This window comes from Sporosarcina sp. AD_1, assembly GCF_057373025.1.
Window position 1 is genome coordinate 461,374 of record NZ_JBPVIR010000001.1, and the last position, 55,613, is coordinate 516,986.

The window sequence follows — 55,613 nt, forward strand, 5'->3', positions numbered from 1 at the left end:
TCCGAAAAATGTTCCTGCTGCCCCAAGCGCCATGAATAGGAATATGTAGAGCTGGCCCGATTCGATTTTCAAATTATAGTGATCAATCAAGTGAAATACATAAAAACTCGTAATGGTCGTTACATAAAAAGAACGGGCGAAAATGATGATGAACAATAGCGTCAGTGCGGTTCCTACTTGTTTGCCCGTCAAATTTCCGATAGTACTCAGCAACACTTTTTTACGCTTTGCATTTTTCTCCTGATCCGACTGTTCTTTATACCATTTCGATATTCTCGTTAATATGTAAATGCCTAATGCAGCAACCAAAATAAAAACCGCCGCTCCAATTTGTCCAAGCGGAACAAGAACAAAAGCGCTGATTAAAGGAGCTAACGCCTGCCCGGAATTCCCGCCCACTTGGTAAATTGATTGGGACAATCCTCGTTTATTGCCTGCGGCCAAAAAAGAAACCCGAGATCCTTCCGGATGGAAAACCGCTGATCCTAATCCGAGCACAATGACTGAAAGTAAAATGAGAGCGTAGCTTGGGGCAAAGGCCAAACCGGCCATGCCAAGCATTGAAAAGGTCATCCCAATCGGAAGTGCATAAGGCATTGGTTTTCGATCACTGAAATACCCCACAACCGGCTGTAACACGGAAGCGACCATATTCAAACAGAAAAAGATGAAGCCGAGCTGTGTAAAACTGAGCCCCCGTTCCTGCTCCAACACTGGGAACATTGCCGGAATAACGGACTGCAACGTGTCGTTCAATAAATGACAGCCGCCAATTGCAAACATGATGGGATACACGGGTAAATGGCTGTTTGCTTCCTTAGTCGTCATAACTTGAGATCAACCTCCTTTTTAATGAATGTACTTTTCAGTATACATGACTTGTTCCTACAATTGGAGACGAGATCGCTCGTTTAAACGAGACAGTTTACTGGGTACACTACCTATAAACTCAGGTAGAAAGGATGAAACCATTGGGATTTATCAGTAGCGCGTCTCTCGCCTCTCTGATGCCTGCCGCCATGCTATTGATCACCATTGAAATTGTGATCGCAAGTTACAAAGCATTTTCCTCGGAATGGACAAAGACGCTGGCCATTGGCAATTTCATCATTAACTTGCTTTGGATTTGCCTCATTTCGATATTCGTCTTAAATCCTGCGATCATCCAACATGCCGTCGCTTCCTTTTTCGCCTCCATCTTTCAAAAAGCTCCAGAGGATATATACGGACAAGTCCGGTGGATTATTATCGGTATTGGTCTCGCCACAATTGTGACGACCGCTATTGATGCTTTCGCCGGGTTCCGGAAACAAGAAAAAAGTGATCCATCGATATGATGATCACTTTTTTTGATAGGCCACAATGCAGCTAGCTGTTATACCAATCGTTGTGACGGTTGCCAAAGATAAACCAAGCCGTGCATGGCTGAGAAGCATGGTACCAATGGACACGATGATCACATCAAAACAAAGAATCATTAGAGCAGGATTGATGGATAACTTTTTAGCTGCCATTTGTGCCAAAAGGTCTGTCCCGCCGATACTAATATCCTTTCTCAACATGAGGCCCGCCCCCATCCCAATCCAGATACCCGCTGTGACCGCCCCCAGCCATGGATTCATCTTCTCGCTCAGTCCAGCTTCCCTCAGGGGCATCAGCATATCGATTACGATAGAGGAACATAACAAGCCATGAATCCCATTATAGAAAAATGGCCTGTACAAAAACCATGCTGCAATAAAAATAGGAATACTGATGAGTAAAAACGTTAATCCAACCTTGACGTCCAGTATGTAGTGAAGGATTAAACTAATACCCAAAGCGCCGCCTTCCAAAAACCCGAAGGGAACGAGAAACAGATTGATTCCGATTGAGATAAAAAGACATCCGATTCCAACGGCTGTTGCTTTCCCTATGAATTCCACTATTTCCCCACCTAACTTTCGTCTGTTAGATGTATATGATAGTCATGCCGAAAGTATCAAACTTTCCTGCCAAATTCGCTTGTTCTCATTCAATTCCGCCTAGAATCCATGCTTTTTTCTCACATCCGAAAAAATTTCAGCAGCCTCTTATACTACTTCCGTTATCATTCATCTTTGTTATATGCTGCGCTACCCATGTTTAACCAATTCGTCAGCGGGAAGAGATGGGTGGAGAGAACATTACAACATGGAGGTGCTTCACATGGCAAAAGTGGCTGTAGAAAACCCCTTTACTGATGTCAAACAAGCATTGGAGGAAAAAGGCTATCAAGTAGAAATGTTTGAAAGCGACGAGAACGTCAACGGATGCGATATCGGTGTGGTCCGCGCATTAGGAGATGTAAACGTCGACCAATTTGACTTCCCTGTCGTCAGCGTGGAAGGACGTTCAGTTCAAGATATCGTTGACAGTGTGGAAGAACGGTTGAATCGATAAATCGTCTGTTTCTCGAGCTATGAAAATGATAATCAAATACCGAACATAAAAAAGCGGCGAAACCGAATAGTTTCCGCCGCTTTTTCATGTATTTCGTATGTCTATGAAACGGCGCTGTCCTCTTCCTTTTCTGTGCCTGCCACGACAACCGCAGCAGAGGCATCCCCAATAATATTGACAGATGTTCTCATCATATCGAGAACACGATCGATTCCGGCAATTAAAGCGATCCCTTCCAGCGGCATATTCACTGAACTTAGCACCATGGCTAGCATGATCATACCCGCTCCAGGGACTCCCGCTGTTCCGATCGATGCCAGGATGGTAATGAGCACAACGGTCAACAGCTGGACAAAGGAGAGTTCCAATTGGAAGAATTGGGCAATAAAAATGACTGCGACGCCTTGATAAATAGCTGTGCCGTCCATATTGATTGTCGCCCCAAGAGGCAGTACAAAACTGGAGATTTTTTTCGGAACGCCTAAGTTTTCATTCGTATTCTTGATCGTCATTGGCAAAGTGCCAGCACTGCTGGCCGTACTGAAAGCGACAAGTGCTGCTGGCGATATTCCTTTGAAGAAAGTGAGCGGGCTCATTTTCGCAAAGGTCTTCACTGCTGTAGAATAGACGATCAATGCGTGCAAAATACAGGCAAGATAAACAGCTACAATTACCTTGAGCAAAGGAAGCAGGACGGACAATCCGTATTGACCGACAACTGGAGCAAGAAGGCCAAGAATCCCGATTGGCGCCACCTTCATGACAATCCCTGTTATTTTGTACATTACCTCGGAGAATCCTTCAAAGAATCGATAGACCGGCTGTGCCTTTTCCCCTACCAGCGTAATCGCCAGTCCAATGAATAGCGCAAAAAAGATGATCTGTAGAATATTCCCTGAGGCAAGGGCGGCAAACGGATTATCCGGCACAATATTTAGTAATGTCGTAATGGCGCTCTGCGGTTCCTGAGTCGCCGCTTCCGGCGCGACAAGTCCATCTGAGTCAAGCGACACTCCTTTTCCAGGAGAAATCATAAATGCGATAAGCAAACCGATCACAATAGCAATCGCTGTCGTTGCAAAATAATACACCATTGTCTTCAGTCCAATCCGTCCCAGCTGTTTCGGATCAGATGAACTTGCGACTCCCACTACAAGAGTCGATAAAATGAGCGGAGCAATAATGAATTTAATTAAACGTAGAAACAAATCCCCGAACGGCTTTAAAAAATTGATATTCTCCCCGAACAGACTGCCCAGTAGAACTGCCAGGACAAATGCGATGAATATTTGTGTCATGAGCGTAAACTTGATCTTCATTCCCATCCCCTTTCGAAAATTTCAGATTACTACATCTTATACAAGTCCAATCGCCTTCATGAATGCTCACTTAAGATTTTGCCGCTTCAAATTAAAAAAGATCGCAGGAACCCGCTCTTAGGCGATGTCCTCTGCGACCCTTATTTATTGTTTAGAAAAACCTACCGACAATCGGATAATTGTATGTTTCACCATTCAACGCCTTAATAATGCCAAGAACCGGAACAATGATCGTTACCAATCCAAATGCAATGAGCATCGGAATTCCAATCAATATAAAGCTTAAGATTATCGAAACGGTTATAGCAAATCCCATCATAACCTGGAACAACAACGCTTGAATGGACAACCTCTTTATTTCATGATCATCAACAACTAGATAGAGGATGAATGGAACTAAAAAAGGTGCAAAAAATGCGCTGGCATGAACTAATACTTTTAGACCTGTGTTTTCCACAGTAGCACCTCCATTTTCTTTTACAATCTATCTTTTATACGGGTAAAGGAAATAAAGGTTTCATCACTCTATCGATTTTCCACCAACTTTTTAAACTTGTTATTGACAGCGGAAGCATCGAACGAATGAACCGGATTGTCTTCCAAGCCATAAGCCTCTTTTAATTTCAAAATCCGTCGTACACTCTCATTCAAGCGCTCCTCAGAAATAGCACCTGAAGCAACGGACTGGTTGAACAACTGAATGGTCTTTAATTGGTTATCCTCATCTCCCGCAATAAGCAGCAGATCACTGCCTGCTAAAAAGGATTGCAAGGCCGCTTCCGGCACCGAATGGTCGTTGGTTATAGCTCCCATTGTCAAATCATCCGTAATGACAACACCTTGAAAATCCATTTGTTCGCGCAGCAGATCACTGATAATGCTGCCCGATAGTGAGGCTGGCCATTTGGGATCTAAAGCAGGGTATAGGACATGAGCCACCATGACAACCTCTGCCCCCGCGTCAATGGCTTGTTGGAATGGCAGCAAATCCATCTGCATTAATTCTTCAAGACTCTTATCGACAACTGGCAGCGAGTGATGCGAATCGACCGACGTATCCCCGTGCCCTGGAAAGTGCTTAATGACAGGAATTACGCCATGGTCTTTCATGCCGTTCATCGTCTCGATGCCTAAATCAGCGACAACTTGTGCGCTACTCGCATAGGCACGGTCACCGATGACAGGGTTAGCCGGATTGCTGTGCACATCCAGCACAGGTGCATAGTTCATATTGTAGCCAAACGAATGGAGCAGCTCCGCCAAATATTCGCCTGTCCGATAATTGTACGTTCCGTCGTGCCGTTGACCCACCTTCTGTGCGGAAGGCAGTTTCCGGATTCCTTTCGGCAATCTGGATACACGGCCTCCCTCTTCGTCAACTGAAAGGAATAAAGGGAGTTGATTCACTTGATTCGCAGCTTTCGCCTCATTTAATACAGCTACCATATGATCAGCCGTCGACACATTCCTGCCTAACAGAATAAGACCACCGATATGATGTTGTAGAATCATTTCTTTCAACTGTGGCGAAAAACTTTTGCCTTCAAATCCAAAAATGAATAATTGGCCCAGTTTCTCTTCGACTGTCATTTGTTCTAATACACTTTCAGCCGCATCGACATCAGGGATTGTAAAATCGCTTGGCATAGTACGTTCCTCAAGAAATACCGTTTTAGTAAGGCTGGATGATGAATCATCCTTTCCTACAGAACAGCCTGAAAGAAGCAGGAAAATCGACAGAAATAATAACAGCCATTTTCTCATGTATCAGTTCCAGAACTTTTTGGCTGTCTCGACCGATTGCACACTTACTTTTCCTTTAACAAAAGGAGGCGGACAGTGTTTATTATGTTCGGCGATCTTTTCATTGACCTTCTGGATCCTCTCCTGCATATCGAGTGAAGCATCCTGCTTCATTTGAAGTGAGATGTCGTTTAATTCATCGCGGATTTCATGCTGCAACTTCAGCCAATGTGGTTTATATCCTGCATCCTTTGCGATTTTCTGAAAGTGCTGGAATGTATCTCCCGAAAAGTATTCCTTAGACAGCGGCTTGCCTTGCCCTTTCAAATTTTCCATTCCGCCGTCATCAGTATGCTTCTTTAGTATATCTCCAATCAAATCGTTGTACTTTGGGGTTACATAATCATCTGCCATCTTCACGGCCTCCCTTAGTCGATTTTAATGAGCTCCTTCGCTCCGCTTGAATAATCCAGTTTCATTTGCTCCAGCTCCAACTTCATTTTTTCCGTTTCAATAATGAAGTTCTGCTGCTTTAATTTTTCCAGTTCGATTTCTTGGCGAACGATATCCGCTTTGAATTTGATTGCTTTTTGTTTATGGTCTGTGATGATTGCCGTAATAGGTACACACATCACAATCGCTACTATTCCTAAAACATATAACATGACCATTTCACCTATTCCTTTACTTATTATTCCGCAGTTCATTTCCGGACTCCCGTCTCTTCATCGATTGGGGTTTCCTACCATGCGGCAAGTGGTACTCCCTATACGTTGCAACCAGGAAAAAAGATTCAGCACAAGGAAATGTGTATTACTTCGCTGTAAACGAAGCCGGCATCACGACGCCAACTACTTCCCCTGTCGCACACAATTCATCTCCAGCAAATACTTGTACATCCACCTTAAACTTCTTCGGATGGATTTCTTCCACTGTTCCCACTGCCTTTAATTCGACATGCTGCGGCGTCGGCTTGCGATAGTTCACCTGTAAGGATGCAGTGACAAAGCGAGGGACTTCCGCGCCATCTCCTGGTTCATGTCCATTTTTCCGATGCAGCGCGAGTGCACAGGAACCGGTACCATGACAGTCAATCAAGGAAGCGATCAACCCGCCATAGACAAAACCGGGTATGGCAATATGTTTTTCTTTCGGCTGATAGTATGTGACCGTTTGTTCCCCATCCCAACCGGTCCTAAAATGATAGCCATCCTTATTTAATCGTCCACATCCAAAGCACCAGGCAAAATCATCTGGATATTCATCCTGGATTGCCTTATTCATCTCAGTATTCATGAACATTCCTCCCTTTAGTCGTCTAATTTCTTTTAATTATAACACTACTCTACCGATTACTTTGCAACGATTTTATGGCATCGGTATTTCATTAATTAGTTCTCTAAAAAAATTTGTGCATTCTCCGCATTTGCACTTAGCCATTAATGTTTTGCCTCTCTGCCACATAGCATATGTACTATTCCAAAGTATTGCGGCATGCGTATACTAAACAAACGACTCCAGGAGGAAATGGTTATGAAGACAAGAGCTGTACTGTTACTCGCACTTGTAATCGCAGGGGCGTATGCAATGTTCGATGAAATCAACGCGTATAATGAAAGACGTTTCGAGGATTTGCTTCAGTCGATGGATGCGGAGTTCCAGTCACTGGTTTTCACTACTCCCCCCGTTTTCGGGGCACCCGCTAAAACATGGGTCATAGACGATGAGCATGAAGTAGACCAGCTGCTTCAATTCTTACAGGATTATCGTGTCCAAAAGCTAAAACCTGAAGAAATCACACTGCAGGATGACATAGAGGAGTTCAATATCATTCTGAAAGATGGGAATGGAAATACGATCACCATCGTTGTGAACGAAAATCTAATCATCCAGAACTCCATGCTGTACTACAGAATTGTGGATGGATCGCTAGATGGTGATTGGATTGTCCGCTTCATCGCCTCTAACCGGCCTTAGAGATAGTAGAGAAGATGTCTTCTGCGATCGGCCTGCGAAGACATCTTTTTTACGGTTTGATCGATTAGTATATCCCCATCTGTGCGGCATAGCTTTTTATCATAGTTTGAACGGCAGGACTTAATTGCTCGGGCAATTGGCGGATTGGAAAGAAACCGGCCTCTGCCGTCTCCACTCCATCTGCTTTAAGTTCTCCCCCCATCACTTCGTTTGTTGCGTAAATCAAGGTCACTGAATAATATTCGTCTCCATTTTGTAAGACTGTATGTGTCTGGGGGCCCGAAAATACGCTGACGAGCTGCATCTTGCCAATCTCAATACCGGTCTCCTCCAAAACTTCCCTTCTTCCAGTCTCTTCGGCTGTTTCTCCGAGCTCCATGAAGCCGCCCGGAATGCCCCAGCGCCCATCCACCTTCTTTTGAAGCAAGATTTCTCCCTTGTCGTTCAGAACACCGACGCCGACACCCGTCAGTAGCAACGGCCGGTTGCCGACCTCAGCTCGCAAATCTTCAATATATCCCATACTACACTCCCCTTTGGCTTATGTCTGATGAGGCACTGCGATCAAAGCATACGTTCCCGGAAGCCGGTCCTCTATGCCGGATGGTGCGCCTTTTGGAAAGGCCCAGCGCACTCCTTGATCCTCTTTCATTTTAACAATGTGGAAACCAGACACGACCAACGAATTGATTACCTCGGCAATCGTCCATCTCCTGATCAAATTCTTTTCAAGTTGCGGACGGATGCTTTCCGGTAGTAAAGATGCATATGCAACATCTTCCTCTATATATGATTCATCAAAGTAATTCCCATCAAAGACGGTCTCGCCATCCTTATTGCACATTACCTTTGCGACATGCGGATGATATTCCCGAATAAGGAAGACACCGTCCCTCTCTAACAAACTGGAGATCTTCTTAAACAACGTAGGCAATTCAGCAAAATAATGCAGGACGCCTATTTCAAGAAGCACAAAATCGAACTTTCCTATGTCATGAAGCGTCTTGTCCATCAGATCCCCTACGATATAGGTAAGAGGCACTCCAGCTGCTTCAGCGAGCTCCATGGCATATTGCCGGTTGCCCTCTGATAAATCCACTACTGTCACCTCAGCTCCAAGCAAAGCGAAGCATACCGCTTTATTGCCTTTCGAGCCAAGCGGGTTAAGGATCCTTTTTCCTTTGACTTCTCCCATTTCTTTAAGGTAATACATAACTTTATCGGCCGGGGCGGCTTGCAGTTCTTGCGCATAGTCGCTCGGACAGCCATGTCTCCTCACCCAAGCTTCATAAGCGTATTGGTTCCACCCGACTTGATTTCTTTTGCTCATTTGTTTTTGTTCCATCTCGCTCCCCTTTCCAAAAGGGACGTAAGCTTTTCAGGATAGAGAATTGCCTTTCCTTCAATAAATTCAGAAAGTCCTATCCACTTTGCCCAAGCCTGTTTTTCCCCTTCATCCACTCTAAACCGATCACGCAAATAATTGCTTTCCTTCACAAATCGGACGTCATACAGTTGAATCACTTCGTGCCCCATTTCGGACTGGATCGTAAAAATATTTTCCAAACAACCGATATAGGAAACAATCTCCACTTGCTCACCAATTCCCTCTAGAAACTCCCGTTTCAACGCGTAATCCGAACGTTCTCCAAACTCGACAGTTCCTCCAAGAGGCCGATAATAAATGCCTTCCCCGCTAGAATGGGGCCCTCTGCATTCTTCTACAAGCAAACGGTTTTCCGACCATAAACAGCCTAACGTTTTTACCCTTGGGAGAGAAGTGGGCCGATTCTACTCTGTACTCCTTGAAACGAGTAAGGGATGGATTCGCGAAGCAATCCCCGAATCCCGCATTCGTAATAAGGCATTTGGCTATCGGCAAACTCCATATCTTTCCAGTCCGCTTCCATAATTCCTTCGCGGTCCTGAACAGCCAAATCCCCATCCACTTGATGTGCTAAAAAAGTGAAAAAGTGAACATGGTTGCCTTCTTTTTCTCTAAACGCTTCATTCACCGCGAGCAGTTTCTTCACTTGGACAGTAAGACCCGTCTCCTCCCACACTTCTCTCACTGCGGCTTCTTCCAGCGTCTCGCCTTCTTCTACAGATCCCCCAGGCAATGTCCAATTGTCATATTTCCTATTCTTCACCAAAACTACTTTTTCCTCTTTTGCGATTAATGTGTATACAACATCCACTCTTCTCATTCCCAGCATCTCCCTCTATTTTGCAGTATACTTTGAATCATAATGGAGGAAAGGAACTTATACAATCATGGACAAAAAAACCATTCAGAAGAAAATCATTGAACTTTATCAAGAAGACGAAATGGTAATGAGTCGGCTTTTCATCCAGTGGTGCCGGAAGAACGAACTGGATCCTCAAATTCTTTACAAAACTGCCTACCCCGCTCAGAGAGACAACGAAATTCTGAATCAACTGCTGGCTTCCAAAGAAACGTATGAAGATATGGTGGTAGAAGATGGCACAATGCTTGATTTATTGCAGCTCTTCGGCAATGACGACCTTGCTTTTGTCGTGGCAGAGGAAATTGAAAAACTGCGGAAATAAGAGGTTGAACGGCTGTAAAAAGTTCTGGCCTATGACCGTGAAGAAAAAGCGGCAGAATCTTTCTATTCATTTTTACTTTTCAATCAATCTGCTATATACTAATATTAGTTCGACTACCGTAATAAAAGGGAGAGATGAGAATGGTAAAAAGCTTGCCGAAACGTTCCGAAGTAAAGGTTGAAGAAACATGGAACTTGAATGAATTATTTAAATCCGAAAGCGATTACAACACGGCGATTGAAGAACTTGAACAAGAGGTTGCCGCTTATGCGGACAAGTTCAAAGGGAATATTTCCGATGAAGCATCCATCATTGAAGCATTGAAAGGTTATGCTGCAATTTATGAAAAAATGGTGCCTATCGGTACGTATACAAGCCTCGCCATGAGTGAAGACCAAACGAATGATGAATCACAAATGCGCTCAAGTAAATTCGGCTCGATCTCTGCTAAGCTTGGCAGTCAATTATCATTTGTCACAAGCGAGCTTTCTGAGCTTTCTGCTGAATTATTGCAATCCGCAGCGGAGCAATCCGAGGAGTACAACCTCTATTTAAACGAAATACTGCGTGAAAAACCATATCGCCTTCACCCTGAAGTCGAAAAGACATTGGCTGCACTTTCTTCTGTGTTAAACGCGCCTTATGGCCTTTACAACACGACAAAACTTGTCGATATCAACTTTGGCGAATTCGAAGTGGATGGAGAGAAATATCCACTTAGCTACACTTCTTTCGAAGGCGGCTGGGAAACAGAGCCAGATACGAAGAAACGCCGTGCCGCATACGATGCTTTCCATGCGAAGCTACGAGAATATCAGCATACGACAGCCAAAACATACGATATGCACTTACAAGAAGAAAAGACGATGTCCGACCTACGCGGATATGAAACAGTTTTCGATTATCTATTATTCAATCAAGAAGTAGACCGTTCCATGTATGACCGCCAAATCGACCTGATCATGAAGGAATTGGCGCCACATATGCGCAAATATGCAAAGCTTCTACAAAAAGTTCATGGACTCGATGAAATGACTTTCTCCGATTTGAAAATTCCGCTCGATCCAAACTATGAGCCGAAAATCACAATCGAAGAATCAAAGAAATATATTGATGATGCACTTGCCATTATGGGTGAAGATTATATTGACATGGTAGACCGTTCTTATAAAGAACGTTGGACGGATTTCGCTCAGAACGTCGGAAAATCGACAGGTGCTTTCTGTTCCAGCCCGTACGGGGTCCATCCGTATATCCTAATCTCCTGGACTGGCAGCATGGAAGATGTCTTTGTCTTAGCTCATGAACTTGGACATGCCGGGCATTTCTACAATGCTCATAAGCATCAGAACATCTTCAACTCACGTCCATCCCTTTACTTCATCGAAGCACCTTCCACGATGAATGAAATGCTGATGGCGAACCACTTGCTTTCGAATTCGGATGACCCGAAATTCAAGCGCTGGGTTATTTCTTCTATCGTGGCCCGCACGTATTATCACAACTTCGTCACGCACTTGCTGGAAGCAGCTTATCAACGTAAAGTATATGACCGCATCGATGAAGGCGGTAGCGTGAACGCCAACGTATTGAACAGCTTGAAGCGTGGCGTATTGGAAGAATTCTGGGGTAACGATGTGGAGATCAATGAAGGGGCAGAACTGACATGGATGCGCCAGCCTCACTACTACATGGGCTTGTATCCGTACACGTACAGTGCCGGATTGACTATTTCCACACAAGTTTCCAAGCGGATTCTTTCCGAGGGGCAGCCTGCTGTAGAAGATTGGTTGAAAGTATTGCAAGCCGGCGGAACAAAATCACCTGCAGAACTTGCCAAAATGGCGGGTGTCGACATTACGACGGAACAGCCTTTATTGGACACAATCGCTTATATCGGTGAGCTGATCGATCAACTCGTCGAATTGACAGACGAAATCGAAGCTGCAAAAGCATAATAGAGACAAGCGAAGGAAATGTTTCCCGTTTCCTTCGCTTTTTTAATTCCTTTCTTCGCCAAACTGCTTTCCCTTTCGTCATGCAATTGTCAATCATGTAATCTTTCGGTATCATAAAGAGAGACTAGTTTATTTGAGAAACGAGTGAAACCCATGCGTTCAACAGAATCCAATTGGTTTATCCGCTTAGGATGTTTATCACCTATCATTGGAACCATCGCGTTATTTGTATTGATTCGACAAGACTCCATTTTGGCAGCCTTTCTCTTCTTCGCATTGTTTTTCGGCTTCGCCATCCTGTTCCTCTATCTTTCCGGAAGAGCGGAAGGAAAAGCCAAACAGAAACAACAAGCGTATTTGGAGACTTTCCAACCGGCAAAACCATCTTATACCGAATCCCATGCTTTTGTTTCCTATGATCTGCTATCGAAAATAGCGATCGATGAGAAGCACCGTAAATTATATCTGTGGGTGCCTCCTCTGCGGGACGGAAAGTATGTAAACAAAGCCTATGCTTCCATGCCTTATGAAATATTAGAATATGGTTACAAAGATCTGCTGGCGGTAGAAGTGTTTGAAAACGGACTTCGAAAAGAGCGATATAAAAATCCCGCGGAACGGACAGACGAAAGATTGGCTGTGCTTGGTCAAGAATGGAAAGAAGAAACGAATTCCAAGTTGCCTGTGGCCAAGAAATTCATCTACCGGAAAGTCGCCACATTAGAAATGAAACTCGTTGTAGACGATGAAGAAAAACCTGTTCGGGTCATCCGGTTCTATTCCAACCTGGACAAGCGTTTAAATAAACAATCGGCCAAATATATTGCAATCAAAAAAGAGATAGATCATTGGACTTCTCTATTAGCCTTTATTATGGAAAACGGCAAATGAGAAATAGACCAGGCGGAGTATTTCACACCGCCTGGTTTTTGTTTTTTTTGGGCATAGACACTTTGCAAGCAAGCTGATAGATTTTAGTAAAAATGATGTGATCGATTAACCTGCCTGAGTGGCCGTTAACCCTTATTAAACCTGAAGTAGAATAGAAAGCAATTACACCAATTGAACACTGAGAGAATAATTGATGACGCTATGCAAATCATCAATAAAAGGTTCAAAAGCACGTATAAAATAAACGCATATTATGAGTCCATCGTAATTATAATTCCCCTGCAATCACTCGACAATTATTTTCAATTTAAATATAATATTTCTTAAGCCGAATGAAGAAATATGTCGCAGCGAATGATGAAATTGTATTATTCATTGGAGGTCAAATGTGGACATTATTATTAGCTAGTATACTTATAACTATTTGCATGATCTTTGGAATTTTTGATCATGTTATTCTTTTAATTATTACACTTCCTTTAATCTTATTTGGATCACTGATTGAGAAAAAGTTATTCGCAAAATTTCAGCAACCAAATAAGTTTATATCAACCATAATTTTCTTATATCTTGGATTTACCATTCTATTAATAGTATATAAAGTATATTTTTAGTCTCCAACTTACATATAAAAATGTTTGTTCAGAGCGTAAGCAAAAGTGGCGGAAATCAATCTGATTTTCTGCCCTTTTCATTTTGGAGAAATTCAAGGAATAACATTTATTTTCGATAACTAAACTATAAATCCTAAGAAGTTATTGCAAAGTGGTTGTATTTACTGGAAAGTGCTCGAAAATACCAGGGAATTCTCTTATATGCTGGAAGAGTCACCGCGGAAGTGCTAACAAGTTCGGCAGACCGCTCGTATCTTACCTTGAACCGCTCGTATATGCTCGCGAACCTCTCGTATCAGTTCCCTAATCGCTCGTATTTCTCTGGAACCGCTCGTATCTGTCTCTGACCACTCGTATCTTCTCTCCAACAGCTCGTATATGTTAGGTGACCGCTCGTATATGCCGCAGAGTGCTGGTAATGAAGTGGCCTATAAAAACCTGTAGAACTGACTGTTAACTGGCATTAACTGACCAACAAATATGCAAATTGATCGATAACCTTTAGAAAGTGACCGTTAATGGACACTAACTGACAGTTAAAAATGATGTGATAAACTTGACCGATAACTTTATCGAAGTGACCAATATATCTGTAAAACTGAACGTTAACATTCGCTAACTGACCGATAAACATGAAGCGTTCGATGAACCTCGTACCCCCCCTCCTTGACAGCTTACTATTGATTTCCTTAACCTAATCATCCATCCCGGGCTCTCTAGCTCAGTAAATCCACACCGGAAAAAAATTCATATAAACTATCAGAATATAAGATAGATTTCTTCAATACGATATAGTACGATGAAAGGAGTTACTAGTCAGACTAATCTAATATCAAGGAACGAGGTTGTTGAATGCTGATTTCAAATCGTTTGCAACAAATGCCGCCCCATTTCTTTTCGTCTCTGGTGAAGAAGGTGGACGCCGCCCGGGCAGCCGGTAAGGATATTATCAATTTAGGCAGGGGGAATCCGGACCAGCCGACGCCTCCCCACATTATTAAGGCGCTGCAAGAAGCGGCAGAGAAGCCAGAAACTCACGGGTATTCGCCATTCAATGGAACAGCTGAATTGAGGCAGGCTGTGGCCGGCTTTTATAAACGTGAATATGATGTCGATGTGGATCCGGATACCGAAGTGGCGATTATCGGCGGTTCCAAAATCGGTCTAGTCGAATTGCCGCTTGCCATGATGAATCCGGGCGATCTCCTGCTTTTGCCGGACCCCGGGTATCCTGATTATTTATCAGGCGTCAGTCTTGCAGATATTCAATATGCAACGATGCCTTTATTAGAAAAGAACCAGTTCCTTCCCGATTTCTCCTTATTAACGAAGGAGCAGACGGAACAGGCGAAAATGATGTATTTGAATTACCCTAATAACCCGACGAGCGCCACAGCTTCTAGTGCTTTCTTCGAGGAAGCGATTCAATTCGGTAAAGACCATGACATCTTCATTTTGCATGATATGGCGTATGGTGGTATTGGATTTGATGGTGAAAAGCCGGTCAGCTTCCTTCAGGCCGATGGCGCAAAAGATATCGGCATAGAAATGTATACGCTTTCAAAGACATATAATATGGCAGGCTGGCGTGTCGCTTTCGCAGTCGGAAATCAACAAATGATTCAAGCATTGACCCGTTTGCAGGATTATTTGTTCATCAGCATTTTTCCAGCAGTCCAGCATGCCGCGATCGCTGCAATTTCTGAAAACCAGCAATGCGTCAAGGACATGACCGATTTGTATGAGAGGCGACGAGATGTTCTCATATCCGAATGCAGGCGGATCGGCTGGGATGTCACAGCTCCTAAAGCATCCTTTTTTGCTTGGTTGAAAGTGCCGCCTGGCTATACAAGTGAAGCATTTGCCGACATTCTCCTGCAGCAGGCAGGTGTGGTTGTCACACCAGGCATCGGATTTGGTACGCACGGTGAAGGTTATGTCCGTGTCGGGCTGTTGGCCAGCGAGGAACGCATCCGTGAAGCCGTAGGAAGAATCGCCACCCTCGGCATCTTTTCACCAAGCGGGGTTTAAGGTTTTTTCAAACGATAAAACGGTGTAGAAAACATATTGTTTTCTACACCGTTCGTTTGCTTTCACATAAAGCCGATATGAACCGAATCTGCAATATGCTGATAGCCGATTTCCTTATAAATTTTATTGGACGTCGGGTTCAGCATGTCTGTATAAAGGACACAAAACTCATACTCTTGAAGAAGTTCTTTCGAGACATGTGCCACTAATGAACGGGCATATCCTTTCCTTCTCTGATTAGACGGCGTAAACACTAGTGACACGGTGATGCTATTTTTCGTCGGTCTTGATTTCTTCATCATGGAAACAACCTCACCCTCATGTTCCCATACGAAGACTTCCCTGTCCTCGATGAATTTGGCGACCTTTTCTTTTACCACATGTAAATCCGTTGCTGGCAGATGGGTATCCGATTCGAAAGCGGTGTACCATTGTTCAATTAATGGACTGTCCCCTTCGTGAGCTTTACGCCAATTTCCCGGACTGTGCACGAGAGACTCATCCGGTGCATCAAGCCGATACAGGCCTTGGTCCATTAAAACAACTGAAGTCTGGCCAGTTTGCTTTTCCCACTCTGCTGCAAATTGCTCTGCCCAAGGTTTTTGACTGATGATCGATTGAACAGGAATGGAATGTTCGAGAATATATTGTATTGCTTCCTGATATATTTCCTCGATCCGATTCTCTGCTGCAAGAATAATGTTCAATGCATGTGGAGGCGTCATTTGGAACAGCCCTAATAATTCGCCTTCCTCCTCAACAATTCCCATAAAAGGATCTGCATACTTTCCAGAGCGGATGGCCTGCAAAACGCCGTAAAACAGACTGTTCACATCTTCTCCCTGCTCTAAAACCGGTTCCGCCACCTGAGCGAAACGCTCTGCATCTTCGTATTGTTCAAATCTCATGACCCCACCCCATTCTGTTTTGAAGATTATACCGTTCCCTCTCTTACTTGTCATCCAATTTTTTATTAATCACCCAATCTTTTCATCCTTCCGGTAGAGCAGACAAACAAAAAAGGCTTTGAGATGTACTATCTCAGCCTTTTTTGCATTTAGCCCCTACTTGAAATTAATTTGGATGCCGTGATATGTACAGCGTAACGCTACCAAAGTATCGGCTTTTGAACCATCAGCCACAGCATGACTAACATCAGCAGTATGTAAATCCAGGTCGTATTCCATAGTTTTCGCAATATGAGGCGTTTATCATCTGCTTGACCGAAGCGCCTAAGCACCTTTGTAAAGCCGCTTGCCAGGAAAAAAGCAGATAGCAGCATGACACCGAGTGTCATGATCACCCAAGATGTATACCATGGCCATGGCCCAAACAGAATGAGGAGAGCGCCCGTCAATACTAAAGCATGCCCAGCATGCATGATGAAACGGACGGCAACAGAGATGAGGGACACATAAGACCGCTCGATCTCCTGTTGCACGCCATTTAATTGTTTAATGACCAGTAGCAGTACAAACAATGGACCAATTGCCAGTACGGCACTTACAATATGGAAATACAGGATAATGTCATAGACCGTAACATTCATGAAACGGCCTATATTAATTCTCTACAGCGCTGAATTCGTGAACCCACACGCTCATCGTCGGAAGCCATGGCATTTTAGGGTGTAAGGACAGTATGGATTGCTTATAGTCCTCCAGATTATCAAAGCCTTCCTGTTTTGCGTCCGCTTCCGTCAATTCGCCAAGAGTTTGAGCATATAGCTTGTCCACCTTGAACTCTTTGCCATCCAGCACCATAATTTCTCCCGGATACGCGTATACACCGTTTCGGCGAGTCGCCGTCTTCTTGCCTTCCAATACTTTTTTAACATCCGCAGGAACGGTTACAAGGCGTTCTACGGAACATGTTTTTTTAGGGAAATCAGTCATCTTTATTCTCTCCTTCATCATTCAAAATACTTCATAATCTGTTCTGTCCACAACCGGATCAAAGCACGATAACGCTATTTTAACATGATTGTTTCAAAATCCTCCAGCAACACAAAAGAAAACAAGGCATATTTCGTGAAAATTTTTCTTTGCATCACAGTATGTTTTCTTTCACCAATACCTCGACATTTCCTCTAAGCGCCCTGCTGATCATACAAGAGGCTTCTGCCTTTTCGGCTAATTTCCTTGTCATTTCCCGTTCTGCCTTAGACGCATTTTCCATTAAGGTAATGGCCGGCTTATGGATAATTTTCTTGTATGTAATGACTCCGTTCGTCACATCCACAATGCCGACAGATTCCATTGTCAAACTCCGCTTCGCGATATGGCTTCTCTCCATCATCGCAGCCAATGTGATGATATAGCATGTCGCAGCCGCTCCAAGAAGCATCTCATCAGGATTAGTTCCGATTCCGGGACCGTCCATCTCAATCGGAATCGAAACTTCGGTCTTTAAATGGAGCGCTTCAATCGATCCTACGTCATTGCGGAGTCCTGGCCAGTCCGCTTTCAAATGAAATTGATGTTCCGCCATAGTATTCAGGCCCTCCTTCATGTCCTTCCATCATATCATGATTGCCGCATCCTTTCCTTGGATGCTGACTCCACGCCCACTCTCTCCTGATGACCCAATCATATAAATACAAAACGAACCGTCAATTGCGGAGGGATGAAAATGCAATTGCTCACCATCATTCTTATTGGAATAGCTGCAAACTTGGACAATTTGGGCATCAGTCTGTCTTACGGATTACGTTATCATCGTATACCGATCGTGTATAATGTGGTCATCTCTTTTATTTCCATGCTTTTTGCCTACTTCTCCATCCTGGCAGGCAGCTGGATTTCCGGATATATTCCGATGAATGTCGCAAACATCCTGGGCGGCCTCGTTCTAATTGGTCTAGGCTGCTGGTTCATTTTAAAGCCAGTCAGCCAGTCGACGGGCAATCCTCAACGGATCACGACCATCCACTGGAAGGAGTCGATCGTGCTTGGTTTTATTCTGGCGATCAATTGCCTGACCATAGGGTTTGGAGCCGGATTTACAGGAGTCCCCCCCTTCCTGGCTTCCCTTTCCATCGGGGTGTTTTCGTTCATCTCCATCTGGATTGGAGTAAAGCTCGGTCATCGGATCGGCTATACGTGGTTCGGCCTGCAGTCCGACCGGATCGCGGGAGTACTTCTTGTTCTAATCGGCTTATATGAAATCTTTATTTGATGCCGGCAACCAAATAAAGACCGCGTGCTGCTTCGATCAGGGGCGTTTCCCTTTTCGTCGCCTTTCCAGCACGCGGTCTTTTGCTTATTTTACTTCCACTGTTTTTTCTTCGTGCTCATGCAAGCCATTGTCATCTTTAACGTGGATTTTGACTGTGTATTCCCCGGCTTCCTGGAATGTAAAGGAGGACTGATATTCGCCCTTCTTAGCCTCCTCAGCATCAACCCAATCGTGTTTTTCTTGTCCATCTTTCCAGATTTCATAACGGACCTCTGCTTTTTCCATAGGCTCGTTGTTCATTTGCAAATGTGTCACTAAGTCTGTCAGTTTGCCAGCAGCTGGTGATTCCGGTTCCATGAAATGCAAGGAAAATCCTTCACTATGTCCGTGTTCATGTTCACCGCCATGCTCATGGCCTTCTTCTGCAGTATAGTTTCCGCCATTGCCGACCGTCACAACTTTCTCCGGCATTGTGTGCATATCACGCGCTGTCACATGAACTTGGATATGGAACTGGCCGTCATGTTCAAAGGATGTTTCGGCTTTATAAAGGCCTTTACCTTCATTGGATGTCTCGACTTTGAAAGATTCCTCTTTCTTTCCTTCCTCCCATATCTCATAGACCACTTCATTCGCATCATCCACTTGCTCTTCGCCTTGGGTAACAACCGTTTCCATTACAATGGTTTCATTGACCTCTGCTTTTTCAGGAACGGTCAATTCCACGGAAATGGGAAGGATTTCTTCGCTCTCCGAGGAATCTGGAGCTGCATTTTCTTTGCTTGCTCCACACGCTGCCAGCATCATTACCATGCCTGCACTAATTAACCAACTGATCTTCTTCATTCGATTTGCCCCTCTCACATTACATGCTTAACGTTTATAATAAAGTTCAGTATGATTATATAAACTGTTTAAGAAATTCGTGTGAAGTAGTGAACTTCATTTTAATTTCACATTATCCAAGCAGACTGTAAGTAATTATGTTTTATTGAAAAGAGGTAAGAGTATGAAAAAGCCACTCACCATATTAATCATAGACGACGAGCCTCAAATGAGAAGACTGATCCGAACATTTTTAGAGAAAGATGGCTATCTTGTCGAAGAGGCGACGGACGGGTTACATGCCTTGAAACGTCTTGGAGAGGTTAAGCCTGATTTATGCATCGTGGATGTCATGATGCCCTATATGGATGGATTTACTTTTGCAACTGAACTTAAACAGATTTCGGATATTCCACTCATCTTTCTCTCTGCGCGGGGAGAAGAATGGGATAAAGTGCAAGGCCTGAAAATCGGCGGAGATGATTATATTGTCAAACCATTTTTGCCTAGCGAGTTGCTTGCCCGCATCGAGTCGGTGCTTCGCCGCACATATGGACGAACCGAAAAAGCGGAAATCCTGAGTGTCGGTCCACTGGTCATCGATACCGATGCCCATACGGTCTCGTTACATGGAAAACCGATCAGCTTAACATTAAAGGAATTTGGCGTGTTGCTAGTGCTGATGAAACACAAAGGCCGGGTGTTTACGAGAGAGCAGCTTCTCCACCTAGTATGGGGACAAGATCACCAAAGCACCGATCGGACAGTCGATACACATATTAAAACACTCCGGCTTAAACTGGGAGATTCAGGGAAATTGATTGAAACTGTCTGGGGCATCGGCTATAAGTTCGAGGTGTAACATGAAAAACTTGACCTTGAGCCGGAAACTTCTTGCTGTTCTCCTTTCAAGTATTGCGTTCACTATCTTGTTTTCATTCTTTTTCATCCATTTCCTGTATTCCAAGCTTTATTTGGACAGCATGGAAGAGTCTATTGTGTACCAAGGAAAACGCACTGCCTCCCACTATCACTATGGGGAACTGAGTGATGATATTATTGAGAAAATCCAATGGTATAATATTGTATCCGAGTATGAAATTATTGTAGTGGATCAGCTTGATGAATTGACAACGTATTTTCCATACAAGCTTGATTATAAAAATCTGGTGGACAAGAATGATTATGCCTCCCTTGAAAAAGGGGCCTATGTAGTTAAAAAAGGATATGTGGAGGAATTGGGACGAGAAGTGCTCGGTGCTATCTTTCCAATCAAAGGAAACGACGGCCTAATCGGGTTCATTTATATCTACGTTCCTCTTGCAGACATTCAGGATGTTTTTCGGGAGAGCATCCCGATCCTCATAGCGGTCGGAACTTTGTTCTTCTTCATTTTGTTCCTCGTCGTGAACCGGGCATGGCAATCGATTTTTAAACCGCTGCAAGATTTGCAGCATCTTTCCGCCGAAATAGCAAAGGGAAATTATACGAAACGGATGCAAACAAATCGCCATGATGAGATTGGCCAACTGGCGAACGCATTCAATTCGATGAGCCATTCTTTAGAGAAACAGGAGGAGCAAAAAAAGGAATTCACCTCCAACATCGTCCATGAATTGCGGACGCCTCTTACGTATATCAGCGGGTATGTCCATGTCTTGCAGGAGAAGATCTATTCTTCACCGGAAGAAGCGGAATCGTATTTGTCTACCATTGAGAAAGAAACAAAGCGTTTAAATAAATTAATTAATGATCTTGCCGAACTTAACCATCTGCAAGATGGCATGTATAAAATGGAGCGTCAGCCGATCGCCATCGCACAATTGTTGCTCGACACACTTGAGCTATTCCAATTCCGTTTGACCGAAAAAAATGCGGAGATACAACTGGAACTGGAGGAAGACATCATTGTAGAAGGAGATCCGCAACGAATCCAGCAAGTTTTTTACAATACAATTGATAACGCGATCAAATACGCCGATCCAAACAGTTTTCTTCGGCTACAGCTGAGAGAAATGGATGGACAGACTTCCTACAGACTGACCAATTCAGGCATTTCCATACCCGAAGAGGATCTTGCCCGCATTGGTGAACGTTTTTTCAGAACGGATAAAGCGAGGAACCGAACAACAGGAGGAACAGGTCTCGGCCTATCAATTGTCAAAGAAATTGTCAGGATGCACGGTGGCACGTTTACTATTGAAAGTGATGAAACAAACGGGACAACTGTAAGTATTGGGTTGCCTTCCTTATCTACTGGCAGAAAGGACGAGTATCATGAATAAAAAATGGATAAGTGTTCTCATGGTGCTTATTGTATTGGCCGGATGCGGCGGGAAAAACCACTCGGGTCCAAGTATTCCCCCTTTTGCATTTACAGATCAGTACGGTCATGAATTTGGAACGGAACAACTACGGGATAAAATATGGATTGCCAGCTTCATTTTCACAAAATGTGAAACGGTTTGTTCACCGATGACAAGTGAAATGGCTGATTTACAGAAGGTATTGCGTGAGGAAGGCTTGGATGTTGAATTCGTTTCGTTCACTGTGGATCCGACTGTTGATTCCCCGGAAATTTTAAAACAATATGTAGGACAGTTCACTGACGATGATTCAAACTGGCATATGCTGACGGGGTATTCCCAGGAGGATATTGAGGAAATGGCGGTTTCGGAGTTTCAGACCATTGTCCAAAAACCGAAAACCTCGAACCAAGTCATTCATGGCACGAATTTTTATCTGATCGACCGGGAAGGATATATAGTGGATGAATACAATTATGTCGATGATGAATATGTAAAACAAATTATCCGTGATATCAAGAAGATAAAATGAGATTATTCTTTCGTTTGTTTTCATGGGCGTAAAACTGATAGGATGAACATGAACAAAACTCGCATCGGGAGGTTTTACAGTGAGTGAACCGATGAAAGAAGTCATATCCAGCCTTCCCTTTTTTAAAGTGGAACGATCGGTTGAATGGTTTGAACAGAAACAGCAGCAATCGGCTCATGCGATTCACTTATACGTCGAAAAAATTTGCACGCCCAGTCATACCTTTGAACTGACACATGTCCATGATGTATCGTACCGGCCCTTTTCAAACGGCGACGGACTCTTCTATTTGCATACAAATCAAGGTCTCTTCACCTTTGAAGTGAAAACGGATCCTACTGATTTCATGACGTCGTACCGCAAGTTGCGCGGAGATTTTTATCCAGTGTGAATTGGAATTCCCCCTACTGTATTTGTTTAATTCTTTGCATTCGAGGTATAGATAGACAAATACATTTTGGAGGGATTATTTATGACATTGAAAAAAATCGTTGAAAATGCAGTACAAGCCAAAAGAGAAATCGAAGAGTTGACAGCTCAAGGCTATACAAATGATGATATTTACATTTTCGCACATGATAAAAAACGTTCGGATGATATTACAGACGCACTCGATACCGAAAAAGTCGGCATGGCGGAGCAAGGCTTCATTGACAGCATGAAAAATATGTTTACTTCCCGCGGAGATGAGCTGCGCAACAAGATGGAGGCAGCTGGCCTGACTGCTGAAGAAGCTGCAGATGCAGAGCGCGAATTGGACCACGGCAAACTAGTATTAATTGCAAAAAAATAAACGTAAGTCTGGACTCTATCCACCATCGGGTAGGGTCTTTCTTTGCTTTCCCCCTCTTTCATTTTCATGTATGATGTAGATGGAAAGCAGGTGCGATTATGGATTCGAAACTTTGGAAGCTTGGGTTCTTTACGGCTTTGACATCGTTCGTCCTTCTAATACTGGGTACACGAACAATTTTAGGAAACCAACTAGAGGTTAAAAACTATTTGACATTCGCCGTTTTTGGCCTGACGGTCGGCATGCTGGCGACTCTATTGCGCTTTTACAAAATGAAGGCTGGCTTTTGGATTTTCATGGCCTCCTTAGTAATCGGCTTTGCAGAAATGTTCCGAAGCTTTATTATGGACAAGAATGGCTGGGGAGATGTAGCGGGAATTCTATCTCTCTTTATCATTACATCGTTTGGGTTTGGCATTACGTTGATCGTCCAGGCCATCAAGATGTTACTTTCCTCGACGAATCGGTCAAACCGCTCCTCTTGAATGGACAAGGACTAGAACAATTGGTTTCTAGTCTTTTTTTTGTGCTTGAAAATGGACGCGCAAGTGCTGCTTCTGAGCCTTCTCTCTTCTTCTATTGCTTCCAGTCCGCGTATGAAGGAATCCTTTTTCTGTTCAGTGAAGATTGATGTAATAATATTCCTTCACAACAGCAAATCCCATACAACACATCAAACTCCAAGCCTTTTGTAGAATGAATCGTCATTAAGTGGACTGCTAAGATCCTTTAAAATCACGAGTTGCCACTAAAAAGAGATGAACCATAATGGTCATCTCTTTTTTCTTTAAGGTATAGAACTACTGAAAGGACAACTCAACTCTAGTTACTTATTCTCCCATATCAATAATCTTTTTTTAAACTGCAAGGTCTATGTCATGTTTCAAGAGCTTCTCAACATTACCGATTTCTCTTAGTTTTGACATCCGTCCCTCTCAATATACGTGTTTTTATGCTACTTGCAACATTTCATTGTCCAGATTACCTTCAAACAGATAAACCGCTTCGCTTGTTAAATAAACATTTATATGCCGCGATAATTCAAGCGTTTTAACAAGGTCATCTGCTTCATCTGCACTTTTCCAAAGCCAAGTATACTTTGAAAGGCTCAACTGTATGGCGATTTATAATGCCTTTACATCTATGACGTAGAGTCCGATAGATTCATTGGGAATAACCGTACAAATAGCCTGGTTTTCCAATACGAAGCTAATATGCATCATTTAATATATTCAGTATACAGATTTGATTAAACCTACAAGACCTACTTATTGGACCGATGAATTTTTTTTTTTAATTAATCGGGATATTTACGCTCTCCCTGAAATATAGTAGAAGCACAGTTGCAAAAATGGATCCATATTTACAAAGGGGCTGGATGGATTGACTAGAAGAACGGCTGAACCTTACAAAATCAAAAGCGTCGAAACGCTTGCGATGCTGACGTATGACGAACGGAAAAAGGCACTGGAACGAGCCGGATACAATACATTTCTGATCGATTCGGCAGATGTGTACATCGACTTGCTCACTGACAGTGGGACAACCGCGATGAGTGATGCACAATGGGGAGCGCTCATGACGGGCGATGAGGCGTATGCCGGAAGCAAAAGCTGGAAACGGCTGGAGGAAGCGGTGCGTGATGTCTATGGCTATCAGTATGTATTGCCTACCCACCAGGGCCGTGGTGCGGAAAATATTCTCTCACAATTGAAGATTAAGCCAGGCGATTACGTTCCAGGGAATATGTACTTTACGACGACGAGAGCCCACCAAGAATTGAATGGTGCGACCTTCGTTGACATTATTATTGACGAGGCACATGATCCGCTATTCGAGCATCCATTTAAAGGGAATGTAGATCTCCAAAAACTAGGGAACCTAATCGAAGAGGTCGGGGCTGACCGCATTCCATATGTATGCGTAGCTGTCACAGTCAACCTGGCGGGCGGACAGCCTGTCAGCATGCAAAACTTGAAGGATGTCTACATGCTTTGCAAGTTTCATGGCATCGATGTGATGTTCGATGCGACACGTTGCGTGGAAAATGCGTATTTTATTAAGGAAAGAGAAGAAGGACATGGGCACCGGCCTATCGCAGATATATTGAAAGAAATGCTCTCCTACTCGGATGGCTGCACCATGAGTGGGAAAAAGGATTGTCTCGTCAATATGGGCGGCTTTCTGGCAATGAACGACGAGGAGTTGTACACGCGTTCTCGGGAATTGGTTGTAGTCTATGAAGGGATGCCGTCCTATGGAGGGATGTCTGGCCGGGACATGGAAGCGATGGCTGTCGGCATTAGGGAAGCTGTCGATGACCACTATATCGAACATCGAATCGGACAAGTGCGGCACCTCGGGGAACAGTTGATTGCGTCAGGCATACCGGTCGTCCAGCCAATTGGCGGCCATGCCGTGTTTTTGGATGCACGCTCATTCCTGTCTCACCTCCCACAAGAAGCCTTTCCTGCCCAGGCACTCGCAGCCGCCCTCTATTTAGATTCCGGCGTTCGCAGCATGGAACGGGGCATTGTGTCTGCAGGACGGAATCAGCAAGGAGAACATAATACACCAAAGCTGGAACTGGTGCGATTGACGATTCCGCGTCGCGTTTATACGAATAATCATATGGATGTTGTGGCTGACTCCATTATTGAACTATATAATAAACGTGATTCGATTTGCGGACTTCGTATGGATTATGAACCGCCAACCTTGCGTTTTTTCACTGCCCGTTTTTCTCCGCTGGCTGAAAGCGGCGATCTGATGAGCGAAAACTAAATTTCTTGAAATAAAATAGACTGCCATCCAGCCGAATCAGTTCGGCGGATGGCAGTCTTTTATTTGGGTGGAGTGCTCTTACGCATTCACTTTATTTTTCTTAATTTGTTTACTGCGAAGCTGACCGCATGCCGCGTCAATATCCGTTCCATGCTCCAGACGGACGCCGCAGTTGATTCCGCGCTTTTTCAGCGTTTCATAAAACGTCTTGATGGATGCCGGTTCACTGCGCTGGTACTGACTATGTTCGTCAACCGGGTTATAAGGAATCAAGTTGACATACGACAAATGCCGCTTATTGTAAAGCAGCTTCGCCAGTTGTTCCGCTTCCGCAGCATGATCATTGACATCGTTGAGCAAGATGTATTCAAACGTAATCCGGCGATTGGTCGTTTCCAAGTAGTAATCGATCGCTTCCATCAATTTCTCAATTGGATAGGCCTTGTTAATCTTCATAATCTGCGTGCGCAGTTCATTGTTCGGTGCGTGAAGCGACACAGCGAGATTAATTTGGATATTCTCTTCCGCAAATTCGCGGATCTTCGGCGTCAATCCACTTGTCGATACGGTAATATGACGCGCTCCAATCGATAACCCTTTTTGGTCGTTTACGACACGAAGGAAATTCATCAAATTGGTATAGTTGTCGAACGGCTCACCAATTCCCATGACGACGATATGGCTGACCCGTTCCTCTTCCCCAAGCTCATCCAAATGCTGTTGGACCTTCATGATCTGACCGACAATTTCTCCTGCATCCAAATCGCGATTTTTCCGCAGCAAGCCGCTGGCGCAGAAACTGCAGCCGATGTTACAGCCGACTTGTGTCGTTACACAGACCGATTGGCCGTAAGGAAACTTCATCAATACCGTTTCAATCAAATTGCCGTCCTGCATTTTGAATAAAAACTTGATCGTGCCGTCTGCCGAAACTTGTTTGACTTCCTGTTCCAATGTTTGGATTTGGAAGTTATCCTCCAACAATTGCAGGCATTCTTTATTTATATTCTTCATGTCCTCAAAGCGGACTACTCGTTTTTTATAGAGCCAATCCCAAACCTGTGCGGCACGGAATTTCTTTTGTCCCTGTTCCACTAACCAATCTGTCAGCTGCTCCAAAGTCAAACCGTAAATTGATTTTTTCATTGCAATTCCTCGCTTCTCGTTTTGCATTCAGTCAGTATACCACAAATCTGACAGGAAGTTAACTCACAGCAGTTGAAAACATCCTCATTTTACGGTTATTTTGCGTCTTTTCTTTGAACTTTATCCTGTTTGATTTTCATGAATAAAACGAGCACATTCATGAGCGTCAATACAGTAAGCATTACGCCGATCCACGTATGCCCTTTCATAAAGCGATCGATTGTGAAATAGGTTAGAAAAATGATTAGTGCAACATCAATATATTTGGGTGTCATCATTGTCATCCCGTCCCCTTCTTTTATCTCTTAGGGACTAGTATAACAGCTTTACGGATGGACAGGCGAAGCGGATGCCAAAATGGAAGACAATTCATTCAAAAATACATCCATCTGTTCATCAGTCCCGATCGTGACGCGAATAAAATCGGAAATTCTTTCGGCATTGAAATGCCGCACAAGGATTTTACGAGTTTTTAATTGTTCGTATATTTCATTTCCTTCCCATTTATCATGCTTAATAAAAACGAAATTCGCGGCAGAGGGGAGCACTGTAAAATTCATTTTCCGGAGCTGCTCAATCACACGCTCCCGCGTCCCGAGAATTGCCGCTGTCGTATTGAGGAAATAGTCGACGTCTTCAATCGCCGTCTTCGCTCCTGCCAACGCCAATCGGTCTACGGGATAGGAGTTGAACGAATCTTTAATGCGAATCAATCCCTCAATCAACTTCTCATTCCCTATTGCATATCCGACCCGCAGACCTGCAAGAGATCTTGATTTTGACATCGTTTGAACGACGAGCAAGTTATCATAGGTTTGGACAAGCCGGGCAGCAGATTTCGGAGCAAAATCAATATACGCCTCGTCGATGATGACGACTCGCCCTTCATTCTCTTGCACAATCCGTTCGATCTCATCCAGTTCCTTATATAAACCCGTCGGTGCATTCGGATTTGGCAGTATCACGCCTCCCGCTGATTGAAAGAACTGTTCCACCGGCAGTGTAAAATCATCATGTAAAGGAATTTGATTATATGGGATATCAAAGAGTTTGGCATATACCGGATAGAAACTATACGTGACATCCGGAAAGAGAATCGGTTTGCCCGGTTCAAAAAAGGCCATAAATGAGAAAGCGAGCACTTCATCCGAGCCATTGCCGACAAAAATATTTTTCTTTGAAAGGCCAAACGACCCCGCAATTGTATCCCGCAATTCATCCGCACTTGGGCTAGGATAGCGTTGCAAATTCCGTTTCATTTCCTCTTGGATCGCTTGAAAAACGGCTGGACTTGGCGGATACGGATTTTCATTCGTATTTAGCTTAATCAGACCTTCCAGTTCCAGTTGTTCACCCGGTATGTAAGGATCGGTGCGTCGTACCATTGGACTCCATAGTTCAGTCATTTGCAGGCACTTCCTTCTTCAAACGCCGTTCGCGCAATACGCCGACTACATCGTCCGTCGATACATCCGCTAGTTCCATTAGGACCAGTGCATGGTAGACCAAGTCGGCAAGCTCATTTTTCAATTCAGTTGTATCTTCATTTTTAGCGGCAATGACGACTTCCGTCGCTTCCTCTCCAATCTTTTTACATACTTTATCGATCCCTTCCCGGAATAGATAGGAAGTATAAGAACCTTCCACTGGGTTGTTGCGTCTGCCTTGAATCTCCTCTGACAGCTCGAGCATAATATTGCGGGCCCTGGATTCCCCACAAATAAGGGTGAAAAAACAAGTTTCTTCACCAGTATGGCAAGCAGGACCCAGTGCATCGACTTGGATGAGGACGGTATCTTTATCGCAGTCGACGGAAAGGCTCTTCACCAGCTGCTTATTGCCCGAAGTAGCTCCTTTATTCCATAGTTCTTGCCTCGATCGGCTGTAAAACCATGTTTCCCCCGTCTCCACTGTTCGCCTGATCGATTCTTCGTTCATATAAGCGAGCATTAGCACGTCGCCTGTCCTGTGATCCTGCACAATCGCAGGAATCAACCCATCTTCGTTGAATCGCAATCCTTCCAACTTATTCAGCATAGCAATCTTCCTTTACGTCAACGCCACGATCCAGCAGATATTGTTTTACTTCCTTGATGCCAATTTCGTCATAGTGGAATACCGATGCAGCGAGGGCCGATTCTGCTTGGCCAGTTGTCAAGACTTCCAAGAAATCCTCTTTCGTCCCTGCTCCGCCACTCGCCACAACGGGAATGCTGACGGCTTCGTCCAGTGCGTTGTATAATTCAATATCGTAGCCAGCTTTTACGCCATCCTCATCAATACTGTTCACGACGAGCTCGCCTGCTCCCCAGCGCTCGCCTGTCTTTGCCCATTCGATAGCATCGATGCCAGTCTCTTCTTTTCCGGCTTTGGCAAAAACCGTCCACTTGCCTTCCCCAGCCCGTTTCACATCCATCGATAACATAATCCGTTCGGAGCCAAAGCGCTTCACCGCTTCCGGTATTAAATCCCGATCCGATAATGCCGCACTGTTAATTGAAACCTTGTCGCCGCCCGCTGCCAGCACATTCTCGATGTCCTTCAACGATTTGATTCCACCACCGACAATGAATGGAATCGGCACGACAGCCGCAATTTCCTGAATTAGATCCAAGAACATTTCCCGTCCGTCGACAGATGCGGAAATATCATAAAAAACGAGTTCATCCGCTCCGTCCACCACATATTTTTTCGCACGTTCTAAAGGGTCCGCCACCTCTTGCACATCGAGAAACTTTCGCCCCTTCACGACTTTTCTATTATCAATGTCCATACAAGGAATGATTTTTTTCGGCTTCATCTGCTAATCGCCTCCTGTAATGAGTTGATGGATACCTTGCCTTCGTATAACGCTTTTCCGACGATGGCACCGTATAATCCCATGTCTGCTAATTTCCAAACATCTTCTTCTGTTGAAACTCCGCCAGATGCGATAATATCCAAATCAGCCATTTGATTTACTTGTTTTAGTTCCTCAAAATTCGGTCCTTGCAGCATGCCATCTTTTAAAATATCTGTGTAAACAACAGTGGACACACCAGCCTGCTGAAGCTCCTCAAGTAAATCCACCGCCTTCACAGCACTCGTTTCCGTCCATCCGTCCGTAGCAACGAATCCATTGCGGGCGTCAATTGAAACCGCAATCCTTTCCTTATAAAAAGCAGCAGCCTCCCGCAAAAATGTCCGGTTCTCTATGGCGGCGGTTCCGATAATGACTCGGTTAACGCCCCCATTCAAATAGGATTCCACTACTTCGAGCGATCTGATGCCGCCTCCTACCTGTACAGGGACACGCACAGCAGCAGCAATATCTTGAATCACTTGCTGATTGATGGTTTCACCTGACCTGGCCCCATCCAAATCAACAATATGAATAAATTCAGCACCTTGCTTTTCAAATTCCTTCGCCATCTCAACAGGCGAAGGATGATAAATCACTTCGTCCTCATAATTCCCTTGCAGCAAACGCACACAGTTGCCCCCGCGAATATCGATTGCAGGAAATAAAATCATGGAAATCCCCCCTCATAATGCGCCTTTTGTAGAAGGCACCCCGCTAATATTCGGATTAACAGCACTCGCAAGGCGAAGCGCCCTGCCAAAACCTTTGAAAATCGATTCGATAATATGGTGGCTGTTTTTCCCATAATTCAATTGGACATGCAATGTAATGCCGGCATGCCGGGTAAACGCGAGGAAAAACTCCTCCACTAGTTCGGTATCAAAATCGCCTACTTTATCTTTCAATCCTTCCACATGGTAGACGAGGAAGGAACGTCCGCTAATATCGATCGAGACTGTCGACAATGCTTCATCCATCGGTGTCGACACTGTGGCATACCGTTCAATGCCTTCTTTTGTGCCAATGCACTTCGCATAGGCTTGCCCAAGCACAATGCCGACATCTTCCGCCGAATGGTGCTGGTCGACTTCCAAATCCCCATCGCATTCCACCTTTAAATCAAAACGGCCATGCTTTGTGAACAGTATGAGCATATGATCGAGGAAACCAATACCCGTTCGAATTTCAGTTTGCCCTATGCCATCCAAGTTAAGTTCCAGCTCTATAGCCGTCTCTGTTGTTCGTCTAGCCAATCGTTCCATTCGCATATGTTGATTTCCCCCTTACTCGTATCGATTGGGCGTGGCCTGTCAATCCTTCGACTTCTGCCAATCGAATGATGTCCTCCGCCACAACGTCCAGCGCTTTTTCTGTAAATCGAATAAGACTCGATTTTTTCATGAAATCATAGACCCCGAGCGGTGATGAAAATGCCGCTGTACCGTTTGTCGGCAACGTATGGTTCGGTCCTGCCATATAATCGCCGAGCGCTTCCGGCGAATACGGACCGATGAAAATCGCGCCAGCATTCCGGATATTAGGAAGCTGCTCCATCGGGTTTTCCACCAATAGCTGCAAATGTTCCGGAGCTATCTGGTTGACGATCTCCCATGCGGCCGCCAGCGTTTCCACGACAATAATCCGCCCCTGGCCCTGGACAGACTTTTTGGCGATTTCCCCTCTCTCCATCTGTCCGAGTTGTTCCGTCACTTGCACGGATAACCGTTCTGCAAAAGAACAGCTTGTCGTTACACAAACAACTGCCGCCTGTTCATCATGCTCCGCCTGCGCGAGCAAATCGGAAGCTGCAAAAACAGGATTGGCAGCATCATCCGCAACGATGCATAATTCGCTTGGCCCTGCTATCATGTCGATCGCGACATCGCCGAATACCCATTTCTTCGCACGGGCGACATAGCTGTTTCCCGGTCCAGTAATTTTGGCTACCTTCTTTACTGTTTCCGTCCCATAAGCGAATGCGGCGATTGCTTGGGCTCCTCCCACTTTATATACTTGATCGACTCCGGCTATCTCGGCTGCCGCTAGAACAGCCGGTTCCACTTTGCCATCCGGCCGGGGTGGTGTCGCCATTGCCAGATGCTGGACCCCCGCCAGCTTTGCAGGAATCGCATTCATTAATACTGTGGATGGATAAGCGGCTTTTCCGCCCGGTATATAGATTCCGACCCGTTCAATCGGTGTCACCATCTGGCCAAGCAGCACCCCGTCCTCCTGCTGGATGAACCAAGAACGTTCTTTTTGCTCGGCATGAAATGCCTCGATCCGCTGTTTTGCCTTTTCTAAACTCGTGTACACTTCTTGCGGGATAAGAGCCCTCGCCTCCTCAAATTCCTGAGGAGTCACGATTAACTCTTGTACCTCAGCCCCATCGAACTTCTTCGTCATCTCACGGAGCGCCTCATCCCCTCTACGCCTGACATCTTGGATGATGCCGAGTACCGCACTATCGATTGAGCTGTCCAAGTTCAATGCCTGCCGCTGTTCGCGTTCCTTCCAAAACTGTTGCTCCTCCATGATTCTCATGATTGTAATTTGACCTCCGCATTCATAGAATCGATAAATCGCCGTATACTAGCCGTTTTAATGGCATAACTCGCTTTATTCACAATCAACCGGGCACTGATGTCCGCGATCTCCTCCAAGATGACCAGCCCATTCTCTTTGAGCGTCGTGCCGGTTTCCACGATATCGACAATGACATCTGCCAGGCCGATCAAGGGCGCCAATTCTATCGATCCATTCAGCTTGATGATGTCAGTCCGGAAATCCTTTTGATCAAAATAGGCTTTCGCCACATTCGGGTACTTTGTAGCCACTGTCAAAGTGGAGCTATTGCGCAACACTGTCTGCGGAAATCCCGCGACGGCAATTTTACATTTTCCTATTCCTAAATCCGCCAATTCATAGACATTCGGAGTGTCCTCCATAATAATGTCTTTGCCGACGATTCCAATATCGGCAGCCCCTTTCTCCACATATGTCGGCACGTCTACCGCTTTCACTTGCAGTAGCTTAATCGTCTCCGTATCATCGGTAAACACTAGTTTTCTACTGTCTTCTGGATGAACGGAAAACCGAATGTCCATGCGAGACAGGATCTCTAGTGCGCGGTTAGTCGTTCTACCTTTCGCCATGGCGATTGTCAATGTTTCCATTCGTTCAAGCCTCCTTTTCAAAGAACATTCCGACATCAGTAGCTGTGAGGAATTGATGGCTCCCCTCTTTTGTGTGAACCGTTTTTTCTTCTCTTTTCAATAGGACCGTGTAGGCTTTCGAAGCATTGAAAGCTTCATTTTGTAGCGGGCTCATCTCGACCTGATATTGTTCTTCCCTCAATTGTTCAGCTAGAAGGATAGCCTCTTCGAGTTCGGTATCGTTGTAATAAATGCCGACACTTTGATTTGCCGGAATCGCTGTCATCCTGCCTTCAAGCGCATCGACAATTGGCTCTAGTTCAATGGCGAAACCGATAGCAGGAAGATCAGCATCAAATGCTTCCCCAAGCTTGTCATAACGCCCGCCCATCACGACCGGCCTCCCAAGTCCTTCTACATAGCCTTGAAAAATGAGGCCAGAATAATAATCCATATTATTCAACAAGCTGAAATCGATAATGATTTCCTCCTTGCAGCCGTAAATCGCCAGCAGGCGGCAAACCTCTTGGATATACTCCACAATCCCGTCCATTGAGGAGTCCAATCGGATGCCAGCCATTTGGGCAGCGACAACGTCGGGTTTTCCGTATACTTGCGTGATCGTTTCGACTGCTGCAGCCAACTGTCCGTTAATCTCCGCATCACGAAGCAACCCCTGCAGCTCTGCCACATTTTTTGACACGATCAACTGCCTCAGCTGGATGTTCTGGCGCGTATCCATCCCCATTTGCTGAATCAAGCTGTCCAGCAAGGCGGGATATCCTATTTCGATTTTGATTTCTCCAAGTTCAAGATCTTTCAATGTTCGGACAGCTAATGCAATGGTCTCCGCATCTGCCTCCGGTGAACTGCAGCCAAAATATTCGACACCCGCTTGTGTATGCTCAAGTGAACCTAAATCGAGACTCGACTGGCGAAACACTTCTTGTATGTAATAATAACGCCGCTCGCTTGTCAGTCGTCCGTACACATGAGACAATTCCTTAGTAATCGGTATCGTCACATCCGGTCGAAGCACTAGCACATCGCCAGCCGGATCAATGACTTTTATCATTTCACGCCGTGGAATCGAACTATCAATTTTTGAATAAAGATCGTACGCTTCAAACGCGGGCGTCCTGACTTTATCATAGCCATATGCTTCAAACCGTCTGGACACCTTTCGTACGACCTGTTCGTAAACTTCCGCACGCTCAAGTGAATTCATGCCGTTTCACATCCTCTTTATTACTTTACTACATTAAAGTTATAACGTACTATAAAACTATATGAAACATTTGTCAACTGATAGGAGGAAATTTTTAAAAATGTTTGATTACCATATGCACAGTTCATTTTCAGGAGATTGCAATATTGATATGGAGGACATGGTCAAAGGAGCGATTCGGCAAGGCTTGACTGAAATTTGTTTTACCGATCATGTCGACTATGATTATCCGGATGATTCAATCGTCTTTGATTTCGATAAAAAATTGTATGCCGAACGAATTCAGCAGCTGCAAGATAAATATGAAGGCCAAATTCGCATTAAAAAGGGTGTGGAAATAGGTGTACAGCCCCACATATTGCAGAAGTGCGTGGAGATGGTGAAAGAAGAAGGTTTCGATTTCGTTATTTGTTCAATGCATACAGTCAGCCGAAAAGGATTGCATTATGGTGAGTTATTCGAAGGCCGGACAGTGGATGAAGCGTCCGCGATTTATTATGAAGAGTTGCTGCATTGTGTGAAGCATTTCGATTCCTATTCCCTCTTAGGTCATATCGATCTGATCAAACGATATGCGAAAGAAAAGGCTTCTTCTGATTTCCATGATGTGTTGCGTCAAATTTTCGAAGTGATTATTCCTGCGGGAAAGGGAATTGAACTGAATACGTCAGGCGTCCGCTATGGGCTTGACTGCGGTTTGCCTAGCGAGGATGTTTTGAAATTGTATAAGCAATGCGGGGGCGAAATCATTACATTAGGTTCGGATGCCCATAAACCGGAAGATATTGCATTCCAATTCAAAGAGTCCGCTGACTTGCTGCGATCGATCGGATTCCGCTATATGACAACGTTCGAACAGATGAAACCGCAGTTCCACCCGATTGATCAATCGTAAACAAGACGGCCGCCAACAGGAAGCGGGAGAGGCATTGTGCTCGCCTCTCCCGCTAAACTGTTTCATTTACCCATAATCATCGTTTTGATTAATGCCAGACGTTCTCTAATGTTTTGCTTCAGTTGTACAGAAACTGGTGTTTTTGCAATGACAACATCGGTTTGGAGACCGAGGTCCTTGGCAAGCTTTTTCGCTCTGGCTAAGTGGAAATCGCTTGAAATGATCGTCAAATCATCCACCGTCTCAGGGAGAAGCCGTTTCGTAAACAGCAAATTCTCGTATGTCGAAGTGGATTGATCTTCTATGATTAGACGCTGTTCATTTACCCCATTTTGTATAAGATGACGGCGCATCGCTTCTGCTTCACTGATTCCTTCATCAGGGCCTTGTCCTCCCGAAAGGACCAGGAATACATCTGGATAAGCTTCCGCATATTCCAAAGCTTTCTCCAAGCGGTATTTCAACGTCAAGGAAGGTGTTTCGCCGTTCACTTTCGCGCCAAGAATGACAGCATATTGCTTTGAACCGTCAGCGACAGGCTTCATGCCGTCCTGAATCCATTTGCCTGTCATTACCCAAATTGCAATCCCGCATAATAGAATAAGCCCCACGGCAACCGCCAACTTTTTTCGTTTGTTCAACTCTTCATTCACTCCGTTTCCCCTACGATATGTTCGGATGAATTTGAAGGTCAATACAGCCTTTCCACCTGGATGCCCCTCGCTTGCAATAATTCAAAATAAAACGGATCTTCTCCAATGGATACTACCCGATCACACAGCGTCAAGATTTCATCCATGTCATGTGAGGTATACAAAATCGTTTTCCCGTTCTCTTTCGCCAGCTGTTTCAAATAGGAACCGATTTCCGTCTTTGACTTCAAATCGATTCCGACCGTCGGCTCATCTAACAACAGCAATACCGGGTCATGGAGAAGACTAATCGCCAAGTTCAACTTGCGCTTCATTCCCCCGGAGAGAGCATGGACCGGCTCCTTCCATTGGGTCAATTGAAGGTCGAGGCAAAGCTGCCGGCATTCTTCTGGCGAACGCCTCTTCCAGGAGAGTCGTTCAAAGAATCGCATATTCTCTTCTACTGTATACTCATCCCAAACTGAAATCTCTTGCGGGACGTAGCCGATCCTTTTTCGTATATTCTTCATGTCATCCTCATATCGGTTGCCATATAAACGAAGTTCTCCGGAAGAAGGTTCCATTGCTGTGGCAATTATTTTAAGAAGAGTGGATTTGCCCGCCCCGTTTTCTCCTACAAGGCCGACGATTTCCCCTTCCTTTAGTTGAAACGATACATCTTGCAAGACTTGCTTTCGTTTGTATCTTTTTTGCACGTTATTCAATTCAAGCAATCCGCTTCCCTCCTCTCCATATCCAGCCACCGAGTACTATGGCTAATGGAAACAACCATACGACCGGCATTGAATTGGTCATAAGTGAACGTACCGGGCTGATCATCTCAACCCACGGCCATTTGCCGGCAAGCCGTTCCATCGGGATAATGCCCCCTCCTGCAATCGTCAACATGATACTGACCGCCATTCCCGTTACATAGTACAAAATTTGCTTTTCAAACAAGATGGCCAGCAAAAAGGCAAAGAGGTTTAATGTCGTTCTGAAAACCAGCAAGGAAAAGACAAACCTTATGGTCACATTCGTCTCAAGCAATTGGGCAAAGACAAGCAGCGCCAGACTATCTGCGCAAAGTGTCAGCAAGGTGTAGACCGCGAGCAACCGGACTGAATAAGTTTGGAAACTAGTTGCGGAATATAACCATCTCACTTTGATGGACGGTCTGTTTTCTTTAATCATCCAATCAAACAGGAAAAAGGCACTGATGATGGCAAACAGGGCCCATATGCCCCAGACATTTATGAACGGGACTGCTTGCTGTTTTGCCACGCTCCCCTTTTTAAAGGTGAAGCTCGTAAGCAATAAACTCTCAGTTCGTTGTCTTTCGATGCTCGCATCAATAATTTTATTATAATCCCATGCATGCTCCATTTCGAATTCATGAAAGATCTGCTGGATCACATAGGCTGCCTTCGCTCTCGATATATCTTGCTGTGCCAGCGACAAAACCGTCTCGGACACACTTGGATAAGCAAAGGACCGATTTGAGGAGTATGCCTCGATCAGCCGGTTCCTTTGGTTCGAATGGATGCGTTCGCCGTAGCCCTCTTTAATGACAAATACACTGTCCAACTCATGCTGTTTCAATCGAAAGAGTGCTTCATCCAAATCCATATTCTGTACAGATAACAATTCCATCTTTTCAATGTTTGCCGCCAATTCTGTTGCTAAAACGGAATCATCCTCGACGATTAAGGCAATAGGAACCTTTGCATTCTGCTGAAACTCCCCGAGTCCTTTGACAATTACAACGGTTAAAATGATCGGCAGAAGTAGCCAAATCATGACGCTTTTCCATTCTTTACGTAAACGAAGTAAAGTCATGCTACCCGCCGCCTTTCTTTCCATGTAAGCGATAGAAACAAAATGAGCAGGAATGCAAATGCCTGGAAAGCTGCGACTGTATAGTTGGCATAATTTCGGCCTTCGAGCACAAGCTCCATCACCCATTTCAAATCACTGTAAGAAAATATATAGGGGAATAGGGGCTGAAGTGATTGTGGGAAATAAAGGACCGGCACAAGGGCACCGCTTAAAAATACGGAAGCGGCGGCAAGAGTGCATTGCAAAAACAGAGTCGTTTTCCCGGATCTGAACCAGACGCCAATTACAGCAAAACAACTGGCTAATGTGAGTCCATACAAACTGATGAATAAGAATACACGCACATAATCTATTATGTAAAAATCGACTTTTGCAAATTGGATCAGGGCGATAAATAGCACAATCGCAAACGCCATTGAACAAAGAATCGAAACAAACAGTCTGGAAAAAATACGTTGTCTTCCCGTCACGCCTAAAAGTCTCAGCCTGACTGTCATGGACGGCCGCTCTTCACTTTGCAAAACGTTGAAAACCCCCAATATCCATACATTCAAAGCGATGAACCATCCGGACACCAAATAATAATTCTTTGGCGATGATGTGGCAGCATTCATGACGACTTCTTCGTCAACAATCTTATCTTTACCTAATGTGAAAAGCGTAAAATCCACGAACTGGCTGAACATCATTTCCAAACGTTCTTCACGTGACATCGGCGTCTCTTTCGCAAATTCATTGATGGTCAAGATGTTCGCTTGGGCAGACGCGATATAACGAGCCAAGCTATCAATCAGTTCTTTAGTCAAGTAACTGTCGACGGGGCGGGAAGGATTTCCAACGATCGGCAAGGTAACCGACTCTCCATCGTATAAGTGTTCAGTAAACTCGGGAGGCAATGAAAAGTACGTACTGATTTTGTCTTCCTTCATAAGCTGCTCGGCTTCTTCCATGGAGGCACTTGTGATCTGCAAAAACGAATCGCCGCTTGCCGTCTCCACAAGTAATTTACTGATTAGCTTGGATTCCTTCGTTTGATCCTCATCGACTATCGCAACGCGGATCGGATCCTTTTCATCCGGGATCAGGATGCCTGCAACCAAAAGAAGCACAAGCGCTATGAGGAATAAAGGAAATAGAAAAAGAAGAAGAAGGGTTCCCCACTTCTTCTTCAGCTGTTTTGCATCTTCTTTCATAAAAAAGATGGTATTCCGAATCGCATGCAATTCATTCACTTCCATTCATACGGATTGGAATTAATTAAAGACCGTCAAACTCGTTTTGCAAGTCTTCCATCAAATCTTCTAGCCATCTCATAAAATCTTCTTGCAAATCTTCTTCGATGAACGTATCAAGCTCATCCATTGTCATATCACCAAGATTAACAACATTTTTCTTCGGATCTGGCATATCTACTTTCTTCACAATCTTTCCTTCTTGTTTCACATGTAGATTGATGGAATTGCTTCCAAGCGATTCTTCTTCAAAGGAGAATTCATGGTTAGCTTTCATCGAATCTTTTTCGTGAGTTGCGTCACCACTCCAAATAACTGTTGGGGTAGAATAGCCGTCATTAATACTGAACGTTCTTGAAAAAGTACGTTTCTTCCCTTTCAGCTCTTCATTTCCTTCATAAAGAACTTCCCCATCGTCAAAGCTTAGTGAAATTTCGTCTTTGGCTTTTCCATCTTTCCAGGTCAAATCTCCCTTGAATACGAGAACTCCCTCATCCTCATATTCATCGATGCCAGTTATTTCATAATTCCACTTCTGCCCTTCTTGCTTCAAGAGCTGTTCGCCTTTTACTTTGATCGTGACAACTTCATCTTTAGATGGTCCGACAGTCATTAGGAAATCTCGTTTTACAATGCTTCGCTTCTGATGCCACACCGTGGATTTCAGTCCGTCAGGCATCACAAATTTGTCCATTGATTTTAGCCCATCATCCAAGCTATCTTCAAATTCGCGGATCATTTCAGCCACTTCAGCTCTGGGCACCTCTTCGCCAAGAGAAGAAAGGGTCAATTGCTCCTTCAATAAGGCTTTTAATTTTTCGTCATTGCGTGCTTTTTCAAACAGCTTCGTCAACAAATCTTTCACTTGTGCTTCAGACAAATTCATTGCAACTTTTTCCACTTTCATCTTGTCGCCGAAGACACTAACTTCTTCTTTTTCACTTGTAAATGCTTCCTCCGGCAGTTCTTTGTAGAGGAATTGTAAATATTCTTTTTCAATATAAGACCGGAATTCTTCTGTAAATCCATAGCGCTCCTCAAATAATTGAGATAAGCCCAGCTTTTCATCACCAGTGAAGGAGTCATCTGTTTCCTTCATCATCTTACCGTAATCCTTGTCGTCAAAGCGAAGTACCTTCTCTGTGAAAGGAAGCGCGAGCAAAATTCGTTCCGGCGTCAAATACATTTGGCCGATCTCTACATCCACACTGCCCAGTGAGCCACTCATGTTCATTTCCCACTCTTTTTTCACAGGGTCTTTCACTTGCCCAAGCTGTAAAGTCGTGCTGTTTACGATGGACTGAATTTCTTGCATGTCATAACCGGCAGATGGGTCATTCCACTCTGCTGAAACGTCCCAAGTCGTTTCGACCGGCTTCTTTTTTTGTACTTCCAGCCAATCTACTTCATTTTTATACCGGTCTTGAATCAATTCACTCATTTGGCTCAATGTTTGCGTTTCAGCCAATAAATATTTCGCCTTTGGTGATTTATTCAACAGAAAGAAAGCCGAAACACTCCCTGCCGCTGCAACAAATAATACAGTCAATAAAATAATGAGCAGCTTCGGTGATTTTCTCTTTCCTCCTGTGTTCTGTTCTTGTTGTTGTTCCACCATTAGTTCTCTCCTATCTATCATTGGTTAATTTTCACACATCATTGAAATTCTACTATAAAGCTGTGACGAATGTTCCCTTTTTAAAAGAATTGAATATTTCCAACTAGTTACTAGTTAGTAGTCACTAGGGAATCGTAATCATAGAGCATTTTTATATTCATCATCTTCCTTGGCTGAAAAGAAATGATGCCAGAACAAGTAAATCGGCAGAATAGTGAACCCCACCGTAATGGGCATCGCTTTTCTGCCGACTAATAATATAGAGGGAATATTTATTTTTTCATCACTCACGGAACCATATTTTGAATCAACTTTTATTTATATTGACCAAAAGTCCTATTCCCGTTCAGCTTTTTACCTTTTGTTTTTTATTGACGGTACTATGCACTTCTGTCGGCAAGCCCCAAAGTTGAATGAAACCTACTGCCGCAGACTGATCGAATTGATCATCCGAAGTATAAGTCGCAAGCTTTTCATCGTAAAGAGAATTAGCAGATTTACGGCCTTCCACAATGGCATGGCCCTTGAACAATTTCACGCGCACCGTGCCGTTCACATATTGCTGCGTTTCTTTGATGAAGGCTTCCAGCGCCTCACGAAGTGGAGAGAACCAAAGTCCATTATAGATAAGTTCACTTAGCTTTTGTGAGACGATTGGTTTAAAGTGGGCGACATCTTTCACTAATGTGATGTCTTCCAGTTCCTTATGAGCCTTGAGCAAGGTAACAGCCCCTGGGCACTCATACACTTCACGGGATTTGATTCCTACTAAACGGTTTTCCACATGGTCGATCCGTCCGACTCCATGTTTCCCGGCTATTTCATTCAATTGTAAGATAAGCTCACTAAGTGGATAATTTTTCCCATTCAAGCTCACCGGCACGCCTTTTGCAAATTCAATTTCCAAGTAATCCGGCTCATCCGGCGCGTTTTCAATTGATGTCGTTAAACCAAATGCATCTTCTGGCGGCGCAGCCCAAGGATCCTCCAAAATACCGCATTCATTGCTGCGTCCCCATAAGTTTTGATCGATGGAATATGGACTGTCGAGATTGATAGGAATCGGGATATTCTTCTCCTTAGCATACTCGATTTCCTCTTCACGGGACCAGCTCCATTCCCGAACTGGCGCAATGACTTCCAATGAAGGATCCAAAGCCTTGATCGCCACTTCAAAGCGAACTTGGTCATTTCCTTTTCCGGTGCATCCATGGGCGACCGCTGTCGCATTTTCCTTGTGTGCCACCTCTACAAGCTTTTTCGAGATGAGAGGACGCGACAAAGCAGAAACGAGTGGATACTTATCTTCGTAGTACGTCCGTGCCTGCAACGCGAGCAATGCGTATTCATTCGCAAACTCTTCCTTTGCATCAATCACATAGCTGTTGACCGCGCCAACCTGCAACGCTTTCTGCTGGATGAAATTCAAGTCCTTCCCTTCCCCAACATCCAAGCAACAAGCTACCACTTCATATCCTTGATCAGTCAGCCATTGAACCGCCACTGAAGTATCCAAACCACCCGAATACGCAAGCACCACTTTTTTCTTTGTCATAATGACGTCCTCCTTTATTCATCGATGTATTTTTATTCAACTTAATGTATTTTTATAATAACATACTTTATTCGAATTGCAAGTATTGCATTTTGTAAGAAATGAAAGTGAGTTTTATTAAGGGTTAGTGGAGTTTCGAATGATGTGCTGGAAAGCGGACGTACAAGCAGATAGGAGCAATTTCTGAAATGAGCAGTGCTGGCAATGGGCCTGTTCGACTGGGGATTTGAGTGGCTTGGGGAACAGATACGAGCGGTTCGACAGCTTATACGAGTGGTAGCAGAACAGATACGAGCGGTAGCAGAACAGATACGAGCGGTTATGGTACTTATACGAGAGGTTCGACAGCAGATACGAGCGGTTATGGTACTTATACGAGAGGTTCGACAGCAGATACGAGCGGTTCTGGCAGAATAAGTGAAATGGGCATACTCGGCCGGAGAATTGAATGCATTGGGGAACAGATACGAGCGGTTCGACAGCTCATACGAGTGGTAGCAGAACAGATACGAGCGGTACCAGACGGATACGAGTGGTTATGGTAATTTTACGAGAGGTTCGCCAGCAGATACGAGCGGTTCGAGAAATATACGAGCGGTCCCAGACGGATACGAGCGGTTAAGGTGCTTATTCGAGAGGTTCGCCAGCAGATACGAGCGGTACACGGTACTATACGAGCGGTTCGGTTATTGCTAGTACTAGGCAATAACTTTTGTGCACTCTCCCGGATATGCGAGAACTCGGCAACGACTTTCAAAACACATATACGGGCACTCCTTAATAACATTTGAGAACTCTTCCGAATATACGAGCACTCCGCAACAACTTTCGAGTACTCTCTCGCATAAACGAGCACTTCGCAGCCACTTTGGATTACTCTTTCGCATGTTCGAGCACTAGACTACAATTCCTGAGCACTCTCCAAAAAAACATCGCCAACAAAAAAAGAAGGAGAAACGAAAACTCGTTTTCTCCTCCTGTTCACTTTATAAACCGTTGGTCGGCCATATTACCTGATGCCATGGGCAACCATGGCGTTGGCTACTTTCAAGAAGCCGGCAATATTGGCGCCCATGGCGAAGTTGCCGGGGTGGCCGTAGTTTTCTGCCGCTTTTTTGCAGCTTTCAAAAATATTGTGCATGACGACTTTCAAACGTTCGTCCACTTCGGCTTCGGTCCAGGAGAGCCTCATGCTGTTTTGGGACATTTCCATTGCGGAAACGGCCACACCGCCCGCATTCGCGGCTTTTGCCGGAGCGAATAAAACACGGTTTTCATGGAATAAATTGATCGCTTCGATGGTGCATGGCATGTTGGCACCTTCCCCGATGGCAATGACACCGTTTCCAATGAGCGTGTGAGCCGAAATTTCATCAATTTCATTTTGGGTGGCGCATGGCAATGCGATGTCACAAGCGACTGACCAGATATCCGAGCAGTCTGGATGGTATGCCGCGTTCGGGTGATCTTTAATATATTCCGCGATCCTTTTGTTTTCCACTTCTTTCAAGCGTTTTACTGTGGCAAGGTCTATTCCTTCCGGATCTACTATATATCCATTGGAGTCACTGCAGGCGATGACTTTGGCGCCGAGCTGCTGCGCCTTTTCCATCGCATAGGTGGAAACGTTCCCTGAGCCGGATACAATGACCGTCTTGCCTTCGATGGACTGGCCATTTTCATTCAGCATCTCTTCGACAAAGTAGACAGTCCCATAGCCGGTCGCTTCTTTTCGTCCTAAGCTTCCGCCATGATTCGGGTCTTTGCCGGTCAGGACGCCTGCTTCGTAGCCGCCCTTCAATCGATTGTACTGGCCGAACATGTAGCCGATCTCTCGTTTTCCGACTCCGATATCGCCTGCGGGCACGTCGATGTCCGGGCCGATATATTTGCTTAATTCTGTCATAAAGCTTTGTGTGAAGCGCATGATTTCCCGGTCTGATTTCCCTTTTGGATCAAAATCAGAGCCGCCTTTCCCGGCACCGATCGGCTGGCCCGTCAGTGCATTTTTAAATATTTGTTCGAAAGCGAGGAATTTCATAATACTGCTGTTGACGGAAGGATGGAAGCGGATGCCGCCCTTATAGGGGCCGAGGTCGCTATTGAATTGGACACGGAAACCGCGGTTCACCTGCACTTTACCTTTATCATCCTCCCATGCTATCCGGAAGGAGATGATGCGTTCCGGCTCGGTAATCCGTTCCAATATGCCATTGGCGATGTATTCCGGATGTTTGGCAAAGACGGGCCGCAGTGAATCAAAAATTTCTCTAGTTGCCTGCAGAAATTCCATTTCATCCGGATTCCTTTTTTTCACTAACTCGTATACTTCATGCACATAATCGTTTGCCCGGTTCCGGTTCTCTGTCAATACTTCTAATTTTGTCATATGCCTCATCCCTTTCTGCATCGGTGCCGAAGAAATGAATTATCCAAACAACAAAATTGATATTTCGAAATTATTTCTCCGTTTTTAGCTATTATTACTGAAAATTTCAATAGACACAACTATTTTTATTCTAAAAAATTTATTTCTAATAACATCTCATACAAAATAAAGAGGTTTTGATTGTTTCAGCAAGGGAATAAAATAATCATTTACAAGGTTCTGAAGATAGAGTATTATAAATCTACTTACTCGGAGAGCCCCTTGTAAGCACACCTATCAAGAGAAAGAGGCGATGCATTATGAAATTCACCAAACTCCTACGGACTGTCATCGGCGCGAATCTGATGATCATCATGACATTTGCATTCCTACCTGCTCTACTGATCAATCCGGACTTTGAACTATTCCAAAACCTATCGAACTTTATATCAAAAGAATAAATTGTAAAGGAACCGTTTATGCAGCGACTGCATGAACGGTTCCAATTTTTCTCTTTATCGTTTGCGCACATTAAACATATCTTGCAATAACAGCCAATTTTGCGGAAAGGATAGGCCTAGCTTCCAATACATAATTCCTCTCAGCTTGAATTCTTTCAACAGATTAAATTTGGCACGAATGCTGCGTGCATCTTCAAACCATACTTCATGGCGAACGCCGTTGTTGTCGGTATACGTAAAATGCGGGGCTTGGGCCGTATAGTCATATTGAATGGACGTATTTGTGTTGATAGCCAAATTGACAGCTTGCTGTGGACTGAGTGCTTTTGCCGGTATCCCGCTTTCAGGCGGATAAGGGGTTGACCAATCATATCCATACAGATTTTGTCCCAAAAAGACTTTTTCCGGTGGAATTTGGCTTACTGCATATTCCACTACTTTACGTACCTCCGGCAAAGGACTGACCGGCTGCGGCTCACTGTATGAATATCCCCATTCGTATGTCATCAATGTGACAAAGTCACAGATCTGCCCATGCGCTTTAAAATCAATGGCACCATACAAACCTGTTTTACTATCACTTGTTTTTGGCGGCAATGCAGTGGAAATTGTTAAACCGGCCGGCTTGAAGCGAGCTTTTGCCTTCCGCAGGAAATCGTTGTAGAGTTCCCGGTCGCCCGGTCTCAAAAATTCGAAATCAAAATGGACATCCCGGTAGCCTACTTTCCTGGCTACTTGTACTATATTTTCAAATAACCGATTTTGCACCGTTTGATTTACAAAAAGCTCGTGTGCCAGTTCAGAGCTGAACTCAAAGTTCTCCAGGTTGCTGACGACCATCGTATTCAAAACCCCCGCTTTACTCGCAATGGAAGGAATCTCATCAATGGGCGGTTCCTTTAGTGAGCCATCCCGTTGCGGCTCATAACTGAACATCGCTAAATAGGTAAGCTGTGGAGATCTTCTTCTAACCTCCTGCTTGAGCGTGTCACTGACAGGAGTTCGCGGTTCCACATAGGCAAGCACATCTATATCTGTTTTCGGCATTGGCGGGATATACAGCCGCAGTCCGACCGGCAAAATACCGTTCACGGACAGTCCATTTATTCTTGCCAGTTCTTCTGCTGTCATACCGTATCTTTTGGCTATTAACCACAATGATTCCCCTGGCTGCACCCAATGATAACTGCCCGTTATCGGTATGACCAATGCTTGCCCCACAACAATTCTGGAGGGATCGGACAGTTCATTCGCAGCTGCTATCTTCTCGTAAGAGACTCCGTAGGCTTGACCAATACCATATAAAGTTTGTCCTTTTTGCACCACGTGGATTTGCACATCCATCATCCGCCTTTCCTCATACGTATGAACATCTTCTTCACTATATTTTTAAGGACAGATGAATATGACATGAACCGCACGATCTTCTCATTTTCCCATGCATAACTCTGTTTGCGGATACCATACTACTCCTGATTGCACATCATAAAGGAGGAGGAATACCTTTGACACAAAATCCATTTGGCCAAACACACCAAAATATGCACACAGGACAGGTGCCCCCAAAGATGAATCACGGCGGACATGAATTATTCGATGTCCACGAAGTGCTCAACGCCGCTGTAGGAGCCATGAATCAGGCAGTATTGCTGCGTCCCCACGTTAAAGATCCGGAACTTCTCGATATTTTGGATCGCCAATTGCGTTTCATGCAGGATGAATACAATATTACGGTGGAATGTTTTAAAACGGGGCAGGATCCATCCCATCCAACCCAGAGCTACAAAATGAAACAAGGCAACGATTACATTTACGGCATGAAGCAGTCCCAGCCGAAAAAGCCGATTCAATCCGCAAATGAAATCACTGATGAAATCATTTCTGGCTTTTTGCTTGCATCCGCAAAAGCATCTGCTTCCCATAAGACAGTGGCTGCACTGGAAACAACAAATCCAGTCGTGCGCCGTGTGCTTGCGGACTCTGTTCCAAACTGCATAGAAATGGCTTATGAGCTTGCCATTTATCAAAACAAACATCATTACTACCAAGTCCCTCAGCTGGCACAGCAGGATATGCAGGCCATTTTAAATGCTTATGCTCCAACCCAAGTTCAAATGGGTAATCATAATAATGCAAATCTTCAATAATTGAAGACAAGTGCCCTCAATTGGGCACCTGTACACAAAAGGATAGGAAATCGTCAAGATTTCCTATCCTTTTATTTTATTGAACCAGCAGTATGCCACTATCGTTTTTATTTCTTCGATGGTTTGTCGCATGGAGCGAATTCCGAGTATATATTGAATGACTGTCATTTTGATCAGCACAGGGTCGATACCGGGACGCCCAACCGTAGAATTTAGATGAAAGAAAGGTCGATCGCCCCTCCGCACCATTTCCGCAACAGGTGATTTTGCGGCCGAGTTTGTCTAAAGTCTGGTCTGTTTGTTCAAAAACATTGCCATAGTAAATCTATCATGCCCAGTGAAAATACATTTCAATTTATATTGATATCAAAAACATAAGTTGCTTTTCCATTGTTGTGCCATTCTACAATAACTTCATAAATATAATATCCTTCTTTTGATGGGAGGATAATTTTATTATCATTAAATTCAACCACGTTACTTATATTATCTTCGTTCCATTCGTTTAGGATTATAGAAGAAGGGTTATTTTCAATCTCGATTTTTAATTTATCGCCTTTTTTAACTTGTAATGTTTTAAACTCATCAGCTAAGTCATTTATATCTGTACTATTAATTTTTTTCGCCTCTATGTTCCTTTCTTTCCATTCAAAATCAGCTATCACCATTGTGAATTCCTTATTATCGACAGTAACTTTCCCTTGAGCTTGATTAAAAGTATTAAACGAAGAAAATCTACTACAACCCGCTAAAATAATTAATAACACAACAATTATTTTTTTGATCTCGGAACACTCCTTTCTTATAGTTAACTAATAAACAGTTAATCTATATTCAATAAAATTCGATGTATGTTACAGTACGCCCAAAAGTCAATATAGATTATATAGCATAAATATTTAGTAAAATATACTTATTAATACACCTGATTAAAGTGCGAAATATAAATATGATGAATCTGGAATGATAATTGCTGGGAGCGGGTGATGAATTCGTGGGAAGTCAAGTATCTATGCTTCTCATGGAGGGGATTATCGCTTTCAGCGCCGCTAGAAGAATAGAACCATAGTCACGAGGAGGCTAGGGCAAGCCCGCCCGGAACGGAAATCTGCGGCATTTTTCTCATTAATAGATTACTAAGTACAAAAGGGTTGGAAATCATTTTGATTTCTAACCCTTTTGTGTACAGTCTGAAACAGGTGCCCTCCATTAGGCACCTGTTCTGCTATTTTTATTTTACTTTCCTGAAAAACACTGCAGGCACTTCTGATTCAAACCTCATCACTTTGCCGGTTTTCGGATGAATTACTTCCAATGCAGAGGCATGAAGACCGAGCCGTTTAATCGGGTTAACTGTTGAACCGTATTTCCGGTCTCCAACAATGGGATGCCCGATCTCCTCCATATGAACACGAATTTGATTTTTACGGCCCGTTTCAAGCAACACCTCCAGCAGAGTGAATTGTTGGGCCGAACGGACTTTACGATAATGAGTGATGGCGAGCTGCCCGCCATTATCGACTGGACTGGAGTAGATTTTGAACGTCTTCGTTTCCTTTAGCCACGATTTGATCGTTCCTTCCTCCTTCTTTACCTTTCCCTCCACAAGGGCTGTGTATTCCCTTCTGCGGACAAGCTCATTCCAATTGTTTTGTAAGTCCTGTTTCATCTTTTCATTTTTCGCGAAAACCAATACACCGGAAGTATCCCGATCCAGACGGTGGACCACAAAGATCCTACTTTTCGGATTCATTTTTCTAACATAGCTGGCAGCTTGGCTAAAAGCTGTCATTTCCTTTTTATCCTTAGCTGATACCGAAAGCAGGCCCGCCTCTTTATCGATGACAAGCAGGTCGTCATCTTCGAAAAGAATTGAAATCCCTTCCAGTTCACTTTCTCCTTTGGCTGCTCTATTTTTCACAATCTCGACAGTTTGTCCCGGTTGCAATGGGTGATCATGTCTTGTAATTACGACACCATCTACACTTGCCTGCCCTCTAGACAATATGGACTTTACTGAGTTTCGGCTGTTTTTCGATAAGACTTCCAATAAAAACGGCAATAGTTCCTGCGTTTGCTTCACTTGAAAAACAGATGTATGGGGACTTGCTGTTTGTGCTTTCCTTGGTCCTTTTTTCTGCATGTGGAACCTCCTTTAGTCCTTTATATTATCCTTGAATTGCTTCTCCAACACAAACACTGTATGATCGGTAGAAAAGAAACTTGGCAGCAATTGCCGAAGGAGCCTCATATGCGAATCGCTATTTTTGACTTTGACGGAACATTTTATGCAAATGAAACATTCCAGCTCTTGATGGATCAGTTAAAAAGCCACCCGACCTACAACCCTTTGTATAAACCATTTTTCCGCACCATTCTTAAGCCGTATATCAGCTATAAATTAAAACTGCTCCCTGAATCCAAAATGAAAGAACGGTCTATGCAAATCTATTTAAATGCACTGAAAGAATTATCTAGAGAAGAGATACACAAGTATTTTCAAGAAATGAAACCAGCTATTCAAAAAGATTTTAATGAGAACGTTGTTGAGCGTTATCGGGAACACCGCAAAAATGGGGATTACACAATGCTTGTATCTGGCGCTTACACACCGTTTCTTCATGAAGTGACCAGTGAATTTCAATTTGATCAGATCATCGGCACTGATGTTCCATTTAATAATGAAATCGTTGATTCGAGCCGGGCGATTTATCATATTCAAGGGGATCGTAAAACGGAGAAGATATTATCTTGCCTTGCTGATAAGGATGTCGATTGGTCGAAAAGCTATGCGTATGGGGACAGCTATTCCGATTTGCCTGTCCTTCAATCCGTCGGAAATCCGGTCGCTGTCCGGCCAGATGCAAAACTGGAAGCTGTGGCTTTAGAGAAGAAGTGGGAAATCATACGATAGATTTCCCACAACCCTCTTTCATGACAATGCTTTGATTCCAACAACTCCAATGACAATCAGCAATACACTGAAAATCCTTCCGGGGCTTTTGGACTCATTAAAGAACATCATATTGATGAGTACAGCTCCCGCAGTCCCTACACCGATCCATACTGCGTAAGCCGTGCTCACTTGTAAATAGTTAAATGAATAATACAAGAAGAGAAATGCTGCTCCGAATCCAGCCATATAAAGCAGTCCTCGGCTCAGACTCTTCTTCTCACTATATTTTTTTAAATAAATTACGCCGACAAATTCACTGATTGCAGCTAAAGTTACAAATAACCAGCCCATTATTTCACCTCGCCAACTGCTTTTTTCTCTTCGATTCCATCTGCTATCTTCAATCCAATTACTCCCGCCACAAGAATGGCGATAAAGAAGATTTTTCCGCCGCTCAATGTTTCACCGAAAAGAAAGACGTCCATCAAGGCGGTGCCGATTGTACCGACCGCCGCAAATACTGCGTACACTGTACCTGTCGGCAAATTCTCACAAGCCTTCGATAAATAGTAAAAATCAACAAAAATGAAAAATACAATTGGGATCCAGTGCCACCAAACGCTTGCCACATTAAAACCGTAAATCCAGACCAATTCAAAGAAACTGGTCATTGCTACATATAGCCATGATTTGTTCATTGTTGTCTCCTAACTGACTGACTATCAGTCATTTTATTGCGTAATTAGCCTTGGAGGAGGATACAATCAATTTCATTCCATCTGCAAGGCATGTTTGAGGAATTCCTTAACTTCCTTCTTTTGCGTATCCGCCATATTTTCCGCTTGTGAATCATAAAGATAAATCTGTTCCGCTGCGGATTCGACAAGTCCAATAATTAATTTCGCAGTATGGGCAGATCGAATTGAATTACGGATCTCTCCAGAGTCCTTCGCTTTATCAAGTTTTTCACTTAGCCATACATAGATGGGTTCATAAACAGCTTCCCATTCCTTTAGATGCTCTGTTGATGCCAGTCCGGAATATATAAGGGCCTGAATCTCATGGTATTCTTCATTGATTTTAAAGATGGCTTCAACGAACTGTTGCATTTGATCCGAAAAAGAAGCTTTTTCCGATACAGCCGACCGCAAGATTTCCATCGTCTTTTCAACCATCACTTCGGCAATCGCAGGCATGAGCGACAGCTTAGACGGAAAGTATAAATAAAAAGTTCCTTGGGCGACCCCAGCTACTTGTACGATATCCGATATTTTGGTTTTTTCGATTCCCTTATTGCGGAAAACTTCAATTGCTGCCCGTACAATCATCTCTTTTTTATTTTGAGCCATTTATCTCCCTCCAACTGAATGACTGTCATTCATTTTACTACATATACAGTAAAAAGCAAGTGGTGAGCTATATCCATCCAATTACCGCGTTTGCTGCCTTGATTATGTAAAAACATCCAATCCTCCAAGACAGCCTGAGAAAAAGGCTTGCATGGAAGATTGGATTCAACCATTTTGCACAAAATAATTCATGACAACAATCAATAATAATCGAATTTATCGAGCTACGGAATTGGGGTTCTTAGGAGCGTTGATCGATATGCAAACTTCCGTCAGTCTGGACTTCCGCATAAAAAACCTGATCGGCCTTGCCAATTCCTTGTGCTTTCAATTGATCGTACAGCCATTCCTCCGTCAGTCCGAGCTCTGTCAAGTTTTTGGAAACAATTTTCCCATCTGAAATAATTTCAGTTGGCACAAATTTCGGTTCTGGAGACGGTGCTTTTACATCTTTTTTGGTCGCCGGTTCTTGGCCAGCCTTTTTCATTACACTTAACTGCCCGTTCGTCTCTAATATGGCATATTCCACGTCTTTAATGGAGAAAATCCCCTGCTCTCGCAGCATCATATTCAAATCGTTCAAGTGCAGGCGCGACTTCTTCATTGCGTCTTCATTCAATTTCCCTTTATGCATAATGATTGTCGGCGTATCGTCGAGTAAAATTCTCGCTTTTTTCGACTTCAATGCTAAGAAATTCATCAAATAAGTTAAAAAAGCCCATAAAATCATCGCATACAATCCATTGAAATAGGGGGTTTCGGATTCACTGGCAATGGCAGCAGCAATCGAACCAATCGTGATGCCTGTTACGTAGTGGAAAAAAGTCAGCTGGGAAATTTGCTTTTTACCCATTAAACGTGCAAGCAGAAGCAGCACGATAAAGGACGCTAATGTTCGCATCGTCATTTCCCAAAAATCAAATTCAAGAAATTCATTCATATTCAAAACGCAGCACCTCCATTATACGAGTGTGCCACTACCATCTGATAATTATACGGATGGTTTCGTTTAGGAGGGTAACGAAAAAAGGCGTCATCTCCTTAAAGAAATGCGCCTTTTTTCTCTGTAAAGCTTTATTCCCATACAAATGGTGTTTCTTGATAAACATAATAGTTCAGCCAGTTTGAGAACAGCAGATGTGTATGGGAACGCCATGTGTTCATCGGCTGCTTGGCCGGATCATCGTTCGGAAAATAATTGGCAGGAACATCGATATCCAAACCTTTTTGGACATCACGCTCATATTCTTCTGCCAACGTCGTCGCATCATATTCCAAATGGCCAGTAACCATAATATGCTTTTCATCTTTGGATAACACGATAAATGCTCCGGCATCTTCAGACACAGCGAGCAGTTGGAGTCGAGGATCCTGTTCAATTTCCTCAACGGATACGGATGTATATCTTGAGTGCGGTGCTGCAAAAATATCGTTAAAGCCCCTTGCAAGCTTCACGGTCGAATCCGTCAAACTATGGCTGTAAACACCGGACAATTTCTTCGGCAAATCATATTTATCAATGCCATAATGATGATACAGTGCTGCTTGCGCCCCCCAGCAAATGTGCAAAACAGACGTGACATTCGTTTTGGACCAATCCATAATCTGCTTCAGTTCTTCCCAATAAATGACCTCTTCAAAAGGCATATGCTCGATCGGTGCACCCGTAATAATCATTCCATCGAATCGGCGATGTTTAATATGTTCAAATGTCGTGTAAAACTCTTCCAAATGATTTTTACTCACATTTTTTGATTCATATGTAGCGGTATTTAGGAAATTCACATTTACTTGCAATGGTGTATTCCCAAGCAACCGTAATAATTGGAGCTCTGTCCGTTCTTTCTCTGGCATTAAATTCAAAATGATGATATTTAGTGGCCGAATATCTTGCGTGGTCGCACGATCCTCCTCCATGATGAATATTTTCTCTTCTTTCAATAGCTCGCCTGCCGGTAAATGTTTCGGTATGTTAATTGGCATACAATCTCCCCCTCTTCTGTCGTGGCAATTCAAATAAAAAACCCCCGTTCCTAAAGAAATAGGAACGAGGCTTGAATTTTCCGGTCGTTCTTATCTCTCAAGAATCAAGTACCCACGGTATTCCAGATGTTCGGATTCTTCGCATGCATTCATCCGCTTAAGGCGGTTTGTAACTGCATCCTGAATTCCAAACATCCAATCACCGAGGCATCAACTTGAATCCGGCAGGGCCATTCCGCGAATGACATGCACAGCTTTTTCACTGACGTTTTACTAACGATGCGAAAAAGATCAAGTTGAACTTCTTGTTGGAGGTAGCACCTTCCTGCATACGCAGAGGTTGCTGAAGCTTCATCGGGCCAAATCCCTCAGCTTCTCTTGATAAGAATTATTCTATTACGGAGTAGTATATCACTTTTCAGACAGTTTGCCTAAAGTTTTTTAAAATTTTTCTTAAACTTTCATGGTCAGCACTTTCCACAATCGCAATAAAGTCAATCTGTTTAAAAAGTCGGCAAACCTTTCATTTGCTAATTCATGAAAATGAACCTCACAACTAGCGGTCACTCACTGGTATCTCTTCGCTTTTGAAAACCCAAGTCCGAGTATTTCCGATGCATTTAAGAAAATGACGAACGAAGAAGGCTCTGCCGTCTGCAACAGCTTTTTCAAGTACACAGCTTCCGATTGCTCGACCACACAGAAAATCATTGTTTTTTCATTATCTGAAAATCCTCCGGTCGATTTAACTTTCGTCAATCCTCGGTCGATTTCATTTTGTATGATTTCCTGCACCTTTTTCTCATTTTCCGTAATTATAAGGACCAATTTGGTTGGCGACGTCTGAAGCTGAACGAAGTCGATTACTTTGCTGGTCACATAAATCGACATTAAAGCATATAACGCCAGTTCAAAGTTGAAAACGAAAGCGGAAGTAATTACGACAACCCCGTCAACGATAAGCTGTGAAAATCCGCTTGAAATCCCTGTGTATTTCTTGAGCAATTGGGCGATTAACGCTGTGCCTCCTGTTGAACCATTCCCACGATAGACAATGCCTAAGCCGATCCCTAGAAGAATTCCTCCATAGATCGAACTGAGCAGCGGGTTATCAACCGAAAGTTCAATGCCACCCGTCAGCCAGATGACAAACGGGACAAAAAAAGTACCGACTAGCGTTTTGGTGCTGAACTCTTTGCCTGCGAGCAGCAAACCTAAAATGATTAACGGGATATTGATAATCCACTGGACATACGCGGGATTGAAACCAAACAACTCATATAAGATCGTGCTGACACCTGATATGCCCCCTGCCGCAATGCGCGAAGGCAATAAAAAGATATTAAAGGACAATCCGACAAGCGAAGCGCCCAAAATGATTAATAGATAGTCGAAAAACGTCGATTTTACATAACGATTTGACATCTTCCTGCCTCCTTTCCATAACAGCCTTAATTATTTTACCAGAAATAAAGCCTCTGGAAAGTTTTAAATGAATGATTTAAGGAATAGTAGTAAATAAGGAAATGGCAGAAGAGTATATTCATATTTTTGGTTTTCTTCAAAATTACTGGTATACTCGTAATTAATAGGATAATTCACTAAAGGAGGATATTCAACATGCGTAGTTTAGGTATTGTTAGAAAAGTAGACCATTTAGGACGAATTGTCATTCCAAAAGAATTGAGAAATACATTACAGTTGGAAAAGGGCGCTCCAATGGAAATATTCGTTGATGATGATATGATCATTTTGCGAAAATACGTGGTGGATGAAGCATGTGTTGTTACAGGCATCATCTCTTCAGAAAATAAACGGCTTTCCAATGGCATGTATATCAGTCCCCAAGGCGCGGAAATATTAATGAAAGAGATTAAGGAAAACAGGGATTGGTAACGTGAGCAAACGGCATCATCCACTTTTATTCACAGTGGCCAGACAACCAGCAGCCTAGAACGGAAGATACCGAAGAATGGCCAATTTCCTTACTAGTATTCTATTTGCCATTTTAAAAAGACTGTTTCATCATTGCCGATGGACAGTCTTTTTCCTTGTTCATGATATAGTTAATTCATCAGAAAATTTGGAGGGATGTCCATGTTGATTTATGCACACCGGGGAGCGTCCGGCACTTTCCCCGAAAATACACTAGCAGCATTCCAAGAGGCTGCCCGGCTCCCCGTTCACGGAGTCGAATTCGATGTTCACTTGACGAAGGACGGAGAGCTTGTCGTTATTCATGATGAGACGATTGACCGTACGTCAAACGGTTCAGGCTATATCAAGGATCTGACGCTCGCTCAATTACTAGAGTATGATTTCGGC

The 55,613-nt window shown here is 43.9% G+C and carries 66 protein-coding genes, 1 pseudogene and 1 riboswitch (2 of these 68 only partly in view); of the genes and pseudogenes, 22 read left to right on the forward strand and 45 right to left on the reverse strand.

Features of this window, described 5'->3' with window-relative positions; genetic code table 11:
• Window positions 1-828, reverse strand: partial view of an MFS transporter gene (locus tag ACSW3C_RS02230; RefSeq protein WP_486560646.1) — the 5' portion only. Its footprint begins 396 nt before the window's first position; the window shows 828 of its 1,224 coding nt (coding positions 1-828); it begins with the start codon at window positions 826-828; the stop codon falls past the left edge of the window.
• Between the two features lie 143 nt (window positions 829-971).
• On the opposite strand from ACSW3C_RS02230, the gene ACSW3C_RS02235 reads away from it, so the two are divergent.
• Entirely contained in the window at window positions 972-1,337 is a 366-nt protein-coding gene (locus tag ACSW3C_RS02235; protein WP_486560647.1) for a hypothetical protein, read from the forward strand.
• A 3-nt stretch (window positions 1,338-1,340) separates the two neighbouring features.
• On the opposite strand, the gene ACSW3C_RS02240 is transcribed toward ACSW3C_RS02235, so the two are convergent.
• Window positions 1,341-1,925, reverse strand: a complete 585-nt coding sequence (locus tag ACSW3C_RS02240; RefSeq protein WP_238080208.1) for a YitT family protein — start codon at window positions 1,923-1,925, stop codon at window positions 1,341-1,343.
• A 262-nt stretch (window positions 1,926-2,187) separates the two neighbouring features.
• On the opposite strand from ACSW3C_RS02240, the gene ACSW3C_RS02245 reads away from it, so the two are divergent.
• A complete protein-coding gene (locus ACSW3C_RS02245; protein ID WP_238080209.1) occupies window positions 2,188-2,421 on the forward strand; it encodes a YkuS family protein in 234 nt (77 codons plus the stop codon).
• 101 nt (window positions 2,422-2,522) lie between these two features.
• On the opposite strand, the gene ACSW3C_RS02250 is transcribed toward ACSW3C_RS02245, so the two are convergent.
• The 6 genes from ACSW3C_RS02250 to ACSW3C_RS02275 all read right to left on the reverse strand — a co-directional run bounded on the left by ACSW3C_RS02250 (window position 2,523) and on the right by ACSW3C_RS02275 (window position 6,779).
• Entirely contained in the window at window positions 2,523-3,734 is a 1,212-nt protein-coding gene (locus ACSW3C_RS02250) for a dicarboxylate/amino acid:cation symporter (RefSeq protein ID WP_486560876.1), read from the reverse strand.
• Between the two features lie 157 nt (window positions 3,735-3,891).
• On the reverse strand, window positions 3,892-4,197 hold the full coding sequence (locus ACSW3C_RS02255) for a DUF4870 domain-containing protein (protein WP_486560648.1): 306 nt from the start codon (window positions 4,195-4,197) through the stop codon (window positions 3,892-3,894).
• 68 nt (window positions 4,198-4,265) lie between these two features.
• A complete protein-coding gene (gene nagZ / locus ACSW3C_RS02260; RefSeq protein ID WP_486560649.1) occupies window positions 4,266-5,504 on the reverse strand; it encodes a beta-N-acetylhexosaminidase in 1,239 nt (412 codons plus the stop codon).
• 3 nt (window positions 5,505-5,507) lie between these two features.
• Entirely contained in the window at window positions 5,508-5,897 is a 390-nt protein-coding gene (locus tag ACSW3C_RS02265; protein ID WP_486560651.1) for a DnaJ family domain-containing protein, read from the reverse strand.
• 14 nt (window positions 5,898-5,911) lie between these two features.
• Window positions 5,912-6,148 (reverse strand): hypothetical protein, encoded by a 237-nt coding sequence (locus tag ACSW3C_RS02270; protein WP_238080214.1) that lies wholly within the window; start codon window positions 6,146-6,148, stop codon window positions 5,912-5,914.
• Window positions 6,149-6,296: 148 nt separating this feature from the next.
• Entirely contained in the window at window positions 6,297-6,779 is a 483-nt protein-coding gene (locus ACSW3C_RS02275) for a PaaI family thioesterase (RefSeq protein ID WP_486560653.1), read from the reverse strand.
• A 237-nt stretch (window positions 6,780-7,016) separates the two neighbouring features.
• Between ACSW3C_RS02275 and ACSW3C_RS02280 the strand changes: the two genes are divergently transcribed.
• Window positions 7,017-7,460, forward strand: coding sequence for a hypothetical protein (locus ACSW3C_RS02280; protein WP_486560654.1), 444 nt, complete (start codon window positions 7,017-7,019; stop codon window positions 7,458-7,460).
• A 64-nt stretch (window positions 7,461-7,524) separates the two neighbouring features.
• Here the strand turns inward: ACSW3C_RS02280 and ACSW3C_RS02285 are convergent, their stop codons facing one another.
• The 4 genes from ACSW3C_RS02285 to ACSW3C_RS02300 are packed head-to-tail and all read right to left on the reverse strand — an operon-like array spanning window position 7,525 to window position 9,667.
• Complete coding sequence (locus tag ACSW3C_RS02285; RefSeq protein ID WP_248509551.1) at window positions 7,525-7,983, reverse strand: NUDIX hydrolase; 459 nt, start codon at window positions 7,981-7,983, stop codon at window positions 7,525-7,527.
• An 18-nt stretch (window positions 7,984-8,001) separates the two neighbouring features.
• Window positions 8,002-8,805, reverse strand: a complete 804-nt coding sequence (locus ACSW3C_RS02290; protein WP_486560655.1) for a class I SAM-dependent methyltransferase — start codon at window positions 8,803-8,805, stop codon at window positions 8,002-8,004.
• On the reverse strand, window positions 8,787-9,191 hold the full coding sequence (locus ACSW3C_RS02295) for an NUDIX hydrolase (protein ID WP_486560656.1): 405 nt from the start codon (window positions 9,189-9,191) through the stop codon (window positions 8,787-8,789). The genes ACSW3C_RS02290 and ACSW3C_RS02295 overlap by 19 nt, the downstream gene beginning before the upstream one ends.
• A 32-nt stretch (window positions 9,192-9,223) precedes the next feature.
• Complete coding sequence (locus tag ACSW3C_RS02300; protein ID WP_486560657.1) at window positions 9,224-9,667, reverse strand: NUDIX hydrolase; 444 nt, start codon at window positions 9,665-9,667, stop codon at window positions 9,224-9,226.
• A gap of 67 nt (window positions 9,668-9,734) precedes the next feature.
• Here ACSW3C_RS02300 and ACSW3C_RS02305 point away from each other — a divergent pair, with 67 nt between their 5' ends.
• The 4 genes from ACSW3C_RS02305 to ACSW3C_RS02320 all read left to right on the forward strand — a co-directional run bounded on the left by ACSW3C_RS02305 (window position 9,735) and on the right by ACSW3C_RS02320 (window position 15,525).
• On the forward strand, window positions 9,735-10,031 hold the full coding sequence (locus ACSW3C_RS02305; protein ID WP_486560658.1) for a hypothetical protein: 297 nt from the start codon (window positions 9,735-9,737) through the stop codon (window positions 10,029-10,031).
• Between the two features lie 140 nt (window positions 10,032-10,171).
• Window positions 10,172-11,989: an oligoendopeptidase F gene (gene pepF / locus ACSW3C_RS02310; protein WP_486560659.1), complete on the forward strand. Its 1,818-nt coding sequence runs from the start codon at window positions 10,172-10,174 to the stop codon at window positions 11,987-11,989.
• A gap of 153 nt (window positions 11,990-12,142) precedes the next feature.
• Complete coding sequence (locus tag ACSW3C_RS02315; protein ID WP_486560660.1) at window positions 12,143-12,880, forward strand: hypothetical protein; 738 nt, start codon at window positions 12,143-12,145, stop codon at window positions 12,878-12,880.
• A gap of 1,466 nt (window positions 12,881-14,346) precedes the next feature.
• Window positions 14,347-15,525 carry an aminotransferase class I/II-fold pyridoxal phosphate-dependent enzyme gene (locus ACSW3C_RS02320; RefSeq protein WP_486560661.1) on the forward strand — a complete coding sequence of 393 codons (1,179 nt, stop codon included), beginning with the start codon at window positions 14,347-14,349 and terminating at the stop codon, window positions 15,523-15,525.
• Between the two features lie 62 nt (window positions 15,526-15,587).
• Here ACSW3C_RS02320 and ACSW3C_RS02325 read toward each other — a convergent pair whose 3' ends face one another.
• The 4 genes from ACSW3C_RS02325 to ACSW3C_RS02340 form a co-directional block, all read right to left on the reverse strand.
• On the reverse strand, window positions 15,588-16,433 hold the full coding sequence (locus tag ACSW3C_RS02325) for a GNAT family N-acetyltransferase (RefSeq protein WP_486560662.1): 846 nt from the start codon (window positions 16,431-16,433) through the stop codon (window positions 15,588-15,590).
• A 200-nt stretch (window positions 16,434-16,633) separates the two neighbouring features.
• Complete coding sequence (locus tag ACSW3C_RS02330; RefSeq protein WP_486560664.1) at window positions 16,634-17,074, reverse strand: DUF2269 family protein; 441 nt, start codon at window positions 17,072-17,074, stop codon at window positions 16,634-16,636.
• Window positions 17,075-17,087: 13 nt separating this feature from the next.
• On the reverse strand, window positions 17,088-17,420 hold the full coding sequence (locus ACSW3C_RS02335; protein WP_486560665.1) for an ASCH domain-containing protein: 333 nt from the start codon (window positions 17,418-17,420) through the stop codon (window positions 17,088-17,090).
• A 154-nt stretch (window positions 17,421-17,574) separates the two neighbouring features.
• A complete protein-coding gene (locus tag ACSW3C_RS02340) occupies window positions 17,575-18,015 on the reverse strand; it encodes an OsmC family protein (RefSeq protein ID WP_486560666.1) in 441 nt (146 codons plus the stop codon).
• 141 nt (window positions 18,016-18,156) lie between these two features.
• Between ACSW3C_RS02340 and ACSW3C_RS02345 the strand changes: the two genes are divergently transcribed.
• Window positions 18,157-18,702: a manganese efflux pump MntP gene (locus ACSW3C_RS02345; RefSeq protein WP_486560668.1), complete on the forward strand. Its 546-nt coding sequence runs from the start codon at window positions 18,157-18,159 to the stop codon at window positions 18,700-18,702.
• A gap of 84 nt (window positions 18,703-18,786) precedes the next feature.
• On the opposite strand, the gene ACSW3C_RS02350 is transcribed toward ACSW3C_RS02345, so the two are convergent.
• The gene (locus ACSW3C_RS02350) at window positions 18,787-19,548 is read right to left on the reverse strand and encodes a FixH family protein (RefSeq protein ID WP_486560670.1); all 762 of its coding nucleotides are present in this window, start codon (window positions 19,546-19,548) and stop codon (window positions 18,787-18,789) included.
• A gap of 163 nt (window positions 19,549-19,711) precedes the next feature.
• Here ACSW3C_RS02350 and ACSW3C_RS02355 point away from each other — a divergent pair, with 163 nt between their 5' ends.
• The 6 genes from ACSW3C_RS02355 to ACSW3C_RS02380 all read left to right on the forward strand — a co-directional run bounded on the left by ACSW3C_RS02355 (window position 19,712) and on the right by ACSW3C_RS02380 (window position 23,643).
• On the forward strand, window positions 19,712-20,389 hold the full coding sequence (locus tag ACSW3C_RS02355; RefSeq protein ID WP_486560671.1) for a response regulator transcription factor: 678 nt from the start codon (window positions 19,712-19,714) through the stop codon (window positions 20,387-20,389).
• Between the two features lies 1 nt (window position 20,390).
• A complete protein-coding gene (locus tag ACSW3C_RS02360; RefSeq protein ID WP_486560672.1) occupies window positions 20,391-21,812 on the forward strand; it encodes a sensor histidine kinase in 1,422 nt (473 codons plus the stop codon).
• On the forward strand, window positions 21,805-22,365 hold the full coding sequence (locus ACSW3C_RS02365) for an SCO family protein (protein ID WP_486560673.1): 561 nt from the start codon (window positions 21,805-21,807) through the stop codon (window positions 22,363-22,365). The genes ACSW3C_RS02360 and ACSW3C_RS02365 overlap by 8 nt, the downstream gene beginning before the upstream one ends.
• 79 nt (window positions 22,366-22,444) lie before the next feature.
• A complete protein-coding gene (locus tag ACSW3C_RS02370) occupies window positions 22,445-22,756 on the forward strand; it encodes a hypothetical protein (RefSeq protein ID WP_486560675.1) in 312 nt (103 codons plus the stop codon).
• A gap of 81 nt (window positions 22,757-22,837) precedes the next feature.
• Complete coding sequence (locus ACSW3C_RS02375; protein WP_486560676.1) at window positions 22,838-23,158, forward strand: YflT domain-containing protein; 321 nt, start codon at window positions 22,838-22,840, stop codon at window positions 23,156-23,158.
• Window positions 23,159-23,256: 98 nt separating this feature from the next.
• Complete coding sequence (locus ACSW3C_RS02380) at window positions 23,257-23,643, forward strand: hypothetical protein (protein WP_486560677.1); 387 nt, start codon at window positions 23,257-23,259, stop codon at window positions 23,641-23,643.
• Window positions 23,644-23,734: 91 nt separating this feature from the next.
• On the opposite strand, the gene ACSW3C_RS02385 is transcribed toward ACSW3C_RS02380, so the two are convergent.
• On the reverse strand, window positions 23,735-23,866 hold the full coding sequence (locus tag ACSW3C_RS02385) for a hypothetical protein (protein ID WP_486560678.1): 132 nt from the start codon (window positions 23,864-23,866) through the stop codon (window positions 23,735-23,737).
• Window positions 23,867-24,541: 675 nt separating this feature from the next.
• Between ACSW3C_RS02385 and ACSW3C_RS02390 the strand changes: the two genes are divergently transcribed.
• Window positions 24,542-25,942, forward strand: coding sequence for a tyrosine phenol-lyase (locus ACSW3C_RS02390; RefSeq protein WP_486560679.1), 1,401 nt, complete (start codon window positions 24,542-24,544; stop codon window positions 25,940-25,942).
• A gap of 78 nt (window positions 25,943-26,020) precedes the next feature.
• On the opposite strand, the gene rlmN is transcribed toward ACSW3C_RS02390, so the two are convergent.
• The 10 genes from rlmN to ACSW3C_RS02440 form a co-directional block, all read right to left on the reverse strand.
• Window positions 26,021-27,088 (reverse strand): dual-specificity RNA methyltransferase RlmN, encoded by a 1,068-nt coding sequence (gene rlmN, locus ACSW3C_RS02395; protein ID WP_238080238.1) that lies wholly within the window; start codon window positions 27,086-27,088, stop codon window positions 26,021-26,023.
• Window positions 27,089-27,183: 95 nt separating this feature from the next.
• Window positions 27,184-27,372, reverse strand: coding sequence for a hypothetical protein (locus ACSW3C_RS02400; RefSeq protein WP_486560680.1), 189 nt, complete (start codon window positions 27,370-27,372; stop codon window positions 27,184-27,186).
• A 42-nt stretch (window positions 27,373-27,414) separates the two neighbouring features.
• On the reverse strand, window positions 27,415-28,494 hold the full coding sequence (gene hisC / locus ACSW3C_RS02405) for a histidinol-phosphate transaminase (RefSeq protein ID WP_486560681.1): 1,080 nt from the start codon (window positions 28,492-28,494) through the stop codon (window positions 27,415-27,417).
• A complete protein-coding gene (hisIE, locus tag ACSW3C_RS02410; RefSeq protein ID WP_486560683.1) occupies window positions 28,487-29,125 on the reverse strand; it encodes a bifunctional phosphoribosyl-AMP cyclohydrolase/phosphoribosyl-ATP diphosphatase HisIE in 639 nt (212 codons plus the stop codon). The genes hisC and hisIE overlap by 8 nt, the downstream gene beginning before the upstream one ends.
• The gene (gene hisF, locus ACSW3C_RS02415) at window positions 29,115-29,888 is read right to left on the reverse strand and encodes an imidazole glycerol phosphate synthase subunit HisF (RefSeq protein WP_486560684.1); all 774 of its coding nucleotides are present in this window, start codon (window positions 29,886-29,888) and stop codon (window positions 29,115-29,117) included. Before hisF ends, hisIE begins: the two co-directional genes overlap by 11 nt.
• Window positions 29,885-30,601, reverse strand: coding sequence for a 1-(5-phosphoribosyl)-5-[(5-phosphoribosylamino)methylideneamino]imidazole-4-carboxamide isomerase (gene hisA, locus ACSW3C_RS02420; RefSeq protein WP_486560686.1), 717 nt, complete (start codon window positions 30,599-30,601; stop codon window positions 29,885-29,887). The genes hisF and hisA overlap by 4 nt, the downstream gene beginning before the upstream one ends.
• A gap of 12 nt (window positions 30,602-30,613) precedes the next feature.
• Window positions 30,614-31,198 carry an imidazoleglycerol-phosphate dehydratase HisB gene (gene hisB, locus ACSW3C_RS02425; protein WP_486560687.1) on the reverse strand — a complete coding sequence of 195 codons (585 nt, stop codon included), beginning with the start codon at window positions 31,196-31,198 and terminating at the stop codon, window positions 30,614-30,616.
• Window positions 31,176-32,474, reverse strand: a complete 1,299-nt coding sequence (gene hisD, locus ACSW3C_RS02430; RefSeq protein ID WP_486560688.1) for a histidinol dehydrogenase — start codon at window positions 32,472-32,474, stop codon at window positions 31,176-31,178. Before hisD ends, hisB begins: the two co-directional genes overlap by 23 nt.
• A complete protein-coding gene (gene hisG / locus ACSW3C_RS02435; protein WP_486560690.1) occupies window positions 32,471-33,106 on the reverse strand; it encodes an ATP phosphoribosyltransferase in 636 nt (211 codons plus the stop codon). Before hisG ends, hisD begins: the two co-directional genes overlap by 4 nt.
• Before the next feature lie 4 nt (window positions 33,107-33,110).
• Window positions 33,111-34,313, reverse strand: a complete 1,203-nt coding sequence (locus tag ACSW3C_RS02440) for an ATP phosphoribosyltransferase regulatory subunit (RefSeq protein WP_486560691.1) — start codon at window positions 34,311-34,313, stop codon at window positions 33,111-33,113.
• A gap of 100 nt (window positions 34,314-34,413) precedes the next feature.
• Between ACSW3C_RS02440 and ACSW3C_RS02445 the strand changes: the two genes are divergently transcribed.
• A complete protein-coding gene (locus ACSW3C_RS02445; protein WP_486560692.1) occupies window positions 34,414-35,208 on the forward strand; it encodes a histidinol-phosphatase HisJ family protein in 795 nt (264 codons plus the stop codon).
• Between the two features lie 62 nt (window positions 35,209-35,270).
• Here the strand turns inward: ACSW3C_RS02445 and ACSW3C_RS02450 are convergent, their stop codons facing one another.
• From ACSW3C_RS02450 to ACSW3C_RS02475, 6 genes are all read right to left on the reverse strand, one after another.
• On the reverse strand, window positions 35,271-35,861 hold the full coding sequence (locus tag ACSW3C_RS02450) for a YdcF family protein (protein WP_486560694.1): 591 nt from the start codon (window positions 35,859-35,861) through the stop codon (window positions 35,271-35,273).
• A 38-nt stretch (window positions 35,862-35,899) separates the two neighbouring features.
• Entirely contained in the window at window positions 35,900-36,574 is a 675-nt protein-coding gene (locus ACSW3C_RS02455; protein WP_486560696.1) for an ABC transporter ATP-binding protein, read from the reverse strand.
• Window positions 36,567-37,679, reverse strand: a complete 1,113-nt coding sequence (locus ACSW3C_RS02460; RefSeq protein WP_486560697.1) for an ABC transporter permease — start codon at window positions 37,677-37,679, stop codon at window positions 36,567-36,569. Before ACSW3C_RS02460 ends, ACSW3C_RS02455 begins: the two co-directional genes overlap by 8 nt.
• Complete coding sequence (locus ACSW3C_RS02465) at window positions 37,676-38,902, reverse strand: ABC transporter permease (protein WP_486560699.1); 1,227 nt, start codon at window positions 38,900-38,902, stop codon at window positions 37,676-37,678. The genes ACSW3C_RS02460 and ACSW3C_RS02465 overlap by 4 nt, the downstream gene beginning before the upstream one ends.
• A gap of 34 nt (window positions 38,903-38,936) precedes the next feature.
• Entirely contained in the window at window positions 38,937-40,529 is a 1,593-nt protein-coding gene (locus ACSW3C_RS02470) for a hypothetical protein (protein WP_486560701.1), read from the reverse strand.
• A gap of 346 nt (window positions 40,530-40,875) precedes the next feature.
• The gene (locus ACSW3C_RS02475; RefSeq protein WP_486560878.1) at window positions 40,876-42,087 is read right to left on the reverse strand and encodes an argininosuccinate synthase; all 1,212 of its coding nucleotides are present in this window, start codon (window positions 42,085-42,087) and stop codon (window positions 40,876-40,878) included.
• A 227-nt stretch (window positions 42,088-42,314) separates the two neighbouring features.
• On the opposite strand from ACSW3C_RS02475, the gene ACSW3C_RS02480 reads away from it, so the two are divergent.
• The gene (locus ACSW3C_RS02480; RefSeq protein ID WP_486560702.1) at window positions 42,315-42,629 is read left to right on the forward strand and encodes a hypothetical protein; all 315 of its coding nucleotides are present in this window, start codon (window positions 42,315-42,317) and stop codon (window positions 42,627-42,629) included.
• Between the two features lie 464 nt (window positions 42,630-43,093).
• Here ACSW3C_RS02480 and gdhA read toward each other — a convergent pair whose 3' ends face one another.
• Complete coding sequence (gene gdhA / locus ACSW3C_RS02485; protein WP_486560704.1) at window positions 43,094-44,473, reverse strand: NADP-specific glutamate dehydrogenase; 1,380 nt, start codon at window positions 44,471-44,473, stop codon at window positions 43,094-43,096.
• Between the two features lie 299 nt (window positions 44,474-44,772).
• Here gdhA and ACSW3C_RS02490 point away from each other — a divergent pair, with 299 nt between their 5' ends.
• Window positions 44,773-44,913, forward strand: a complete 141-nt coding sequence (locus ACSW3C_RS02490; RefSeq protein WP_238082834.1) for a hypothetical protein — start codon at window positions 44,773-44,775, stop codon at window positions 44,911-44,913.
• A 54-nt stretch (window positions 44,914-44,967) separates the two neighbouring features.
• Here ACSW3C_RS02490 and ACSW3C_RS02495 read toward each other — a convergent pair whose 3' ends face one another.
• A complete protein-coding gene (locus ACSW3C_RS02495; RefSeq protein ID WP_486560879.1) occupies window positions 44,968-46,251 on the reverse strand; it encodes a LysM peptidoglycan-binding domain-containing protein in 1,284 nt (427 codons plus the stop codon).
• Window positions 46,252-46,418: 167 nt separating this feature from the next.
• Between ACSW3C_RS02495 and ACSW3C_RS02500 the strand changes: the two genes are divergently transcribed.
• The gene (locus tag ACSW3C_RS02500) at window positions 46,419-47,060 is read left to right on the forward strand and encodes a spore coat protein (protein ID WP_486560705.1); all 642 of its coding nucleotides are present in this window, start codon (window positions 46,419-46,421) and stop codon (window positions 47,058-47,060) included.
• Window positions 47,061-47,141: 81 nt separating this feature from the next.
• On the opposite strand, the pseudogene ACSW3C_RS02505 reads toward ACSW3C_RS02500, so the two are convergent.
• The 3 genes and pseudogenes from ACSW3C_RS02505 to ACSW3C_RS02515 all read right to left on the reverse strand — a co-directional run.
• Window positions 47,142-47,279 (reverse strand): annotated as a pseudogene (locus ACSW3C_RS02505) (transposase); the annotation flags it as partial.
• A 131-nt stretch (window positions 47,280-47,410) separates the two neighbouring features.
• Window positions 47,411-47,827 carry a hypothetical protein gene (locus ACSW3C_RS02510; RefSeq protein ID WP_486560706.1) on the reverse strand — a complete coding sequence of 139 codons (417 nt, stop codon included), beginning with the start codon at window positions 47,825-47,827 and terminating at the stop codon, window positions 47,411-47,413.
• 464 nt (window positions 47,828-48,291) lie between these two features.
• Window positions 48,292-49,203 carry an RluA family pseudouridine synthase gene (locus ACSW3C_RS02515; protein ID WP_486560707.1) on the reverse strand — a complete coding sequence of 304 codons (912 nt, stop codon included), beginning with the start codon at window positions 49,201-49,203 and terminating at the stop codon, window positions 48,292-48,294.
• 108 nt (window positions 49,204-49,311) lie between these two features.
• On the opposite strand from ACSW3C_RS02515, the gene ACSW3C_RS02520 reads away from it, so the two are divergent.
• Window positions 49,312-49,974, forward strand: coding sequence for an HAD family hydrolase (locus ACSW3C_RS02520; RefSeq protein ID WP_486560708.1), 663 nt, complete (start codon window positions 49,312-49,314; stop codon window positions 49,972-49,974).
• 18 nt (window positions 49,975-49,992) lie between these two features.
• On the opposite strand, the gene ACSW3C_RS02525 is transcribed toward ACSW3C_RS02520, so the two are convergent.
• From ACSW3C_RS02525 to ACSW3C_RS02550, 6 genes are all read right to left on the reverse strand, one after another.
• Window positions 49,993-50,307 carry a DMT family transporter gene (locus ACSW3C_RS02525; RefSeq protein WP_486560710.1) on the reverse strand — a complete coding sequence of 105 codons (315 nt, stop codon included), beginning with the start codon at window positions 50,305-50,307 and terminating at the stop codon, window positions 49,993-49,995.
• Window positions 50,307-50,654: a DMT family transporter gene (locus ACSW3C_RS02530; RefSeq protein WP_486560711.1), complete on the reverse strand. Its 348-nt coding sequence runs from the start codon at window positions 50,652-50,654 to the stop codon at window positions 50,307-50,309. The genes ACSW3C_RS02525 and ACSW3C_RS02530 overlap by 1 nt, the downstream gene beginning before the upstream one ends.
• Window positions 50,655-50,726: 72 nt before the next feature.
• The gene (locus tag ACSW3C_RS02535; protein ID WP_486560713.1) at window positions 50,727-51,305 is read right to left on the reverse strand and encodes a TetR/AcrR family transcriptional regulator; all 579 of its coding nucleotides are present in this window, start codon (window positions 51,303-51,305) and stop codon (window positions 50,727-50,729) included.
• 241 nt (window positions 51,306-51,546) lie between these two features.
• On the reverse strand, window positions 51,547-52,245 hold the full coding sequence (locus ACSW3C_RS02540) for a YetF domain-containing protein (RefSeq protein ID WP_238082945.1): 699 nt from the start codon (window positions 52,243-52,245) through the stop codon (window positions 51,547-51,549).
• A 134-nt stretch (window positions 52,246-52,379) separates the two neighbouring features.
• Complete coding sequence (gene metA, locus ACSW3C_RS02545; protein ID WP_238082849.1) at window positions 52,380-53,288, reverse strand: homoserine O-acetyltransferase MetA; 909 nt, start codon at window positions 53,286-53,288, stop codon at window positions 52,380-52,382.
• Between the two features lie 302 nt (window positions 53,289-53,590).
• Window positions 53,591-53,676, reverse strand: a riboswitch (SAM riboswitch).
• Between the two features lie 179 nt (window positions 53,677-53,855).
• Complete coding sequence (locus ACSW3C_RS02550; protein ID WP_238082850.1) at window positions 53,856-54,713, reverse strand: YitT family protein; 858 nt, start codon at window positions 54,711-54,713, stop codon at window positions 53,856-53,858.
• 195 nt (window positions 54,714-54,908) lie between these two features.
• Between ACSW3C_RS02550 and ACSW3C_RS02555 the strand changes: the two genes are divergently transcribed.
• Together ACSW3C_RS02555 and ACSW3C_RS02560 are read left to right on the forward strand one after the other, a co-directional pair.
• The gene (locus ACSW3C_RS02555; RefSeq protein WP_486560714.1) at window positions 54,909-55,184 is read left to right on the forward strand and encodes an AbrB/MazE/SpoVT family DNA-binding domain-containing protein; all 276 of its coding nucleotides are present in this window, start codon (window positions 54,909-54,911) and stop codon (window positions 55,182-55,184) included.
• Between the two features lie 201 nt (window positions 55,185-55,385).
• Window positions 55,386-55,613, forward strand: partial view of a glycerophosphodiester phosphodiesterase gene (locus ACSW3C_RS02560; RefSeq protein ID WP_486560715.1) — the start only. It continues 492 nt past the right edge of the window; the window shows 228 of its 720 coding nt (coding positions 1-228); it begins with the start codon at window positions 55,386-55,388; the stop codon falls past the right edge of the window.

Bases quoted from the DNA above. Each gene is read 5' to 3' on its own strand.
- ACSW3C_RS02245 (WP_238080209.1), top strand. From the start codon at position 2,188: ATGGCAAAAGTGGCTGTAGAAAACCCCTTTACTGATGTCAAACAAGCA.
- nagZ (WP_486560649.1), bottom strand. From the start codon at position 5,504: ATGAGAAAATGGCTGTTATTATTTCTGTCGATTTTCCTGCTTCTTTCA.
- ACSW3C_RS02265 (WP_486560651.1), bottom strand. From the start codon at position 5,897: ATGGCAGATGATTATGTAACCCCAAAGTACAACGATTTGATTGGAGAT.
- ACSW3C_RS02270 (WP_238080214.1), bottom strand. From the start codon at position 6,148: ATGTTATATGTTTTAGGAATAGTAGCGATTGTGATGTGTGTACCTATT.
- ACSW3C_RS02275 (WP_486560653.1), bottom strand. From the start codon at position 6,779: ATGAATACTGAGATGAATAAGGCAATCCAGGATGAATATCCAGATGAT.
- ACSW3C_RS02280 (WP_486560654.1), top strand. From the start codon at position 7,017: ATGAAGACAAGAGCTGTACTGTTACTCGCACTTGTAATCGCAGGGGCG.
- ACSW3C_RS02285 (WP_248509551.1), bottom strand. From the start codon at position 7,983: ATGGGATATATTGAAGATTTGCGAGCTGAGGTCGGCAACCGGCCGTTG.
- ACSW3C_RS02290 (WP_486560655.1), bottom strand. From the start codon at position 8,805: ATGGAACAAAAACAAATGAGCAAAAGAAATCAAGTCGGGTGGAACCAA.
- ACSW3C_RS02300 (WP_486560657.1), bottom strand. From the start codon at position 9,667: ATGAGAAGAGTGGATGTTGTATACACATTAATCGCAAAAGAGGAAAAA.
- ACSW3C_RS02305 (WP_486560658.1), top strand. From the start codon at position 9,735: ATGGACAAAAAAACCATTCAGAAGAAAATCATTGAACTTTATCAAGAA.
- pepF (WP_486560659.1), top strand. From the start codon at position 10,172: ATGGTAAAAAGCTTGCCGAAACGTTCCGAAGTAAAGGTTGAAGAAACA.
- ACSW3C_RS02315 (WP_486560660.1), top strand. From the start codon at position 12,143: ATGCGTTCAACAGAATCCAATTGGTTTATCCGCTTAGGATGTTTATCA.
- ACSW3C_RS02320 (WP_486560661.1), top strand. From the start codon at position 14,347: ATGCTGATTTCAAATCGTTTGCAACAAATGCCGCCCCATTTCTTTTCG.
- ACSW3C_RS02325 (WP_486560662.1), bottom strand. From the start codon at position 16,433: ATGAGATTTGAACAATACGAAGATGCAGAGCGTTTCGCTCAGGTGGCG.
- ACSW3C_RS02330 (WP_486560664.1), bottom strand. From the start codon at position 17,074: ATGAATGTTACGGTCTATGACATTATCCTGTATTTCCATATTGTAAGT.
- ACSW3C_RS02335 (WP_486560665.1), bottom strand. From the start codon at position 17,420: ATGACTGATTTCCCTAAAAAAACATGTTCCGTAGAACGCCTTGTAACC.
- ACSW3C_RS02340 (WP_486560666.1), bottom strand. From the start codon at position 18,015: ATGGCGGAACATCAATTTCATTTGAAAGCGGACTGGCCAGGACTCCGC.
- ACSW3C_RS02345 (WP_486560668.1), top strand. From the start codon at position 18,157: ATGCAATTGCTCACCATCATTCTTATTGGAATAGCTGCAAACTTGGAC.
- ACSW3C_RS02350 (WP_486560670.1), bottom strand. From the start codon at position 19,548: ATGAAGAAGATCAGTTGGTTAATTAGTGCAGGCATGGTAATGATGCTG.
- ACSW3C_RS02355 (WP_486560671.1), top strand. From the start codon at position 19,712: ATGAAAAAGCCACTCACCATATTAATCATAGACGACGAGCCTCAAATG.
- ACSW3C_RS02360 (WP_486560672.1), top strand. From the start codon at position 20,391: ATGAAAAACTTGACCTTGAGCCGGAAACTTCTTGCTGTTCTCCTTTCA.
- ACSW3C_RS02365 (WP_486560673.1), top strand. From the start codon at position 21,805: ATGAATAAAAAATGGATAAGTGTTCTCATGGTGCTTATTGTATTGGCC.
- ACSW3C_RS02375 (WP_486560676.1), top strand. From the start codon at position 22,838: ATGACATTGAAAAAAATCGTTGAAAATGCAGTACAAGCCAAAAGAGAA.
- ACSW3C_RS02380 (WP_486560677.1), top strand. From the start codon at position 23,257: ATGGATTCGAAACTTTGGAAGCTTGGGTTCTTTACGGCTTTGACATCG.
- ACSW3C_RS02385 (WP_486560678.1), bottom strand. From the start codon at position 23,866: ATGACGATTCATTCTACAAAAGGCTTGGAGTTTGATGTGTTGTATGGG.
- rlmN (WP_238080238.1), bottom strand. From the start codon at position 27,088: ATGAAAAAATCAATTTACGGTTTGACTTTGGAGCAGCTGACAGATTGG.
- ACSW3C_RS02400 (WP_486560680.1), bottom strand. From the start codon at position 27,372: ATGACAATGATGACACCCAAATATATTGATGTTGCACTAATCATTTTT.
- hisC (WP_486560681.1), bottom strand. From the start codon at position 28,494: ATGACTGAACTATGGAGTCCAATGGTACGACGCACCGATCCTTACATA.
- hisIE (WP_486560683.1), bottom strand. From the start codon at position 29,125: ATGCTGAATAAGTTGGAAGGATTGCGATTCAACGAAGATGGGTTGATT.
- hisF (WP_486560684.1), bottom strand. From the start codon at position 29,888: ATGAAGCCGAAAAAAATCATTCCTTGTATGGACATTGATAATAGAAAA.
- hisA (WP_486560686.1), bottom strand. From the start codon at position 30,601: ATGATTTTATTTCCTGCAATCGATATTCGCGGGGGCAACTGTGTGCGT.
- hisB (WP_486560687.1), bottom strand. From the start codon at position 31,198: ATGCGAATGGAACGATTGGCTAGACGAACAACAGAGACGGCTATAGAG.
- hisD (WP_486560688.1), bottom strand. From the start codon at position 32,474: ATGAGAATCATGGAGGAGCAACAGTTTTGGAAGGAACGCGAACAGCGG.
- hisG (WP_486560690.1), bottom strand. From the start codon at position 33,106: ATGGAAACATTGACAATCGCCATGGCGAAAGGTAGAACGACTAACCGC.
- ACSW3C_RS02440 (WP_486560691.1), bottom strand. From the start codon at position 34,313: ATGAATTCACTTGAGCGTGCGGAAGTTTACGAACAGGTCGTACGAAAG.
- ACSW3C_RS02445 (WP_486560692.1), top strand. From the start codon at position 34,414: ATGTTTGATTACCATATGCACAGTTCATTTTCAGGAGATTGCAATATT.
- ACSW3C_RS02460 (WP_486560697.1), bottom strand. From the start codon at position 37,679: ATGACTTTACTTCGTTTACGTAAAGAATGGAAAAGCGTCATGATTTGG.
- ACSW3C_RS02470 (WP_486560701.1), bottom strand. From the start codon at position 40,529: ATGGTGGAACAACAACAAGAACAGAACACAGGAGGAAAGAGAAAATCA.
- gdhA (WP_486560704.1), bottom strand. From the start codon at position 44,473: ATGACAAAATTAGAAGTATTGACAGAGAACCGGAACCGGGCAAACGAT.
- ACSW3C_RS02490 (WP_238082834.1), top strand. From the start codon at position 44,773: ATGAAATTCACCAAACTCCTACGGACTGTCATCGGCGCGAATCTGATG.
- ACSW3C_RS02515 (WP_486560707.1), bottom strand. From the start codon at position 49,203: ATGCAGAAAAAAGGACCAAGGAAAGCACAAACAGCAAGTCCCCATACA.
- ACSW3C_RS02520 (WP_486560708.1), top strand. From the start codon at position 49,312: ATGCGAATCGCTATTTTTGACTTTGACGGAACATTTTATGCAAATGAA.
- ACSW3C_RS02525 (WP_486560710.1), bottom strand. From the start codon at position 50,307: ATGGGCTGGTTATTTGTAACTTTAGCTGCAATCAGTGAATTTGTCGGC.
- ACSW3C_RS02530 (WP_486560711.1), bottom strand. From the start codon at position 50,654: ATGAACAAATCATGGCTATATGTAGCAATGACCAGTTTCTTTGAATTG.
- ACSW3C_RS02535 (WP_486560713.1), bottom strand. From the start codon at position 51,305: ATGGCTCAAAATAAAAAAGAGATGATTGTACGGGCAGCAATTGAAGTT.
- ACSW3C_RS02540 (WP_238082945.1), bottom strand. From the start codon at position 52,245: ATGAATGAATTTCTTGAATTTGATTTTTGGGAAATGACGATGCGAACA.
- metA (WP_238082849.1), bottom strand. From the start codon at position 53,288: ATGCCAATTAACATACCGAAACATTTACCGGCAGGCGAGCTATTGAAA.
- ACSW3C_RS02550 (WP_238082850.1), bottom strand. From the start codon at position 54,713: ATGTCAAATCGTTATGTAAAATCGACGTTTTTCGACTATCTATTAATC.
- ACSW3C_RS02555 (WP_486560714.1), top strand. From the start codon at position 54,909: ATGCGTAGTTTAGGTATTGTTAGAAAAGTAGACCATTTAGGACGAATT.